This is a genomic window from Gluconobacter cerinus, from assembly GCF_002723935.1.
GTDB classification, from domain to species: domain Bacteria; phylum Pseudomonadota; class Alphaproteobacteria; order Acetobacterales; family Acetobacteraceae; genus Gluconobacter; species Gluconobacter cerinus.
On the sequence record NZ_BEWM01000004.1, the window covers coordinates 1 to 57,671 of the forward strand.

Consider the following 57,671-nt stretch of genomic DNA (forward strand, 5'->3'; position numbering starts at 1 on the left):
CCTTGCCGCCGCAAGATTTTGGAATAGGTCTTTTATCAACATAACCTAGATTATATTATGTATTTAATACCCTTTATGATCTTTGGGCTCGGGGGCATTGTAACTGGTCTGTTTACACGAAGCATGCCGAAAACTTATTCAGTGCCTTCAGATCAGACATAATTTGAGAAAGAAGCCCATACTTCGCTGACGTTCATGTGCTTACTCAAAAGAGTGACCACATAGCGTGGTGTTGAATTGAAGCCATCAGCCGCCATTCGACGTTCCTGTACGAAAGCGTGAAGGAATGCTCAGGCATGTCGGTTGCAGATCAGAGCGCATACGTTGAGGGGCTTGCTCTTTTTAGGGCCAGGATGCAGTGCTTATTTGAGGAATGGAAAGCCAAACCATTTTCTGCTCCAGAAAATCAGTTCCCTGTTGAGCTTCTAAATGCACTACGCACAATGGGTGCGTTTGACGCTCTTTTTTCCGTGGAAGACAATGGGCTCGGGCTTTGCCAAACATCTGAAGGAGGCCAGGTTCTTCTGACTTTACTGAGGAGAATAGGCTATCTGAGTCTTTCTCTCGGGCGATGTTTGGAAGGGCATGTGAATGTAGTCCGTCTCGTAGAATTGTACGGCACGAGATTTCAACGTCATGCCCTAAAGCTCCAACTGAAAAACGAGAATTTGGCTGGCATCTGGGTTACGGACGGGAGCTCTGCTGTCAGCATACAGAGGGAAGGGCCGAGCTACAGGCTCTCGGGGATCAAAGGTTTTGCCAGTGGCGTCAGGCAGGTTAGCGTTGCATTGATAACCGCCATACCTGAGCACGGCGAAGCACTCATGGTTCTAGCTCCTACAACAGACCTTGAACGCCAGCGCCCCGGTCCGGGAGCACTGACTGGCATGCAGGCCAGCGGAACGGGAGCCTATGATTTCACGGGCCTCCAGATCTCACCGGATGACATTATTGGCTCACCAGGTGACTATCTGCGGCAGCCTGAATTTTCTGCGGGAGCCTGGCGAGGGTCGGCGGTTGCCTTAGGCGGGATGGATCATTTGATTGATCTACTCAGGGAGGAGTTACTGGAACGCGAGCGTGCTGGTAGTCCACATCAACTCGCCCGGATCGGAGAAGCACTTATTCTTCAAAAGACAGCAGCGATGTGGGTGCACGAGGCCGCTCAAGCTGCATATTCTGCGCACATGAAATCAGAAGACGTGACGTCAATCATTAATCTGGCTCGGTTGGCAGTCGAAAAGGCTGCTCTTGAACTGATCACGCTCGTTCAAAGAAGTCTGGGCCTGTCGGCCTTCATCAAAGGAAAAGCGGTAGAGCAGGTCATGAGGGACCTTGCAACTTATCTCAGACAGCCCGCGCCTGACGAAGCTTTGACGGAGGCTGCCGCATGGTTCGTCCATCATGACTGGCCGGAGGCAGGTCCATGAATATTCGTGAAACTCTGGAAAAATTTGCAAGTTTCCCATTTGCCTCATTCGATGCCGTTGCTCCCGGCACATCACTGGTGCTGGCGCCCCATCCTGATGACGAAAGTCTTGGATGTGGGGGATTTATAGCCTCGGCAGTGGCACATGGGCGACCGCCCATTGTTGTGATCGTTTCAGACGGCTCCGCATCTCATCCGGGCTCTCGTTTATGGCCACCCGATCGGCTGGCGCGACAGAGACAGGAAGAATGCATCCGTGCGGCAGAACTTCTGGGTCTTTCTGCTGATAGACTGATATTTATGGGCCTTAAGGATACGAGAGTTCCGGTGGAAGGGAGCCAGTTTGACTCTACTGTCCGTGATTTGCTTGATCTTCTGTCTCTTCATGACTGCGAAAATCTACTGGCCCCTTGGCGGTACGATCCTCACTGCGACCATGAAGCTGTCTGGCTGATTGGCGAAACGCTAAAAGCTCTGAAGCCAGAGCTTAGAGTTCTGGCGTACCCGGTCTGGGGTTTAACACTTCCTCCTGAAACGAAGATTCCGGAAAATGCCCTTATAGGTTGGCGCCTGAATGTTCAGTCTTTTTTGGAACAGAAACGACAGGCGGTCCACGCGCATCGAAGTCAGAGAGGCTTGATCGTAAAAGACGATCCAAACGGTTTTGTTTTACCGGAGCATTTACTGGAGAAAATGCTGCAACCCTATGAAATCTTTATCGCGTCATGAGGAAAGAGACATGGACAGCAGACGTTTTTGAAAACCTGTTTCAGCAGGATCCTGATCCATGGAATTTTGAAAGCAGCCCGTATGAACACAAGAAGCTTCAAAGGGTTCTACAATGTCTGCCATGTTCGCCGATTGCATTCGCTGTAGAGCTCGGATGTGCCATAGGGGTAGGCACATTGGCTCTAACGCAGCGGTGTCAACGTATCCTGGCAGTAGATGCTTCGGAAACTGCGCTTACCAAGGCAAGACAGCGCTGCCAGGAATATGCACAAGTCAGCTTTATCAAAGCCTTTCTACCTAGTGCTTATCCAGTTGTTGCGGCAGCAGGCTGTGATCTCATTCTTATTTCGGAAATTCTTTATTTTTTGAGTCAGACAGACATTCAGGAACTGGCTTTTCAAACGACCACAAGCCTGAAAACAACTGGCCATATCCTAATCGTTAACTGGACTGGAGAGACAGATACGCCCTGTACAGGAGACGAGGCAGCAAATTGTTTTATCCAGGCATGTCTTGCCCACGGTTGGGTGCCTGATCTGAGTGAGCGAGGTGAGGGATATCGAATTGATCGATTGAGTCACTTAAGCAATCACGATGAGAACGATGTATCATTTTTCTAAGATGATCTAGCACCCGTTGGGCTCGTTTATGATGCTTTTCCAAGTCATCACGGCGCACGCGCATTTGATAGAATTCCATGCAGGTGTCTTCAAAAGGAACGAGTTGATTTGCGTGCTTACGCAGACGTCGCATACGAAGTAACCTTCGGGAAACAGGCTCGAAAATATCATCTATATATTCGTCCTGTACGTGTAATCTGCGTGCCAGCGTTTCGGCCATTCCTCCTTTTGCCCGACCCACCAAACGAGCGGACACATACACCTTAACGTCCGGTGCATGACGAACACGAATTCCGTTTTCTCGAAGCACTTGATAAAACGCACGGTCTTCCGACGTTGGTACGGCAGGCATTCCACCAACCTTACTCCAGGCCTGATAAGTGACCGCGATACTGGCGCCGGAATGCTCGGTATGCCGTGGCCAGGGATCATGAGATTCCGGACAGAGCAGCAGTGTGATTTGATCGAGAAGAGCCCCGTAAGCCTTTTCTGCTCTTTCATCTTCATGCAAATTGAATGGGATTTTCCTGGCTTCCTCGGGGAGGAGAAGAGTCCTGCCAAACACGGCTTCAACAGGATAATGCGTAAAAGCGTTTAGAGTACGACTTAACCAATCCTCAGCAGCTTCACTGTCAGCATCAGTGGTCACTAATAGGGCACTAGAAGATGCATACTGAGCCGCATGGGCCATTGCATCCCTTCTTGCCAAGCCTGCGCTTGCCAATGCCGGGTCGTAGATAACTCTGACGATCTCCAGTTCGAACGGTAATGTGTTCGTTAAAGATGCTACTCGCTCATGTGTTTGATCAGTAGTATTATTGATCCAGAGTACAACTTTGTCAGGCTGTGTCTCTTGTCTCGCAAGAGCTAAAAGACACGGGACAATGTGCTCTTCTTCATTGCACACTGGAATAGCAACCAGTATATACTTTTTTATAACATCATGTTTATTTTCATTGAGCCCGGTCTTCTCCCCGGTATTGTTGTGTCCACTCAAAGAAAATGGCTTGATCTGTCCCATAGGTTTACTCGTCGTCCCGGCCTGAAAATCCGGAGCTTAATTTGTTGGATTTTCAGGTGCATCAGGAAGGACTGGAGGCTGATCAGGCTTAGAATCTGGATAGCCTTTTTCAGGCGCATAACTTTTACCGGGATTTTCCTCTTCCGGGGGCTCATCCGTGATCGGGCTTTTGTCAGGATACGGGTCAAAAGGCTCACGTTCATCAGGCGAGCCAGGAGCTTTAGTCGGATTTTTTGGGAGCGTACTGCTACGGAAAGACATGATAGCCTCCATTGGTAAGACCATTAAATGGATAGCTAGGCAGGAAGTTCAGATCACTTAAAAAAGACTGAGAGAATTTGACTGGGGATATTATTTTGCAGTCTTTTATGTTCAATAAACACTTATATTTATTATTAAAATATCTAATAACTTAAAAATGTAGCGAAATAAATAATTTATTTAAAAATTTATTCGAATTATAATTGATTTTTTATTATAGTAAAATATATCCTGATATTACATCCATTCACATGCAGACATTCATTTTCACCATGAAAAATTAAGATGGTTGGTAAATATATATGTGTTAGAAAATCACTACCGACCGGATATAATAAATTACAATATTTAGACTAAAGAACAGCATGTATCTTCAATCCTACAGCATCGACAGTCGGTTTGTTCTTCTGAAGATTTGTCCGCCAGATACGCTGATAATCAGGTTGGATGGAGAGACCACGAAACGCATGGATGTTGTAAGTGACCTCTAGGGTGGTGATATGGCTTTGAGGGTAGGTCGTGTTTCCGGGGAGAGGCAGTCCCTGACGATAGCGTATCCACTGCGAAGCAACCAGTTCCGGGCTTGCCATCGTTTCAGACCACTCAACGCCGAATGTATCCTGGGGACGAGTGGAAATTGGCCCTCGATCTACGAGCCCCGCATAGATCTGATAGGTGTAAGGGCTGTTCTTCCCATCACTTTTGGCAAAACCGGCAAGCGCGTAAAGACCGTGTAACGGACCGCTTCCGTTACGGATTAACATCTGGTCTGCCTGAAGCCATATTTGTGTTTTTCCATTCGTCCAGCGGTAAGGGAGACCAGTGGCAGCAGCAGCATTGCCATTATTGTCGTAGTAGACATCCCGGTATTGAGAAGAATCATAAGCGAAGCCAAATTTATAATGGCCGACAAGATTGTTTTTTCCAAAATGAGGGATGAGGCCGATTTCAACAGGAGTATAGACGCCTGTATAAAGGTCTGTACCCATTTCAAAGCCAGTCCGATCATACTTGTTTGTATTCAGGTATGGATTGACGCCATAAAGACCCGCTTGAATATAGAGACCATGGAGCGGCCAGTAACGAATTCTGGCTCCCCATGTTGACCCTGGATATGTCGCATATCCCGCTGCACCGCGGGTCAGAGATTTTGGTATCCCACAGTTCGATTTGTTCATAAACGTGCAGAACAAGGGGGAATTAGCAAAATCAATATTCACGGGCATTTTTCCAACGGCAATCTGAATGCGTTTTTTATACAGATCCTGAGTTCCATAGACATAAACCAGGTGAACGCCGACATTGCCGCCACCGCCGAAAATTTCCTGAAACCCATTCAAAGAGTGATCGCCCAGATCTGCTGCGAGGTTATGGCCTGCGCGGTTAACGAAAACTGCATGGGTGATAAATCCCTTCCAGCCAATAATTTTTTCCCAGTCCAGATCAAGTTCCACACCGATCTGATGGGCATAACCAGCGTCCCCGCCATGCCCTGCATTTAAGGCGATGGCGCTTTCGCTGGTATAGTCCACGACAATACCGATCCCTTTCTTGTTCAGCTTTTTGATCAGCCTATCCCAGGGAAGGAGCATGTTCTCTACCGGTGGCGTGAAAGGGGTGTTGTCGTAGCCGGTCGGCGTATCCAGGGCGAAAAGAGGAGCTGTTGCGGAGACTGGCCCCCGGTATTGTGCCTCTGCTTTGAAGGAAAAAAACACGGCGCATGAGAAAACGCATGCCAGAAAAATTTTTGTAGTGGGGGATAGAGAGCGCGGCATCGAAGTGCTCCAGACTGAAGCAGTTTCAAATCACGGGGGTCAGGAGCGGGGCACCGCAGAAATGTGCCGCAAGGTTGGCCGTGACCAACTGGCCCATCTGTCGGCGTGTTTCTACGGTTGCGCTGGCACGATGTGGCTGAAGAACGACATTGTTCATGCCGTAAAGGGCAGCGGGGATACTGGGTTCGTTCTCAAAAACATCAAGCGCGGCTTTGCCGAGTTTGCCATCTTGCAACAGGCTCACCATGGTCTGTTCATCCACCACGCTTCCACGAGAAATATTGACCAGCAACCCGTCCGGCCCCAGTGCTTCCATGACGTCCCGGTTTACAAGATGCCGGGACTGAGGTCCTCCCGATGCCGCGACGACAAGGATATCGCTCTGTTTCGCCAGTGCGGTCAGGCTGGGAATGAACGGGATGTCAGGAAGTTCAAGATTGGTACGGCTGAAATAGGAAACGGGCATGTTAAAGCCATGCGCCCGTCGGCTGATGGCCTGTCCGACTTTTCCCATCCCAAAAATTCCGAGTTTCTTGCCGGTGACCTTGTGGGCCAAGGGGAGGAAGCCCGTGCCCCACTGACCGTTGCGGACAAAACTGTCTCCTGGAAGCAGGTCGCGCGTTGCCGCAAGGATGAAAGCCATGGCGAGATCTGCCACGTCATCTGTCAGGACGTTCTGCGTTGTCGTAACGCTGATACCACGGCGGCTGGCCTGAACGAGATCGACGGCATCAGTCCCAATTCCATTGATGGAAATGATCTCCAGGTTAGGAAGGGCCGTCATGATGTGGGAGGGGACACCGGTTCCGCCGCCAGTGACGATGCCCCGAATGCGCGGTGCGATGTCCGTCAATATCAGCATTTCATTATAACGGTGAACAACATACGCGGCGTCCAATGCCTGCTCGACTTCAGGCATCATGGGCTCGATAAGAAGAATTTCCGGTTTCATGATCAGAGAACCTTACACAGCCTGTTTTATGGAAGAACGACGGAGACGGGGGCCAGAGATCCGATTTCGACTTTTGCGGTCGTGCCTGCGGGTACGAATTTCGTGCCTGTCATGGATCCGGTGGTGACGACGGTTCCTGCTTCCAGGGGAAGGCCGCGCTTCGCAGCATGATTGGCCAGCCAGACAAGAAGACGGATTGGATCTCCAGCGGAGTTCCCTCCGGCATGTTCAATGGCAATCTGGTCATCAAGGACAAGCTTGACCTGTTCGGTTACAGGTGTGAGCTGCTGCCACGTTGAAATTCCGGGTCCGTAAATCAGGGCGCCGTGGTTGCCCTGATCGGCCAGATGCACCAGTCCGTCCTGGGAGCCTGCCTTGCAGAAGCGGGTGTCAAATATTTCGATAGCGGCATGAGCACTGCCGATTGCGTCGCAAACTTCGGTCTGCGTCCAAGGTGTTTCCCGAGAGAGTAGGTCTTTCCGGAAAATATAAACAATCTCCGCCTCAACACCGTAAAGGCGGCAAAGACCTTCCGGGAGCTTGGTATCTCCGGAAAACAGGGTGGCCTGATGCAAGGGTGCGCAGAATGGCTCGCTTTCTGGCGTCGGAGCTCCGACTTTCCAACCCTTGATGGGGCCGAGGGAAGCCGTCAGAGCTTGTGCGACCTGATCCTGAACAGAATACGCTTCTTTGGCGTCATGTATCTTGACGGTATCGGGAAGGCTATCCAAGCAAGGTTTACTTTTCCTGGCAGCAAGAAAGATCTCTGCACACTGAGTCAGTGCGGGGTTTGGAGAAAGAGATACTGTATCGTTCATGATAAACCTCGAGCATAGAGAGGCCGTTATGCGTCCGGAGCACGGGCGCATTTGGAATGAGCTGAAAGAAAGTGACGTGTGTGTTAGGAGAGGCCCTTAGAAGACATCATCCTGTGACATGAGATCACGGCCTCTGGGTTCAGGAATGAAGAACGTGGCTGTGATGGCCAGACAGGCGAGGAAGACCACGTAAGTTGCCAGTGGAATCCAGGCAAACTTACCACTGCTGACACCGCCAATATTGAACCGTGCAAACATGGTGATGAGAAATTGACCCACCATGGGGGAGACGCCTCCGGCAATGACGGAAGAGAATTCACGGGTAAAGGATACCGCTGTGTAGCGATGACGAACCCCGAACATCTCGGGAAGAAAGGCGCCCTGCGTTCCGAACATTCCCCACGTCGCAATACCAAGAGCGAAGGAAAGCGCGATCATGGAGAGAACTGGATTTCCCTGGCTAAAGACGTACCAGACGGGAATGGCGCTTACGGCCTGAAGAATGGCAAATCCACGGTAAACCTTTACCCGGCCATATTTGTCACTAAGCCATCCTGCGCCGGGAATGGTGATTGCACCCACCAGTGCCGCTCCGATCAAGGCCAGCGTGCCCCATTTGCTGCTCATGCCAACCGTATGAACCAGATAGCTGATAGACAGCACCTGATAGATGGAAGAGCCGCCGTTTTCCGCCATCCGAAGCCCCAGACCCGCGGTAATTGGACGCCATGAGCCGGTCAGTGTCTGGCGCAGAGGCATGACTTCTTCATGCTTTTCTTGCTCACGCAGCTTGGCGAAAGCGGGTGATTCCTTGAGGCGTAGCCGCATGTACAGTGCAATGACAAGGAGGACGGCACTACCGAGGAAGGGTACGCGCCAGAGCCAGGTGTCGGCAATGTTCGCAACGCCTGTCATCATCCCGAAATAGATCAGGCCCGCAGCTACTGTTCCCATCTGGATACCCAGAAATGGGAGCGCGGCAAAGTATCCCCGACGTTCACGCGGGGCGGACTCCGTCATCATGACCGCCGCACCGGCCTGTTCTGCGCCCGCACCGAAGCCTTGCAGCATGCGCATGAAAACAAGCAGGAGAGGGGCGGCAATACCGATGGTAGAGTAGGACGGAATAAGCCCTATGGCGGAGCTGGCCAGACCCATAAGGGTGACCGTCATCAGCAGGACCTTTTTACGGCCATGCCGGTCACCGAGGCGGCCAAAGAAAATTCCGCCGATAGGTCGTACTGCAAAGCCTATAAAATAGGTCGCAAAGCTCGCGATCAGGCCCATACCCGGGATGGTGCTGGGGAAGAAAAGCGGACCAAACACGAGAGCCGACGCGAGGCTGTAGAGTGCGAAGTCGTAGTACTCCATCGCGCTGCCAACCGAGCATGTCCAGGCCGCGCGGCGAAGTTCTTCTGTGGTCATTTCGGGGCGCTCAGAGAGCACGTCGTTCGAAACCGTTGCGTGTTCCTGATCGAGGGAGGGAAAGCTTGTCATTGTTGTTGCAATCATGACTGCGACACCTTGACCTGATGACCAGACTGGACTGATTCTTTCAGGGCCAGAGCGATCTTGAGTGAAGCCACACCGTCTTCGCCGGTTGCTGCCGGAGAACCATGCCCGGCAATGCTGTCACAGAAGCGTCGGACACTGTAGCGGTAAAGATTATGATGTTCGATGGCGATGGGATGCTCTCCGTCACCATCTCGCAAGGACAGACTGCCGATCGGCTTCTGGCTCATGCAATCCCGAGCGATCAACGCCGCGTTTTCACCATAGAGTTCGACGCCTCCGGGCGCATATGGCACGGCATATGATCCGTGGATCTGTACGAGGACATCTCCGGGAAAGCGCATGACAGCCATCAGGCCATCTTCAATTCCCCCGACACTCCGTCGACCGCTTTGCGTCATGGCAAACACATCAATCGGGTCTGCTCCTAACAGGAAGCGCAGGGTATCGATGTCATGGATTGTACTATCCAGAATGAGGCCACCCGCTGCGTCATTCAGGCGCCAGCCTTCAACCGCTTTCGCCAGGAAATTAGCGTGGAAGACGCGGACGGTATTCAGTTCGCCGATAGCGTTGGTCTTCAGGTGATGTCGGAGCGCAATATGGACGGCCGAGCATCTCAGATGATGGTTTGTGCCCAGAATGACACCGGATTCACGGCAGACCCGGACCATTGCCTCTGCGTCTGTCAGGGAGAGGGCCAGTGGCTTCTCGCACAGAACATGTTTACCTGCTCGGGCTGCGGCCAGCACCTGATCTTTATGAAGCTCATTCCGGCTGCTGACATACACCACGTGTACGGAAGGGTCCTGAAGAATGTCCTCAAGCTCCGACGTACTGTTGGGAATATCGTGAGCGGTGGCAAATTCTTGCCCGCGCTGTGCGTCCCGACTGAAAACAGTCCGGAGTGACGCATCCGGCTGTGAACGAATTGCATCGATCATCCACTCTCGGGCGACGTTACTGGCCCCGATCAGAGCCCAACCGATAGGCGTTTTCATTCTTCCTCCTTTGACCCTGCGACCACAGAGGCGAGTTAAAGGTAAAAATTAGATCGATCTAAAAGATCGCAGTTGCATATCTCAACGTTATTTCCGAAAGAAAGTCACGCAAGTTTAGTGATGGAAATATAAAAGATATGTGATTTATCGGCAGTATATCACGAAACACGTGATAATCATGTCAGGGAAGGGAAAGCGCTAGCCTATCCGAGGGGTATTATGAGGTGCGGGTTTCAGAGCTGGCCCGTATAACCAAATTTGCGGGAAGAATGATCCGTTCTGTAGGTCGGTCTGGTGCTTCCAGGCGCTTTTGCAGCAGGGTAGCCGCAGCCTGCCCAATCATGCGCGGGTTCGTCGCAATCGTCGTTAAAGGAGGATAGGCTGCCGCAGCCTGCGGTAAATCATCCATCCCTATAACGGCAAAATCATCGCCAAGCGTATAGCCGCGGCGTTGAAGGTGACTCATGAGCGCTAGAGCCATAATATCATTATAACAGATCGCGGAATCTGGCGGATTGGATCCTAGAAGAAGCCGGTCGAGTTCAACTTCATCATAAGTGTTACCCCATTTGCCGGCGACCACCATATCGTCAGGCAATTGATGAAGCGCCATAGCTCTATGGAAGCCATCCAGTCGGGCCACGGCAGCGGAATGGACGGACATTCCTCCCACGAACATGATTTTCTGCCGACCGGTTTCGACGAGATGTCTTACGGCTTTTTCGATACCTGAAGCATAGTCAGCCGCAACATAGTCGCCTGAACCGTAAGGGACATGGCGCAGAACCTGAACATACGGCAGGCTTAGACGTTGAAGATCTTCCAATAACGTGTCGTTACTGCCGATTGCAGGGCAGATAATCACGCCATCAACGTTATGCTCTCTCAGTCGCTGGATCTGACGCGCCTGGCGTTCGGGCGACTCAACACTGTTCGCGATGAAGCAGACAACATCATTGGCATCGTTAACGTCATCGACCCCCGCTGTCAGTTCACTGAAGAAGGGGTTAGCAATGTTGGAAAGAACCAGACCAATCGTATGCGTTCGGCTTTGACGCAGATTGGCTGCACCACGATTGTAGATATAACCGAGTTGTTTCATTGCTTCCAGAACGCGTTCACGCGTTGGGGGGGCAATAAGTGGGCTACCTCGCACCACGAGTGATGCCGTCGCCCTGGAAACGCCAGCAGCTCGGGCGACGTCCAGAAGATTGACAGGCTGTGGTGCTGGACTTTTTTTCATATCGCGAAATTACAATACACAAACTGGTCTCAATAAGATCAATATTTTTATGAATCGGGCCTATTCGATCAGGCTTTGTCCACTTCAGACACCCACCATAAATTGGCGGCTGAAAATCAAGATTTTCTCGCTTCCCTACAGCCCTCAGAACAATATCGCACTTGGTCCCAGGTCTTCGCCCACTTTTTGCGCCAACTGAATGGACGATCACAGACTGGACAGACTTTCACGTGAAGGTTTTGCTTGGCAGGCCCGCGTTCGATTTTTCCTTTACCGCGCGACATCACGACCGACACCTGGTCTTCTTCATCCTGAAGATGACTGTTGTAAAAATCGGCATCCCTAAAATGAGGGCTCTTCCCGCAAATCCGTGAGGACCACTCGCAGCCAAGATACCGAACATCGCAAGGAAAACTGCAAAACCAATCGCGACAATGTATTTTCTCATCATTATGATCGCGTCGTTTGTATTAACTCTTGTCGCATCTGGCAGGCGCTTTTGATTTTCTCGTTCTGGAATACTGGTTTTTATCCCTGTGTCCACTGGGATGTCCTTGTGGCCGTCGCCTTCATAGCTTTCCGTAGGCATTGGCTCTTCGGTAATGGCGCGCTTCTGTTGGCTTTTCCCCCACGAAATTTACAACGACTATTTTCTGCGAAGTAATTGACCCCACCCTTATATAAGGTTTTGGGATCGATAATTTCCTATTGCGGTTGCTAATGTCATAACCATAACGACAGAAGCTGCATTGGAGCGAAAGCCGTGAAAGTCAGCTTCGGCGACCTGTAGCCACATTCCGGATTTTGGGATCACCGGGCTGTTTTTATTATCGGTCAGGGAAACAATAGGGACGCCGCGTTCTTCCAGTTTCTGGAACAGTTCGACGGTTTTCGGGGCGTAGGAAGCGTAACTGATGATGAGGGCGGCATCAGTCGGGTTTGCGGTGAGAAGGGCTTCTTCTTCCATGCCGCTTTCAATTCCGATGACCTGATGGGGGATAGCCATTTTTGCCAGTAGATAGGCGAAGTAACGCGCTACGGGCATGGAGCGGCGTAATCCAAGAATGTGAATGCAGCGTCCGTTTGCTAGGATGTCGACAGCTTGGTCCAGTAGCAGAGGGTTTGTCTTTTCCTGAAGGCTATTTAGGGATGTGATGGCAGCTCGATGAAAGCCTGTGAGCAGGTTGATTGTAGAATGCGCAGCATCGTCCGGGTTCTTTAATGTCTGCAGACGCTCGGGGTACGATGAAGCCAGTCCACGGAGCCTTTCTCTGAAAATGGCCTGAAAATCAGAATATCCCTGGAAGCCGAACGTTCGTGCGAAGCGAACGACCGTCGATGGTTGAACATTGGCATGAAGCGCGAGAATACTGACCGTCCAGTGTGCGACGTCGTCAGGATTGCTAGAGACCAGATCGGCGAGTTGCTTCAGGCGTGGGGGGAGGGATGCGTATCGCTCTCCAAGCTCTGCTGAGAAAATTTGATACCGATCAGTCATGGTCGTTCAGCTGCGCCTTTCCTGTCATCATCATGCGCAATGTCTTGGTGATGATCGCATTTTTTGGCGGGGCTTGGAAGAAAGCTTGAAAAATGCCCTCACTTCAAATGGAAAATATATTCCATTGAGCCCTCCTGATCGAACCGTCGGTGTGTTTTCAGTTGAAGATCACGAGATATGTAACGTAAAAAAAGGGAATATATCATTTAAAAGTGATATAAATAACGAAGAATCGGATTGCAGGTGCGTTAAAGGTGTGGAAAGAGAATAAACATTCCATTTCTCAGGGAATGTTCAGACACGATGAAGGTGTATCCTGCGATGTCTCCAGATCTTGATGTTATCACCATTGGCCGTGCTTCCGTGGATCTCTACGGGCAGCAGATTGGCAGCCGGCTTGAAGATATGGCCAGCTTCAGCAAGGCGGTCGGCGGCTGTCCGGCTAATATTGCGATTGGAACAGCTCGTCTTGGGCTGAAGTCCGGCATCATTACCCGTGTCGGGAACGAGCATTTCGGGCGTTTCATCCGGGAGCAGATGGTCCGCGAGGGTGTTGCGATCGACGGTGTTCGTACGGATCCGGACCGCTTCACGGCTCTGGCGATCCTAGGCGTCAAAAACCGGGATAGTTTCCCGTTACTGTTTTATCGGACCGATTGTGCGGATGCCGCGTTGAATGAAGATGACATCGATCCAGCGTTTATTCAGCGTGCAAAAGCAATTGTCGTAACCGGAACCCATTTCGCACGACCGGAAGCTGCCGCCGCACAGCGTAAGGCGATGAAATTAATCCGGGAGGCGGGCGGACGCATTGCTTTTGATGTGGATTATCGACCTAACCTTTGGGGACTGGCTGGGATCGGAGACGGCGAGGCGCGTTACGTTCGTTCTAAGAATGTGACAGCGCATCTTCAGGATATTCTCCCGGATTGTGATCTGATCGTTGGTACGGAAGAAGAGCTGCATATTGCAGGTGGCAGTGAAGATACGCTGGAAGCCATCCGGAATATTCGAGCTGTTTCCGACGGTACGATTGTCTGCAAGCGCGGACCGATGGGCTGTGTCGTTTTTGACGGCGTCATACCTGACAGCCTTGAAAAAGGAATTAGTGGTCCAGGCTTCCCCGTAGAAGTTTACAATACACTTGGAGCCGGGGACGCATTTATGTCTGGCTTCTTGCGTGGCTGGCTTAAGGATGAGGCACTGTCTGAGTGCTGCCGGTATGCGAATGCGTGTGGTGCATTCGCCGTTTCACGCCTTCTATGCTCGTCTGAGATCCCGACCTGGAAAGAACTTCAGTATTTTCTGTCTCACGGATCGACGTCCAAGGTGCTGAGATATGATGACGCTCTAAATCATCTGCACTGGGTTACGACGCGACGGGAACAGGCTTTTCCAATTATGGCACTTGCCTGTGATCACAGGCTGCAACTGGAAGACATGGCCCTGGCAACAGGGGCGCCCTTCAACAAGATCTCCCATTTTAAAATTCTCGCTATTGAAGCCGCCGCGCGCGTCGCGAAAGGGCGAGATGGTTTTGGGGTTTTCATGGACGGCCGATACGGACAGGACGCTCTGTTCCGCGCCGCCGAGGAAGGTCTGTGGACGGCTCGCCCTGTCGAGAAAACTGGGTCACGTCCGCTGGATTTTGAAGGGCAGGGGAGCTTGGGAAGCTCGCTTATCGAATGGCCGAAAGATCAGGTTATCAAATGCCTGTGCTTCTATCATCCGGACGATAGCGACGATCTGAAACTGCGGCAGGAACGTGAACTTCGTCGGGTGTACGAGGCATGTCGGCTGCAAGGACGGGAGCTGTTGCTGGAAATCATTGCCGGGAAACATGGTGAACTCAAGGTCGATACCGTTTCTCGCGCACTTGAGCGGCTCTATGACATCGGCATTCAGCCGGATTGGTGGAAGCTGGAATCCCAGCCGTCGGAAGCCGCGTGGAAAAATATCGGCAATGTCATTGAAAAGCGTGATCCGTTCTGCCGGGGTATTCTGCTCCTTGGACTTGATGCACCTGTAGCGGATCTGGAAGAGGCATTCCGTAAAACCACAGCAACGCCCTGGGTCAAAGGCTTTGCGATCGGGCGTACCATTTTCGGAGATCCGGCGCGTGCATGGCTTGCGGGCAAGCTGTCGGACAGCGAGGCCAGAGACGAGCTGGTGCGTCGTTTCGAGCATTTTGTGGCGGCCTGGCAGAGCAGGGGACGTCCTCTGCCTCACCAGAGCGCGGCCTGAGCGAATGCCCGAAAGGATATCACAATGAAAACGATACGCCTGACGATGGCTCAGGCTCTGGTGCGCGCCATGATCGCACAGAAGACCGAAATAGACGGCCGGATAGAGCCATTTTTTTCGGGCGTCTGGGCAATTTTCGGGCACGGCAATGTTGCCGGTCTCGGAGAGGCGCTCCATGCGTCCCGTGATGAACTGGTCACCTGGCGTGCTCATAATGAGCAGGGCATGACGCATATTGCGACGGCTTTTGCCAAGGCATCCCGTCGTCGTCGTGCCATGGCCTGCACAAGTTCGATTGGCCCGGGGGCGTTGAACATGGTGACGGGCGCGGCCGTAGCGCACGTCAACCGCCTACCTTTGCTGCTTCTGCCGGGGGACGTGTTCGCCAATCGTATTCCGGATCCTGTGCTTCAGCAGATCGAGGATTTTGGAGATGGCACCGTTAGCGCGAATGATGCGTTCCGGTCTGTGTCGCGTTACTTTGACCGCATCACGCGACCGGAGCAGATTATTCCGGCGTTTAATCGCGCTATGACGGTGCTGACTGATCCCGCTGAGTGTGGGCCGGTCACGCTGTCTCTATGCCAGGATGTTCAGGCAGAAGCGTTTGATTATCCGGAAAGCTTCTTTGCGGACCGTATCCACCGTATCCGCCGGGCTGAACCTGACGAACGTGAACTGGCGGACACTGCGGCGCTGATCCGTGAGTCCAGCAAGCCATTGGTTATCGCAGGGGGGGGCGTCCTCTATTCTGGCGCAGAGCGGGCTTTAGCGGAGTTCTGTAACCGCCACGGCGTGCCATCTGGTGAGACGCAGGCCGGAAAATCCTCCCTGCTGCCGGATCATCCTTTGAATATGGGTGGCCTCGGGGTGGCTGGGACTTCAGCGGCCAATGAACTTGCGGAAGAGGCGGACCTCATTATCGCCGTGGGAACCCGTCTTCAGGATTTCACCACGGGTTCCTGGGGGATTTTCCATAATCCGTCCGTGAAGATTGTGACCCTGAATGTGCAGGTTGCAGATGCCACGAAGCATCTCGCCACCCCACTAGTGGCGGATGCACGCGTGGGGCTGAGGGCGCTGGAGAGCCACCTCTCGGGCTGGAAAGCTGATCCGGACTGGACGCAGAAAGCTAAAAACGGTTTGGCTGGATGGTTGGAAAGTTCCCTGCGCTATCAGGCTGAGCCGTCTGTTTCGCAGGAAACCCTGCCGAGCGATGCGCAGGTGGTTGGGGCTGTTCAGCGTGTGGCTCAGGCGAGTGATGTTGTTGTTTGTGCTGCCGGAGGACTGCCGGCGGAACTCCAGAAACACTGGCGCCCTGGGATGCCGGGTGGGTATCACATGGAATACGGTTTTTCCTGCATGGGATATGAGTTGGCAGGCGCGCTGGGCGTTAAAATGGCGGACCCCAGCAGGGATGTGATCGTCATGCTTGGGGATGGCTCTTACCTCATGCTGAATTCCGAGATCGCGACATCCGTGATGCTGGGTCAAAAGCTGACAGTCGTCCTCCTGAATAACCGGGGCTATGGCTGCATCAATCGGCTGCAGCAGGCGCTTGGTGGGGCGCCGTTCAACAACCTGCTGGAAAACTGCACGCAGGTCGTGACACCGGAAATCGATTTCATCCAACTGGCGCAAGGTCTGGGGGCCCGGACAGAAAAAGTCTCGGGAACCGCAGAACTTTCGGGAGCTGTGGAACGGGCCAGAACGGCAGATCGTACGACGGTGATCGTTATCGATACTGATCCCAAAGCGATCACGGATGACGGCGGCACATGGTGGGATGTGGCAGTTCCGGAAGTGTCATCGCGCGAAGCGGTCCGTGAGGCGCGCACAACTTACGAACGGTTGCGTGCTGGTCAGCGCATCGGGAATTGAAACTGAACACAGGAAGTGAGGCCTTCAGGGAAGGCCGGGAGTCTTCAATGGCTATTAGAATTGGTGCCAATCCCATCATCTGGAGCAACGACGATATGCCGTCTTTGGGGGGTGATATTTCGTTGGAAACCTGTCTGTCCGAAGCACGGGAGGCAGGGATTGAAGGAATGGAGCTGGGGAAAAAGTTTCCAACTACGGCCTCTGAGCTGGAATCTGTACTTGCGTCATATGGACTGGAACTGATTTCCGGCTGGTATTCGACGGAGCTTCTGGTTCGAAGTGCGGAAGAAGAGATCGAGCGGATGCAGCCGCATCTACGGCTTCTCAAAGCGCTGGGAGCCCCGGTCTTCATCGCTGCGGAAACATCGAATGCCATTCATTCAGATGTCAGTATTCCGCTTTCCCGACGCCCTGTTCTGGCAGAAAAGGAGTGGCCGGAATTTGCACGTCGCATGACGCTGATGGCTGATGCCGTGGCCGCCGCAGGACTGGACTTCGTGTACCATCATCACATGGGTACCGTTGTTCAGTCTCGCCAGGACATAGATGCCCTCATGACGCTGACCGGACCTTCTGTGAAGCTGCTGCTTGATACGGGTCATGCTCTTTGGGGTGGTTCGGATCCGGCAGAACTGGCGAAGGTCTATCGTGATCGTATTCGCCATGTGCATGTGAAGGATCTGCGGGCCGCCAATCGGGCGACGGCGGATGCGGAAAACTGGAGCTTCCTGCAGGCGATCATGGGAGATGTCTTCACTGTCCCGGGTGATGGCTGCATCGACTACGGCAAGGTGTTCGCGGAAATTCCAGACTATTCCGGCTGGGTTGTTCTTGAGGCGGAACAGTATTCGAAAGAAGTCAGTCCGCTGACCTATGCCCGGATGGGACGGAACTATCTGATCAATATCCTCTCACAGACGGGGCATCTGTCATGTCTTCGCGCCTCCTGATTCACGCCCACCCACGCGATGAAAATCGTCGGATTATCAACCTGACGCCAGAACAAGCTGGGTGGGATTACATCGGCTTTGAAGTGATGTCACTCAAGGCCGGTGAAACGGTTTCGGAAGCTACGGACCGAACCGAGGTTTGCCTCGTTCTGGTGAGCGGTCGTGCCCGTATCGAAGGTGCGGAGCAGGATTTTGGTGTGCTGGGAGAGCGGATGAGTCCATTCGATGGGCTGCCGTGGTCGGTGTACCTTCCTCCCGGAACGGTGTGGCGTGCTGAAGCCGAGACGGATGTGGAGCTGGCAGTGTGCCGTTCCCCTGCGTCTGGAAAATATCCGGCACGACTTATTCCTCCGGAGGAAGCGGGCGAGATTGCACGGGGCACAGGAACAAACGAGCGGCTGATCCGGAATATCCTTCCCGATACGGCACCGGCGGAAACGCTGCTCGTTGTCGAAGTCATTACCCCTGGCGGTCACTGGTCAAGCTACCCGCCACACAAGCATGATACCGATGATTTCCCCAATGAGAACTATCTTGAGGAAACGTATTATCATCGCTTGAAACGGGGCAGCGGTTTTGCTCTGCAGCGCGTCTATACGAAGGACGGTTCTCTCGATGAGACCATGGCTGTTTCCGATCGGGATACCGTTATGGTTCCGAAAGGATATCACCCGGTCGGCGCGCCGCATGGGTTCGACCTTTATTATCTCAATGTGATGGCGGGCCCGCGTCGGGCATGGAAATTCTCCATGGATCCCGATCAGGCACATCTTCCATATTGAGCGCTAAAAAAAACCTGCATGACAGGGTTCTTCAACAGGAAACGACAAGGCCAACCAATCACCAAGAGAGAAATGCTTCTTAGTGATGGAGTAGAAATCATGGCGAGTATCAAGGATGTTGTGTTCGTTCAGTCAGAGCGACATGACGTAAAATATGTTCTTCGTATCTGCGCCGTCGCAGCGCTCGGGGGTATCCTCTTCGGATACGATACGTCCGTCATTTCGGGCGCAATTGATTCACTGCGCGACTACTTCCAGCTCTCTCCGGCAGAGACGGGATGGGCGGTTTCGAACGTGGTGGTTGGCTGCATCATCGGTGCTGCATTGTCTGGCTGGATGGCGCACAGGCTAGGGCGGCGTGTCACGCTGTTTATATGTGCCATCCTGTTCACGATTTCTGCTCTCGGCGCAGCGCTCGTTCACAGCTTTCTGTGGTTTGTTATTTACCGGATGATTGGTGGTGTTGCGGTGGGCGTCGCTTCGGCAGTCTCACCGATGTACATGTCGGAAGTCTCACCTAAGGACATGCGTGGTCGTGCTCTGACGATGGAGCAGTTTGCCATTGTTCTTGGCCAGGTTGTCGTCTTCATCGTGAACTATCTGATCGCGAGAAGTGCCTCGACCGAATGGCTAAGAGACGTTGGCTGGCGCTGGATGATTGCATCAGAAATTGTACCGTGCGCCATTTTCTGCGCCACGATCTTCCTGATCCCGGAATCACCCCGCTGGCATGTTCTGCGTGGGCGTGACGAAGAGGCACTCACGACGCTGAAGCGGATTTCCAATGAACAGCATGCTCATTCGCTGCTGGGTGAAATTCGTGAGTCCGTCTCCAGCATGGAACTTGATGCACGCAACAGCGTGTCCGTTCTGAAGCGGGACGGCGCAAAGTGGATTATCTTTGTAGGGGCGATGATTGCACTGCTTCAGCAACTCACGGGCGTCAACGTCATCATGTACTACGCTCCTATGGTTCTGAAGAGCACCAGCGGCGGCATTCAGGCGGCTTTGTTCCAGACGATCTGGATCGGCGTGGTGTCTGTTGCCGGGGCTATTCTGGGGGCGTGGATCATTGATCGCAAAGGGCGGTTGCCATTGATCCGTGTGGGATCGGTTGCGATGTGCATCGGGCTCTTGATCGTATCATGGGCACTTTACACGCAGACAACCGGTCTTCTGGCGCTTACCGGAATGCTCCTGTTTATGTTTGCCTACGGTATGTCCTGGGGCCCTGTCACATGGACGCTGGTTGCTGAAGTCTTTCCAAATGCCATCCGTTCCATCGGAATGAGTATTGCAGTTTCCTGCCAGTGGATCATGAATTTCGGCGTCAGCCAGACCTTTCCCATGCTGAGCGACAACAAGTTTCTGAATGATCATTTTCACGGTGCATTTTCTATGTGGCTTTTTGCCGGACTGTGCCTCGTGTGCATGTGGTTTGTTCTCAAGTTTGTGCCTGAAACAAAAGGCGTATCGCTTGAGAAAATTGAAGCCGTCATGCTCAGCCGTCGCCCAGGAGGAGCGCCGTCTCAGGTCTCTCCTGTCAATACCCCAGTTGTTCCAGCCGTCTCAGGCCAGGAGTGAAGTTTGTGAATACATTGAAGATTGGTCTGATTGGCACGGGTTTTATGGGAAAGGCCCATGCTCTGGCCTATCAGGCGGCAGGAAACGTTTTTGACGACATTTCCCGGCCAGTCCTGCACAGGATCGCAGATATTGATGGGGAGCGTGCGCGTCTTTTCCAGCGGCAGTTTGGTTTTGCATCCAGCACGCAGGATTGGCGGGAACTCGTCAATGATCCGGAGATCGATATCATCTCCATCACGACGCCTACACTTTTGCATCGTGAAATGGCATTGGCCGCTATTGCCGCAGGCAAGCATGTTCATTGCGAAAAGCCGCTGTCCCCGACCGCATCTGAAGCCTGGGAGATTGTTCAGGCGGCTGAAAAGGCTGGCGTCAGGACGCAGAGTGGCTTCAATTATCTGAAGAATCCTCTCCTGAAATATGCTCGTGAATTTATAGCATCGGGAGAACTCGGGGAGATTTACGCCTTTAACGGGATCCACGCGGAAGACTTTATGTCTGATCCTCTGTCTCCTTATAGCTGGCGTTGCGATCCGGCCGGCGGAACGGGCGCGCTGGCAGATGTCGGAAGTCACATCATTTCGATTGCCCGTTTCTTACTTGGGCCTGTGACGTCGATCTTTGCCCAGCTTGATACGGTGGTGAAGCAGCGTCCTGCTTATCCGGGAGCTTCCGAACTTAAAGATATCAGCGTGGATGATGTCGCTCGAATGATCGTCAATTTTGAACGGGGATGTTCGGGAACCATCCAGGCTAACTGGTTGGCAACAGGGCGCAAAATGCAGCTGGAATTTGAAATTTCCGGAAGCAAGGGTGCGCTGTCGTTCACGCAGGAGCGCATGAACGAACTACTTTACTACAAGGCGGGTGACGATAGCCGATCAAACGGGTTCCGACTGATCGAGACTGGCCCGCAACATTCGCCTTATGGCGCGTTCTGTGTTGCGCAGGGTCATCACCTTGGCTTCAACGATATCAAGACGATCGAAATGGCAGAGTTCATTCGTGCCATTGATCGTGGCGAGCCCAGCACTCCTGACTTCCGGGAAGCATGGGAAATTCAGAAAATCATCGATACAGCTGTTCGTTCCCACCGGGAGCAGAAATGGCAGACGATTTCCTGAGCTTGTTCAATTAAATCTGGAGAAAATATCATGCCATTACTTCATTTCCACATGCTTGAAGGCCGCACGGATACGGAAATCAAGACGCTTCTGGACGCCGCCCATGAAGCCATGCTGGAAGCCTTCGAGGTTCCACGCGGCGACCGTTATCAACTTGTGTCTGAGTACAAGCCTTCCCGCATGATCGTGGAAGATACCGGTCTGGGAATTCCTCGCACTGAAAAGGTTGTGGTGGTCCAGATGTTCAGTCGTCCAAGAGGTGAAGAAAAAACGGCTCTGTTCTACAAATTGCTTACGGAATATCTGGAAAAGGAATGTGGTATTTCTTCCTCAGACGTCATGGTGTCTGTGGTCGAGAATGAAGACGCTCACTGGTCCTTTGGGCTGGGAAGGGCTCAATTCCTGACAGGGGAGCTTGGCGGAAAATAATTTTTTAGATTTTCCAGATGAGTAAATACGGACCGCAGATGTATTGAAAAATACAATGCGTTCCGTATTTTTGAACAAATGATTCAATTTCATATTTATTTTTTACCAAAAGAGTTTTCTATTTTATTCTTGCACCGATTAAGTGCCTCTCGGAATAGGGGAAGATTTTGCTCAAAACGAAAAAAGGGAACAGTAATTGAGATGGCGTATGGCCTGTGGCCAGGAAGAACGATAGGCGTGGCGATACAGCAAATTCCTTCGCTATGCTCCTCAAAATCATAAGCGTATCCCGTCGCCTTTACGGTCTCGATTTCGTTAAGAATATCTTTCACGTTAGTTTTTGTATGTGAGGTCATTTTGAGTGGTTGTGAACCAATAAGAGCCTGTATTTCAGATTTTGACATAATAGACAGCATGGCTTTGCCGTTTGACATCGCATGTAAAGGCATTGGGCGCCCGGCTTTGGGGACAACGCGAATTTCCTGATCGGAATGAATTTTTTCAATATACGTTACTTCTTTTCCATACACCGTACTGAAATCGACAGTCTCGTGCGTTTCCTGAAACATGGTTTCGATCGCGCTTCTGAACTTGTCGAGCAGGCTGGACTGCGCTGCCTCCGCTAGTCGCATGATTCCCCAAGACAGCGAGATACCGTCATTGGTGACTTCTACCAATTCCTCAACGGCGAGAGCGTTGACAAGCCGTTGAACAGTCGACCGGGGAAGCCCTGTTGCTTTTGCAATATACCCCAGACTTACGTGAGCGCTTGAAAGCACTCTAAGGATCGCCGCGGCACGGCTCACGCCCTGCATGCTGTTTTCATCGCTTTTCAAGGACTGCTCTCCACACTGTGATTTAACGGCCCCTGTTTTGGGGCAGGAATTGATTGATATTCACCCGCTGGGTGATACAGATAATGACCACTGACTGGTTAAAAATCATACCCATCGCACCCTCCTTTTTGGGGGTAACTTGCGAAAATGTTTGTTGTCCATGGCCGTTTCCGCGCCCTGAAGACCGAACACGTCCAATGGGATGTTTCTAGACCAGACCGTAAGAAAATTTACTGTCGTTGATCCCGTGCATAACGGGATGGGAGAAGTTCCTGATGCGCACCTTGGAAATAGCAGCCTTTTGGGTTGTTGAATTTTTAGGCGTAGTTCTAGGTTTGACATTGGTTTTTGGCGGCCTTTGGTTGCTCTTCCTCGGAGGATCACCATTCTATTTATTAGCAGGCGCGGCCATTATTGCCATTAGTTTTGGTCTTTATAAACGTGCTGCATTCGCTCTTTATACAGCGCTTGCATTGCTCGCCGTCAGTGTGCTCTGGGCACTATGGGAGGTCGGGTTTGATTTCTGGCAACTCGTGCCCCGTCTTCTGGCGTTCATCATTATTGCGTTGATTGTCACGGCCCTTGCACGTCGACTATCGCGGCAAGACGGCCGTCCGGCACTGCCGCGCGTGGTTGCAAACAGTCTGGGTATTGCCCTGCTTGGCTCACTGGGTGCGTTTATTGTCGGGATGTTTTTCCCGCACCCGACCATTGTGGCTGAGTCTTCCGGGCCTGCTCCTGTCATTCAGGCACAGGCAGGGCAAGACAGCGGGAATGACTGGCCTGCTTATGGACGGAGCACTGCGGGTAACCGTTTCGCTCAATTCGATCAGATCAATAAATCCAACGTCAAAGATCTGAAGCTGGCCTGGACCTACCATACGGGTGATCTTGCTATTGATGGATCAGAATATCAGGTTACGCCGCTCAAGGTCGATAACACGATGTATCTTTGCACACCGCTCAATAAGGTGATTGCAATTGATCCGGTCACCGGTAAGGAGCGGTGGCGCTTTGATCCCAAGCTGCGGATTACTGACAGCAATCGAGGGTGGAAACGTTGCCGTGGCGTTGGATATGCTGATATTTCCACGCTTCCGCCTGAAGATGTTCAACCTGCTGTGGATCAGACGGGAACGGATCAGGCAGCTCCTCCGCAGGACGCTGCAGCTCTACCGGCTGCATGCCGTAAGCGAATTGTCTCCAACACCAATGATGCTCGCCTTTTCGAAGTAGATGCCGAAACAGGCAAACCATGCGAAGATTTTGGCGATCATGGTTTTGTTAACCTTCTTGAAGGTCTGACGGACGCTCCAGAAAATGGATCGTATTATTTGACCTCTGCACCGTTGGTCGCAGATGGCGTCATTATGGTTGGCGGCAAAATCAACGATAACATTTCTGTTGGCGAACCTTCTGGCGTCGTCCGTGGCTATGACGTTCGCACAGGCAAGCTTCTGTGGGCCTGGGATGCTTCCCGCGGCGCCAAGGACAGCACACCGCTGCCTCCCGGCGAGCATTATGCTCCGCAAACTCCGAATTTCTGGGGCACAGCAGCTTATGATCCCAAGCTGGGCCTGGCTTATTTCCCAACGGGCAATCAGACGCCAGATTTCTGGAACGGTGATCGCTTCCCTTATTCGGATGAATACACGGACGCCATCGTCGCGGTTGAGATCAAGACCGGCAAGGAGCACTGGCACTTCCGTACGGCGAATAACGACCAGTTCGACTATGACGTGACGTCCCAGCCTATCCTCTATGACCTCCCGGGCAAGGATGGCACTACGACGCCGGTCATTATTCAGCTGACCAAGCGTGGTGAAGTCTTCGTGCTGGACCGTCGTGATGGTAAGCCAGTTGTCCCGGTGGAATATCGTAAGGTTCCAACGGACGGTATGCCCGGCATGCGTATCTCTCCAACACAGCCTTTCTCCGCGATTTCGATCGGCACAACGCCGTTCAAGGAATCCGATATGTGGGGCGGTACGATCCTTGACCAGCTGTATTGCCGGATCCAGTTCAAGCAGATGCGCTGGAAGGGCGAGTTCACGCCTCTCTCTGACAAGCAGCGTACTCTGATCTATCCGAGCTATTATGGTGGTTCCAACTGGGGTGGTGGCGCAATCGACGCTTCGACCGGAACGCTGATCGTCAACGATATTCGCATGGCGCAGTGGGGCCGTTTCATCAAGCAGGATGAAGCCAAGCGCATTGGTTTGAAGCCGAGCGCTGAGGGTGAATACTCAGAGCAGATCGGTACGCCGTGGGGTGTTGAGCGCTCAATGTTTGTCTCGCCTCTGGGCGTTCCATGCTTCAAGCCGCCTTTCGGCAGCATGACAGCGATTGACCTGACGACAGGAAAGACCAAATGGCAGGTTCCGATGGGTAGCATCCAGGATGCTCCTGTCCACGGTATTGTCCCGGGTGTGCGCATTCCACTAGGCATGCCAACGATGGGCGGACCGCTTGTTACCAAGGGTGGCCTGACCTTCTTCCATGGCACTCTGGACTATTATGTCCGTGCTTTGGACAACGACACAGGCAAGGAACTGTGGCGTGACCGGCTTCCGGTTGGCGGGCAGGGAGCTCCGATGTCCTACATTGGTCAGGACGGTAAGCAATATGTTGTGGTTGTCGTTGGCGGTGCTACGCGTACCGGCACCAATGCAAACCGTGGTGACTACGTGATGGCTTACACTCTCCCATAATATTGGCGGAACAAATACTCTTTAATAGGATCCGGGAAGTTCTCTTCCCGGATCTGAATAGGTATTCAAGCCAATATTACCTTGAATATATAAGCTCTAAGTAACAGCGCAATTTTTGTGCGTTTCCCGAAAATGTAGAGGTAATCTCATGGACCGCTTCAGCGTTTCCCGAGCGTTGTCGTGCTGTGTTGCTTTGTCTGTCGGCATATTTGGTGAAGCCATGGCCGCAGAGCCAACAAATGGCAACGAAAGCGACGATGCAAGCTATTCACTGTTTGATAATGGTCCAAACTCCCTTCCCACAATGACAGGAGAATGGGGGGGGGCAAGGACATATCTGCGTAATAAAGGGGTCGAACTGGGAGCCAGTTGGACGAACGAAACTGCTGGCAATGTCAGCGGCGGGGATCGGCGCACTGCCGCACAGACAAATCAGATTACTGCTGGGCTTGATGTGAATGCCGAAAAGCTCCTTCATTGGAAAGGGGCATCTTTTAACTTCACCTTTACCTGGCGTTCTGGTCGTAACCTGATTACCGATGCAGGTCTGTATACGTTACAGCAGCCTCAGGAAGTGTGGGGAAGAGGACAGACGACCAGATTAACCCAGCTCTGGTATAACCAGAACCTGGGAGGTGGCTTCAGTTTCAAGGTTGGGCGGCTGCCTACCGGTGCGGATTTTGACAATATCCCCTGCTTGACGATGATTAACTACTTCTGTGGCGCAACCACGGGGAATATGGATGGAAGTCGCTGGTATAACTGGCCAGTCAGTGTATGGGGCGGCCTTGTAAAGTATAACAATCCGCATTGGTATTTTCAGGTGGGTGCGTATGAACAGAATGATCGAAACCTCGATAATTACCTGTTCATAGGTTATCTGCATGGCGCAACCGGCGTTCTGCTCCCATTTGAAACAGGTGTACGCGTTCATCTTGGCTCGCACGGTTATCCAGGCGCCTATCGCATTGGGGGATGGATCAACACTGCTGCGGCACCGGACGTGCTGTTGGCAAATGATGGAAGGCCTGCAACTCTGGCGGGGATGTCAATGCTTCAGAGGAGTGGAAGCCATGGTGGATATCTGTGGTTCCAGCAGCAATTGACGGGCACATTCACAGAAAAGCCAGGGGAAGATGCTGTTGTTACACAAGGCCTCACAGCTTACGTCACATTGACAATGGTGGATAAGGAAACAGGGCCTGTGTCGTCTCAGGTGACAGCAAGCCTCCGTTATCTTGGTCTTCCCGGCCGAAAGAATGATGCTGTCACACTCGCGTTCGGAACCAACCACGTTAATTCCCGACTGGCGACTTTATATTGGTATCAGGACGGCAAAAAAGGGCCGAGACGTAATTCGGAATTTGCGATTGAAACGGATTATACGTTTCAAGCAACAAAATGGCTTTATCTCGAGCCTAATGTTCAGTTTTGGGTAGATCCTGGCGGGTACACTCAGAAAAATATGATTACTGTGTTTGGAGTAAAAACTGGTGTGACATTCTGACAAGTAGACAACAAAAACATCGCAAAAGCACCCGTCTTCAGTATCCTGTAATCCTGAAAATCAGTTCACCGAAACATCAAGCAATGGTTTTCTTGGTCCGCGTTAAAAAGGGCCAGCATTGCCAACGGTGTACCTGAATAAAAAAGGCAACTCACCGGGGCACATGGCTTGGTCTGATGATAAATGTATGCCTAGAAATCCGATACTTTACCCCAAGCGGATTTTTTAAAGCGGGCAAGTTTGTATTGCTCGACTTCGGTAATTGGTTCCCGACCCAACAAGAGATCGGCGATAAGATGTCCAGCACCGGGCCCAATGCCAAAGCCATGCCCAGAAAAACCGGCCGCAATGAAGAGACCGGGAACGCCACTTTCAGGGTCAATAACAGGAACCCCGTCTGGCGTACTATCAATGTATCCTGCCCATTCGGCCTGAACAGACACATTTTTCAGGGCAGGCAAGAGTGCATGGGCGTTTTTTAGGGTCTTACGAATGGTTCCAGCATCTGGTTTGGGATCCAAGATACGTGTTTTTTCCATAGGTGTCGGCCGATCAAGTTTCCATTTGGCGATGGTGTCGAAACCATAACGCCAACCCTGAAAATCGCCAGGTGCAAGGTGACGCCACCGTCGTGCGAACATTGGAAGAAATTCTATGGCGCTTTTCAATATCCCGGGAGTGGGATCTACACGACCGTTGCCGGAAATAGCGAGGGTGTAGCCACCATCACCGCGCCTTGTGACAGATGCATCGTGAGTATGAAGAGCGTCTGGAAGGCCCAATGCACCTGGTTTAACGGAAAGAATTGACGACCGGACAGACGCTTGCGGCAGGTTAACCCCAACCTGATTCAGGAAAGACCGCGCCCAAACACCTCCAGCCATGACAACCTGTGATGTGCGAATGGTTCCACGTTCCGTCACAACGCCGCAGATAGCACCGCCTGATAGTTCAACGCCGCGAGCCGCGCAGTTCTGAACGACGTAGCCACCGTTTTTGAGGACACCTTTGGCAATCATGGGCGCAGCGAGTGACGGGTCCGCGATGCCATCAGTCGGCGACCATACGCCCCCAAGCCATTTTCGGTGTGTGGCGTTCCCTCGCTGTGCGGCTTCACTCGCGTTCAGCATTCTGGTGTCCACGCCTTCGCCTCTGGCAAATTCGCCCCAGCGAGCCCATCCGTCCAGTTCAGCCTGACTGTTTGTCAGATACAGTAATCCACAGCGGCGGAAGCCAAGATTTTCACCGATGTCTGCTGTCATGTCTTCCCAAAGAGAAAGACTTCGGGTGGACAGGGGGAGTTCGCGTGCATCGCGATTTTGCTGGCGACACCATCCCCAGTTCCTGCTGGACTGTTCAGCCCCAACCGTGCCTTTCTCGAGGAGAACGACCTTCATTCCCGCCCTGGCCAGCCAGTAGGCTGCTGAAACTCCCACAATTCCAGCGCCGACAACAACAACATCCGCTTCTGCTGGAACGCTGGAACTGGTCTGAATCAGATGCAGTGGGGCAGGCATGAAAGTCTCCGTGCTGTATGCGGACGAGTGTAGGGGCATTCAGGCAGTTTTTGACACCGCAAACCCTGTGCTGAATGGCAGAGTATTGCAAAGTTCAGCTCTGGTTCAGTAGGACAGGGCATATGGTCATTCCACGAAGACATAGATCTTTTTGACTGTTTCGATAGTTTCCCACGTTCCAACGAAACCGGGCTTCATAATGAAGCTGTCTCCAGCTTTGAAGAGATAGGACTCTCCTTCGTTTTCTGTGATTCTGACAAGGCCTTCAAGGATATGGCAGAATTCGAAAGCTTCACCCTTAATGGATTTGGTTGTGCCGGGAGTGGCTTCCCATACGCCTGTGCGAACATTTCCATTACGTGACGTATCCAGCGCCCATGTCTTGAAAGCTGGAGAGCCTGAAATGAGACGTTCTGGAGTCGATACGGATTCACGTGGGGTGAAGTCCGGGCTTGTCTGAATAGGAAGAAGCAGGCTCATTGAAGATCTCACACAATGGGGATTTGCAGATCTAATGTGCTGCGTTCTGCGCCGGTTCTGATCCTGATTTTTAAACCTGGGCAGCAGAGCGTGCTGCATCCTCGTTTGAATATGAAATTTCCTGCGTCAAACAATAAAAACCTGATAACGACTATCGGCCTGAAGGCGGCATCATAACGATTATGCCAGACAGTAATGGCCTCACAAGGAATCGTATATGACCTTCCGTCCCAAGTTCATTACCTTTGACTGCTACGGCACTCTGACATTTTTCGATATGGCTGGTGCGGCCCGTAGGATCTATGGTGAAGTATTGAGTGAGCAGGCAATGCAGCTCTTCATTAAGAATTTTGCCGCTTACCGGCTCGACGAGGTGCTGGGCGCATGGAAACCCTACGCAGAAATTGTGCACAATGCTCTGGAGCGGACGTGCAAGAAGAATGGCGTGACGTTTCGTGAGGAAGATGCCTTGCAGATTTACAATGAGGTTCCAACCTGGGGGCCTCACCCTGATGTGCCCGCGGGTCTTGCCAAAGTTGCCAAAGAAATCCCCCTGGTCATTTTATCCAACGCCATGAACAGCCAAATCATGTCGAATGTCGAGAAGTTGGGTGCACCGTTTTACAAGGTCATCACGGCGGAGGAGACGGGGACTTACAAGCCTCAGATGAACGGTTTTGAATATATGCTTGATGTTCTCGGCTGTGGGCCAGAAGACATCACTCACGTATCATCGTCTTTCCGTTATGATCTTATGACCGCTTACGATCTGGGGATCCGGTCAAAAGTCTGGGTTAACCGGGGCCATGAACCAGCTAATCCCTTTTATGAATATGAAGAAATTAAGGACATCAGCGGGCTGCCCGGCGTCTTTGGCCTATAAAGATAGCAAGCCTGCGGGAGGATTACTCTCCCGCAGGTTTATCTGAAAACATTAGAGATATCTGTCCTTGGCACGATAATAGGCACCCACGACGGGCATGAAATGCGTGGCAAGTCCGTAAGCTGGGATGGGCTGCCATGGACGGTTCCACACAGGAATATCAACCTGTTCTCCGGAAAGCTTTTGTCCTAACAGATGACCAAGATGGACGGACATCTGAACACCATGTCCGCTCAGGCCCATCGCATAGGTGACGCCATTCCATTCACCAGCATGTGGTAGGCGATCCACGCTCATGTCGACGTTGCCCCCCCAGCAATAGTCGATTTCAGTGCTTTCCAGTTCAGGGTAGATCTCCGTTAGCGCTGAATGAAGGATCTGCCCTGACTGAATGTCAGACTTTTCGCTGGATTGCGAAAAATTGGCCCGGCCGCCGAAAATCAAGCGTCGGTCTGCGGTTGTTCGAAAGTAGTTATGGATATTCCGCGTTGTGACGACATTGCGGCGTCCGGGGAGAATGCGGGAAAACAAATCTTCCGACATGGGTGCCGTGGCAACAATGAAGCTGCCGACTGGCATGACGCGTCGCCGGAACCAGTTTGGTGCTCTCCGGCTTGTTCCCGTTGCCAGTAGTACATTCTGTGCCTGAATAACGCCTGAGGAAGAGGAGACTTCAAACACGTTGCCCGCACGGTGAAGGGCGGTCATAGGCGTATTTTCGAAGATTTTCGCACCCGTGGACATGGCGTTGGCTGCAAGCGCACTCCCAAATTTTCCGACATGCATCTGTGCGCTTTTGCGATATAGCATCCCGCCTTCGAATGTTGTCGAGCCACCGATTTCCGCGGCGACGGCGTCGCGGTCGAGAAGATCAGTTTCCGGGTCAACATGCTGTTTTACGGCGTCCTGATCCGCCCGCAGACCTGCCAGATGCTTTTCCGTCCAGGCGACTTTCAGCTTTCCACATCGACGGAAGTCACAGTCGATGTTTTCGGACGTGACGATCTGCTCGACCGTATCCACAGCATCATCAAAGAACCGATACAATGCAACGGCCTGTTCCAGGCCATATTTTCCGACCATGCTCTGAAAATTTCCAGCCGTCCCGTTGTTGACGTGTCCGCCATTTCGGCCTGAGGCGTGGCATGCAATCTGGTCTGCTTCGAGGACGACAACAGTCTTGCCGGCCTTGGCTAGGGTTCGAGCTGCTGAGAGGCCGGTAAAGCCGCCGCCTACAACCACGACATCTGCACGGGTAGGGAACTCAGACAGAGCAGTACCTGATACAGGTGAAATGCTATCCAGCCAGTAGGGAACAAGTTTCATGGAATGATCTCCGTCAGGAGGCACAGATGGAAGGAGAGGGCGGTTGAGTCTGGGAAGGAGGTTCTCCCAAGGACGCATTCTTTGTTTCTGGAGCCCACATCCAGCTGATGAGCAGTCCTGCCAGCATGAAGCTGGCTGCTATGAGCATCATGGGTTGCATCCCAAATTGCGTATATCCCAGAGGAAGAAGAAACGTTCCAAGTGCTGCGCCCAGTCTGCTGAAGGAGCAGGCCATACCGACCGCACTGGCCCGGATGGCTGTTGGAAACAGCTCGTTAGGATAAACAAACTGCAGGCCGCTTCCTGCTGCTTCGGACACCGAATACAGAATAAACCCGGAAAAGATCATCCAGCTGGCAGGGGTGGCTGAAACTCCGAGGAGCAAAAGGCCCAGCATGCTGATTGCAAAAGTGCCGATCAGTAACAGGCGCCGCCCCATCAGATTGATCAGCCCCAGAGTGACGGGCAGGATCCCCAGGATGGTCAGTCCGGTAATGCAGAGAGATCCGAGAAGTGCGTTCTGGACGTGATACTGATGCAGGAGCTGAGCCTGAAGGGTGTGGATGGCAAATCCCGGAGCGCTTTGCAGGATCCAGAATGCACTGACGAACACGAGTGCTCCGCGATAGGGAGATCGAATGATCTGAAGCAGGGAGAGCTGCCCCTGATGTTCTACACTGGGGAGAATATCAGCCTTCAGGTGCTCGCGTATAATGTTTCTTGCGTCTTCGGTCCGTCCCTGCTGAACCAGCCAGCGGGGAGACTCAGGCAATCCCATACGCAGGCAGAAGAGCACAATTGACGGAACAGCGCTGGAGACCAGCATGATCCGCCAAGAGATGTCGGGGAAGAAGGAAAGCCCATAGCCCACGGCGTAGCTCGCGGTATATCCAACCCACCAGGCGAGAATTAATCCGGAAAGAACTGGGCCGCGGAGTTTGCGTGGCATGAATTCTGCGACGTAAGACGTCGCAATGGGATAATCCGCACCAACTGCTACACCGAGCAGAAAGCGCAGGGTTACAAGTAGCACAAGGCCGGAGCACGCTCCCTGCAACAGGGAGAAGACTACGAACGCTGCAATATTTAGCGTAAAAAGAGGCCGTCGCCCAAGACGATCCGAGACCGCGCCCCCCAGCATTCCGCCTGCCAGAACGCCCAGAAGGGCCGCGGCCCCGACGAGGCCTGTCTCCGCGCCTGTGAGATGAAGTTCCCGCACGATGGATGGGAGAGCAATACCGATGATCCCGAGGATGTAGCCGTCACAGAATGGTCCCCCGGCAGAAATCAGGGCCAGTTTTGAATGAAAGCCGTTAGCAGGCAGATCATCCAGGGTTGCCGGTCCAGTTGAGGAAACTTCAGGTGTCATGATGGGGCAACCTTCTGTTTCCTCCTCTGGCGTAATCAGGCTTTGAGAGCGCTGGCGACGGCCGGATCTTCCATCACGCGGTCCAGTACCGAGACAATGCCGTCACAGAGCTGATCCATTTCGGCGATCGTGCTGCACAGCGGTGGGGCAAGTCCGATCACATCGTCGCCAAAGGCCCGGAAAAGAATACCCTGCTCATATCCATAGCGGCTGAGCTTTCCGGAAATTCCTAGCTGGGCATCCGGCTTGGTTTTGGTTGTCTTGTCGGTCACGAGTTCGATGCCGGCAAGCATTCCAACAGACCGGGTTGTGCCGACGAGTGGATGATTGCCTAGACCGCGCAAGCGCGTCGCAAGATGCTCACCAACACGGGTTCCGTTTTCAAGCAGGCCACCTTCATAGAGGTCCAGGACTGCGAGGCCGATGGCCGCACTGACGGGATGGGCGCTATAGGTCTGCCCATGTCCGACGGAGACACCTGGCGGCGTCTTGTCACGGATCGTTTCGTAGATCGTATCAGACATGAAGACGCCTCCCATCGGGGCGTAGCCGGCCGTCAGACCCTTTGCGACAGTCATCATGTCCGGTTCGATGTTCTCATGCGCGCAGGCAAAGAGAGGACCAGTCCGCCCGAAACCTGTGATGACTTCATCAACGACGAACAGAATATCCAGCTCGCGGCAAGCTGCCTGCATTGCCGTTGCCCAGCCCTTTGGCGGAATAATGACGCCGCCGGACCCTTGAACAAGTTCGCAGTAGAAGGCTGCAACATGCTGTGGACCGCCAATTTTAGCGATTTCATCATGGAATGCCTGTACCGAGGCCTGGATGATGGCTTCAGCGTCCGGTCCTGCAGGATGGCGGTAGGGATCGGGGCTGGGAATATGATGCTGCCACGGGAGTGGCACATCTGCATCACGATGGAAGACCGGAAGCGCGGTCAGGCCTGCGCCGACGAAGGACGAGCCATGATAGCCTTTCTGTAGCCCGATGACATGGCGCTTTTCGGGCGTACCCCGTGCGTGCTGATAGTAACGGATGAAGCGGAGCGTACTGTCCACGGCATCGGAGCCACCAAGAGCGAAATAGATGTGATTGAGGTGCCCCGGAGCATGCTGTGTCAGCCGCGCTGCCAGTTCGATAGCGGGCTCATTTGAAAAGCCGAAATATCCCGTCGCATAGGGAAGCTTTTCAAGCTGACGTCGACCTGCCTCGATAACGCTCTCGCAGCCGTAACCGGTATTGACGCACCAAAGCCCAGAAAAGCCATCCAGAAGACGGTGGCCTTTGCTGTCCGTCAGCCAGACACCTTTGCCAGATTCGAGGATGGTCGCCCCACTGGCTTCGTGTCCCTGCCATGACGAGACGGGATGGATGAGGTGTTCGCGGTCAAGCGAGACGAGACGTGGCGTATCCATGATGATTCCTGTCCTGATCCTGAATGTGATCATCGCGCAAAGCCTGCGATATGTAATGCAAGAAAAGCCAATATTCGGAGCATAAAATGCTGTTGGTGCGGCCGGAATAGCAGGGATATTCAAATGTGCCACGTGAGTATTTTGCCGTTTGCTCCACACGTACGGCTGCGCACATTGTATCCCTCCCACAATGGTCTTTCGCAGGCATGAATGATGACAGGCATTACCTTTGACCCCGCCCTGGTGGCGCTGCCAAACGCGCATTTTGTGGGTGGAAAGCTTCTGAAAGGTGAGGGCGCCATTCCTGTTCATGCGCCCTCGAATGGTCGGTTGCTCTGTCATCTACCGGAAGCCGGGGCGGATCTGGTGGATTATGCTGTCTGCTTGGCGAGAGATGTGCAAATGCGTTCTGGTTGGGCGACCTGTGCCCCGCGAGAGCGGGGGCGTGTGCTGAGACGCTGGGCCGAGCTTGTAGAAGATAATGCTGTGGAACTGGCGCGTCTGGAGACAGTCTGCTCGACGCGCCCTATCGCAGAGACAACAGGCTGGGACGTGCCTTTTACGGCAGAGGGCATCCGCTTTTTTGCTGAATATGCCGATAAGTTGGGCGGGGAAGTCGCTGCGACCCAGAGTGACTTGTTAGGCTTGGTCCTAGCTGAGCCTTATGGCGTCATTGGGGCCATTGCTCCCTGGAATTTCCCTCTGGTCATGGGGAGCTGGAAAGTGATTCCTGCGCTGGCGGCCGGAAATGGTGTCGTCCTCAAGCCGTCAGAAATGACTCCTTTTTCGATTGTTCGTCTGGCGGAACTGGCTGTCGAAGCTGGTGTTCCGGCCGGCCTGTTCAACGTTGTGCAGGGAACGGGTCGGATCACGGGAGATGCTCTGGCACGACATCCGGTCTGCGGAAAGCTGACATTCACTGGTTCCACAAGAACTGGCATCGAAATCATGAAGGCGGCAGCGGAGAGCGGCCCCAAGCCTGTCACGCTTGAGCTGGGCGGGAAAAGTCCGCAGATCGTTTTCGATGATATCCGTAATGTAGATGCCATTGCTGACCGTATCCTGCGAGCCTTCACGGGAAATGCGGGGCAGGTCTGTGTTTCCGGCTCGCGTCTTATCGTTCAAAGGGCGGTTCATGATGCCCTTGTGGAGAAGATCGTTGAGCGCGCGCAGGGCCTCGTTGCTGGTGCGCTTGAAAAGGCCGAAACACGGTACTCCCCGATTATCTCAGAGCGACAGGCGACATCCATTGAGCTTGCCGTTCAGGATAGTGTGCAGGCGGGAGCCTCAGCGCTTCTTCCTCTCGGCCGTCTGAACGGCTCAGAAGGGGCATTCCTTTCACCGTGCATTCTGACCAACGTCACGCCGCAGACGCGGGCCGTAAAGGACGAGCTCTTTGGTCCGGTTTTGACGGTCCAGACATTTGATGACGAGGCTGAGGCACTCTCTCTGGCGTCTCATGCGACTTACGGTCTCGCTGCCGGCGTTCATACGTCTGATCTCGGGCGTGCGATGCGGGCTGTGCGCAATCTGAAAGCTGGCACCGTCTGGGTTAATCGGTATGGCCGCTCATCAGACTTCGTGATCCCTACTGGCGGGTATGGTGGTTCCGGGATTGGCAAGGATCTGGGGCGTCAGGCTGTTGAAGCCAATCTGCGCTATAAAAGTGTTCTCATGGCGTTTGAGGGCTGACGCCATGGATCTTGCTCACCTCGTTGCCCTGCGAAAAGATCTTCATGCTCATCCTGAGCTGAGGTTCGAGGAGTTTCGAACATCCGATATTGTGGCGGACGTTCTCACGTCTTTGGGGTACTGCCCCTCCAGAGGATTGGCAAAAACCGGAGTTGTGGCGTCTCTTCAGGGGAAGAAACCCGGTCCATCCATCATCTTACGCGCAGATATGGATGCTCTGCCGATCAATGAGCAGGGAGATCATCCGCATATCTCTCGCCATCCGGGGCGCATGCACGCGTGTGGGCATGACGGGCATACCACCATGCTTCTGGGGGCTGCTGCCGCGTTGGCTCTTAACCCGCCGGAATGCGGGACAGTGCATTTCGTTTTTCAGCCCGGGGAAGAAGGGGGTGCAGGCGCCAAAATTATGCTGGAAGAGGGGTTATTGGAGAAATTCCCCGCCGGGCGTGTTTTTGGAATGCATAACTGGCCTGGCCTTCCAACAGGTTCTATGGCGACCCGTACCGGGCCGATCATGGCTGGTGGTTGGCGGTTTCTGGTCGATATAAAAGGGAAGGGATCACATGCGGCCCAGCCCCAATTGGGACGGGATGCACTGACTGTTGGCGCGGCATTCGTTCAGGAGACCCAATTACTGGTGGCGCGCCGTTCAGACCCTTTGGTGCCAGCGGTTCTTTCCATCTGTACGTTCCATGCGGGAACTACGGACAACATTCTTCCTGAGACTGCCACGCTTCGCGGCACGATCCGCGCTCTGGATGCTCAGGTGCTGAATGACCTGAAAGACGGGATGACACGTCTGGCCGCAGGGATTGCCATCGCGCATGACGTGACCATCACAGTACAGTTTCACCAGCCATATCCTGTGACGGTGAACTCTGCGAACGAGACGGTATTGGCGCGTGCCGCTATGGCGCGGGCCGTTGGCGCGCAGGGCACGGTTATTCCTGACATGACGCCCAGCATGGCTTCCGAGGATTTCGGCTTCATGCTGGAAGAAAGGCCAGGCGCGCTTGTCATGCTGGGAAATGGTGCTTCCGCGCCTTTGCATGCGCCAGACTACGATTTTGACGACACAATCATTCCGCAGGGCATCGCCTATTGGGTGGCACTCGCCCACATGTGCCTGCGCATCAATCAGGACGTTTGACCATGCCAACTTACAAGATTGCTGTTCTGTCAGGAGATGGAATTGGCAAAGAGGTAATGCCGGAAGCCATCAAAGTGCTGGACACTGTCGGGCGTCTTTGTGGGATCGGGTTTGATTATACCCACTTTGACTGGAGCTGCGAGACCTGGCTGAAGACCGGGCAGATGATGCCCGAAGATGGCATGAGCCAGTTGGCGCAGAACGACGCCATCCTGTTGGGCGCGGTGGGTTATCCGGGTGTTCCGGATCACCTGTCCCTATGGGGGCTTCTTCTCAAGATCCGCAGAGAGTTTGACCAGTATGTAAACCTGCGTCCTGTGAGGCTTTTACCGGGGATTCCGTGTCCCTTGGCTAACAAGCAGCCGGGAGACGTGGATTTTTGGATCGTTCGGGAGAATGTTGAGGGCGAATACTCTCAGGTCGGAGGCCGGTTTGCAGAAGGAACGGAGGCAGAGGGCGTCGTTCAGAGTGCTGTCTTTACGAAGTTCGGTACCGACCGGATCCTGCGATATGCCTTTGAACTGGCGCGGAAGCTGGGCCGTCCGCATGTGACATCCGCCACCAAGTCGAATGGCCTGTATCATTCCATGCCATATTGGGATGAGCGCTTTGCCGCGATCGGTGCGGAATACCCGGATGTTCGTATGGATCAATATCATATCGATATTCTTGCCGCGCGTTTTGTGATGTCTCCAGAGCGATTTGATGTTGTTGTGGGAAGCAATCTGTTCGGGGACATTCTGTCTGATTTGGGGCCGGGAATGACAGGAACCATTGCTGTTGCTCCGTCTGCCAATATCAATCCTGAGAAAAAATATCCGTCCATGTTCGAGCCTGTTCATGGGTCTGCTCCGGACATCTTCGGGCAGAATATTGCCAACCCGATAGGTCAGATCTGGGCAGCCTCCATGATGTTGGATCATCTCGGAGAGGCCGAGGCAGCCGCTCTGATTTTGAAAGCCATGACAGACGTTCTTTCAGACCAGAGTGCTCCGCGTACGCCCGATATGGGAGGCCTTGCCAGGACGTCTGATGTAGGGACTGCCATCGCAAAAGCGCTGACTTCAGGCATTTGATAAGCACTGAAGATTAACATGGGGAAACCGTTCCAATAACGGAATCATATGCCGCTCAAAGAGGGGAAACGGGAGAATGAACTGAACCGAATATGCAACGAATTGTCTGACAGAAAGAATGCGAATACGGTTCTCTGAGAATTCGAGGAGAGCCCGCTACCGATGGGAACAGACATGTCAGATTTAGCGCAAATGTTCGTTCTTCAATGTTTCGGTTCCAAGGCGCTCTCAAAAGCGGCAAAGAAGCCGGGACGCCTGGTTCTCCTCACGCTCTCAACCTGGCTGTCCATGCAAGGAGCGGTCGCTGCAGACGTTACTCATCACCGGCATGCCCACCCTTCCAGCAAGGCCGTGCACCGTGGTGTAAGCCCCCTTAAGGAAAATAATACTCCTGCAGCGGCTCCTGTGCATCATGATGTTGAGTCTCACGCAACGGAAAGCGTCGTAGTCCACAGGGGCGTAGCCTCAGCTACAGGTGTGACGAACACAACGCCGGGAGGTGGTCTGATGCCTCCGCAGACCGTGGCGAAGTCGCGGAGTGGTATCACGCGGGACTTCATCGCAAAGCAGAGCCCGACGGCAAACCCTGTGTCTATGGTGGCCAGTCTTCCAGGGGTTGTTTATTCTGGGAATGACCCTCTGGGCACGAACGATGATCAGCAGGGGCTGAGTGTTCGGGGTTTGGATCAAACGGAAATCGGATATCTTTACGAAGGTATTCCTACTGCTGCTCCGGTCTATCTCCTGCCATATACGTCTTCCACAGCGGATAACGAAAACATCCAGAGCATTACTCTGACGCAGGGATCGCCTGACATCACGTCGCCTCTATACAACGCGGTGGGGGGAGAGCTGACGGAAAGCCTTCGTGACCCGTCACACAAGTTTGGCAGCCTTGCCAACTTCTCTTACGGCTCTTTCAGCCTGAAGCGTGAATTCATCCGTATGGATACCGGAGATATCGGCCATACAGGAATTCGTGGATTTCTATCCTTTTCGGCAAGAACAGCTGATGAATGGCGCGGTGTTGGTCAGACGCGGCGTTATCATGTGGATGGGAAATTCGTGAAGGAATGGGGAGAGGGGAACAAGGCGTCCTTCGTCCTGTCCTATAATGATCCTCTTCAGTACTATCTGCGTGCCCCTACAAAGTCGCTGTGGCGTCAGCAAGGCGTGAACTACAATTACGCAGACAAGTATACAAAAGGAAGCTCAGATTACTATAAGCTTCAGGAGAACGTGCACCGCACGCTTATCCTCGGCGCGCCGGTTAATCTGAATCTCGGTCATGGGCTGAGTTTCAATACAACGCCATATTTCACCTACGCTACCGGATACGATAACGGCGGTACGACACTGTCGAGAAATGGCAGCTATTACGGCAATCAGCCTGCTGGAGCTCTCCAGAACACAGGAACCAGTAGCGGGAGTTCTTTTTCGGCGGTTTCAATCGATAAGTATGACCTGTATTACAGTGGAATAAATACAACTCTCTCCTGGACCAAGGGGAATAACACGCTAGCTGTTGGATATTGGTATTCCTACTTTGACCAGTCCGAGCCGTCTCTGTACGAAGCGCTCGGTCCGGATGGGCAGGTGTCCAGTATGTATGGCCAATGGGCAGTTAAAACGCAGGATGGGTCACTTCTATCTCAGTATAATATTCATCTGATCCAACAGACAAACTCTCTGTTCATCAACGACACTTACAAGGCTCTGAATGATCGTCTGACTCTGACGGCCGGTTTCAAAGAAACAATGGTGACCCGTAAGGTGACCCAGAATATTCCGGGTGCGAATTATCAAAATGGGCAGAGTGATGCTGCGCCGCTGCCTCAGGTCTCCATCAGCTACAAAATTACGCCCCATGACCAGATTTACGTTAACGGGACAACATCCTTTCGTCTGCCAGCTTCCATTATGTCATATGTCGATCGTTATAGTGTCTCTACCGGAGTGCAGACGCGGTCTCATACTGTTAACCCGAAAGCTGAATATGCGATTGGAGAGGAAATCGGGTATCGTCACACGGGTCTCGTCAGTGTCGCGCTAGCACTCTTCAACTATAACTTCACGAACCGACAGATTAATACGACGACGTATGCCAGCGGTACGCCCGTGACAGAGTCTATCAACGGTGGTGGTCAGACAGCTCGTGGTGCACAAATCGAGTTGGGACTACGCCCTTGGCATCATTTCAGCCCGTATGTTTCAGCACAGTATTTGCATGCGACGACGGACAACAATCTACAGGTTGGTAATGACTACGTCCGATCTGCTGGAAAGATTGCCGTTAAAAGCCCGAAGGTCACGGTTGCGGTTGGTTTGTCTTATGACGATGGAAGCCTCTTCGGGGCCTTCAATATGAACTATGTTAGTAAACAGTACTCAACGTTTATGGATGATGAAAGTATTCCATCCTTTGAGACGTTCAATCTTAACTTCGGATATCGCTTTCATAGTTATATGTATCTCAAGCATCCACAAGTTCAGCTTAATCTTATGAATATTGGTAATAACGGGTTCCTTTCCGGGGTAAGTGGCCTCAGCACGAACGCCAAATCTACAAAGGGTGTTTACGGAACTACCATAGCCGGAAGTTCACCGACCTATTTTGTCGGCGGTGGCTTTGCTGGAGTTCTTTCCTTCACAACCGGGTTCTAATCAGCTTTTTCCAGGAAAATTCAGATCATGACACGCAAACCTAAAGTTCTGACATTCGACGTGGTTGGAACGCTGATCGATTTTGAAAATGGGATGAAAAATGCCCTGCTGAAAATTTTGGGAAAGGAGGGTGCAACACTGGATTTTGAAGCATTTCTAACGGAATACCGGGCTTTACGGAACCGTCCAGACAAACTGCTGTTTCCAGAAGATTTGGCACCTATCTATCTGATCTTGGCAGAAAAATTCTCCCTTCCAACGGGGCGGGGAGAAGAGAAGGCGTTTGTCCAAAGTGCTACGTCATGGCCGGCCTTTAACGACAGTGTGGAGGCTTTGAAGAGATTGCAAAAACATTTCCATCTTGTCGCCATGACGAATGCACGGAGATGGGCATTTGATGGTATGGACAAGACGCTCGAATACCCTTTTTTCAAGGGGTTTACGGTAGACGAAAGTGGCTGTGAAAAGCCTGACCCGCACTATTTCAGCTATGTGCTGGAACAGCTTGCGCCAGATGGCTACATCAAGGAAGATGTACTGCATGTTGCCCAGAGCCAGTTCCATGACATCGGAATTGCACGGGAGCTAGGTTATACCGTGTGCTGGATTGAGCGGCGGAAGGCTGTTGGTGGCGGTTTCGGGGGGACTGTGGCGGTGCAGGAACTGACGACACCTGATTATCATTATCATACCCTTGCTGAACTGGCTGATGCTGCAGACCGCGGTGAACTTGTCATGGTTGCCTGAGGGCGCCGTTGAATCTGCTGCATGGTCAAAACCATTCAGCAGATTTCTCTGCAATGAAAAGCAATTTGAGTAAAATAATTAGCCAATCCGTGTTTCTATCGAAATGAAAGCAACCCTCCGACGAGGCTTGCATGATGGCAACGGAGACTTGAATGACTTCTTTCAATCAGATGTTTGGCTCTGTTGTTTTTCATGCCTCGTCGCTCACGCGCTTCGCTTTCTGAGGAACGGAGATGCAGGCAGCCTCTGTCCTTCATCGGCGGTCCGTTCTGAAAGGGGCAGGGCTTCTGGTTGCTGGAATGACGTCTCAGTCCGTGAAGGCAGCTCCTGTTTCTGGTGGGCATCTGAAAGTGGCCGGGGCGGTAGGATCGGCTTCAGAGACTCTTGATCCGGCACGTCAATCCATGGCTACGGACTATATCCGAGGTCATCTGTTCTACGATGGCCTGATCTCGCTGGATGACAGGCTTAATCCCCACTTTGCCCTCGCTGAAGCGTTGGACAGCAACGATTTTCTAACCTGGCAAATCCGTTTGCGCCGAAATGTTCAGTTTCACGATGGAACTGCCCTGACAGCAGATGATGTCGTTTTTTCTTTACGGAGACATCAGGACCCCGGGGTAGGCTCGCAACAATACGCCCTTGCTCGCACTATGCAGTCTGTGCGCGCGGTATCGCCGGTTTTGGTAGAAATCGTTCTAGACGCACCCAATTCGGATTTTCCAGCCATTCTGGGGATCAGTAATTTTGCTATTGTGAAAGCGGGCACAACAGATTTCAAAGTTCCAAACGGTACAGGTCCTTTTCGGTGCCAAGAATTTACACCAGGTATCAGAACAGTAGCCGTCAGAAACTCGGAATTCTGGGGTGAGAGACCTTATCTGGAGAGTGTTGAACTGATTGCTATCCCGGATGAGATGGCACGGCATAATGCCCTGATGTCCGGGGATGTGGACCTGATAGCAACTGTCAACCCGCGGCTTGTTCAAATGCTGAAGCAGGGCGGTTTCGGCATTGTGGAAAGCCCCGTGGGGACTTACACAGATTTATCTATTCGGTTGGATCAGAGGTATGGACGCTCGCCGGACTTTGTCGAGGGCATCAAATTCCTTCTTAATCGGGAGCAGATCCGGCACTCCGTCTTTCTGGGCTTTTCTCGGGTTGGGAATGACCAGCCCATTCCACCGGAAAGTCCATACTTCAATCATCAATTGCCCCAGCGCTCTTACGACCCGGACAAAGCGCAGTTCCTACTGAAGCGAAGTGGGTTTCTGGGCGAAACAATTCCGCTGGTCTGTTCTCCTGCTGCATTGGCATCCGTCGATATTGCTGTTGTCCTGCAATATGCCGCATCTCAAATCGGGCAGAAAATGGCCGTGCATCGTGTTCCCGCAGATGGCTATTGGACGCAGTACTGGATGAAGGCCCCCTTGGGCTTTGGCAATATCAACCCGAGGCCAGCGCCCAGCCTGACATTTGAGCTTGGTTTTGCCAGTACATCTCCGTGGAATGAATCCCGCTGGCGTAATTCGCATTTCGACAGCCTCCTTCGGGACGCCAAATCGACGCGGGATAATAGCAGAAAGCGTCAGCTTTACTGGGACATGCAGGAGCTTGTGTCTTCTGGATCGGGGGTATGTATCCCGAATTTCACGAATAGTCTTGATGCTTATGCTCCGCATGTCTGTGGGCTTCGCCCCAGTCAGGCTGGTCAGTTGATGGGCTATGATTTCGCGCGCTCGGTCTGGCTCAATGAAAATCGGGGGAAGAAGGTTTGAACAGCCAGACCCTGAAGTTGATTGGTCGGCGTTTCTTTGCCGCTGCAATGTCGCTTATTTTCGTGATCGTGACTGTTTTTGCGATCACAAACGTCCTTCCTGGCGATGCGACGGATGCGGTCTTAGGCCAAGGCGCGACGCCGCAGGCGGTAGCGGTCATGCGGCATGATCTGGGTCTCGACCGGTCTGTATTTTTCCGTTTCTGGTTCTGGCTCTGGGGTGTTCTGCACGGCGATTTTGGGCACTCTCTTCTGAATGGTCTATCCGTTGCGGATGCAATTGGGCCACGTCTGCACAACTCGCTACTGCTTGCGGGCGCCTCTGCTGCGGTTTCCGTCCCTGTCTCGCTCTTTTTGGGCATCACGTCTGCCATCTGGAAAGACACGGTCTATGATCGTGTCGTGTCGATCATGACGCTGGGGATGGTATCCGTTCCTGAGTTCGTGATCGCCACGATGGCTGTGTATGTTTTTGCTGTGCGGTTACACCTTTTGCCTGCACTGGCGGACGTCGGAAGCGTTCATTCGCTCAGACAGTTTCTCTCTGTCTTTTTTATGCCTGTTGCCAGCCTTGCGCTCGTAACCCTCGCGCAGATGGTTCGCATGACGCGCGCTGCGATGGCCGATACGTTGTCCGCGCCCTATATCGAAATGGCGCTCCTCAAAGGCGTCGGTCCGATACGACTAATCCTTGTACATGCCATTCCCAACGCGATCGGACCGATCGTCAATGCTGTAGCTCTGAGTCTTTCTTCCCTGCTTGGTGGGGTTGTCGTGATTGAAGTTGTGTTCACATACCCTGGAATTTCTGGCCTTATGGTGGATGCTGTCAGTTCACGCGATGTTCCGACGGTACAGGCCTGTGCACTTGTTTTCTGTGTGACTTATCTCTTTCTCACAACGTTTGCCGACGTTGTTACGATCCTGTCTCTGCCCAGAGGGAGAAAAGCATGATCGCCATGATCGGGAAGTTCCGGAGCAGGCACGACCGGGTGCTTCTGTTAATTGTGTTCTGGCTTCTTCTGGCGCTTCTCGGGCCGCTGTGCTCGTCTCACGATCCGGGCGCGATTGGTAGCCAGCCTGTCTTTTCGGCTCCTTCAGCCGCTCATCTTTTGGGAACAGACTATCTTGGACGGGACACACTGGGGCGGTTGCTGAACGGTATTCGGCACACAGTGCTCCTGTGCTTCGCATCTACGCTAGTGTCTTGCTCTGTCGGCACATTCCTAGGGATTGCAGCGGTTACGGCCAGACCGTGGGTGGAGGCCCTGACAGGAAGGCTGGCAGACGGATTTTTGTCCATTCCCAGTCTGCTCTTCGCTCTGCTGGTTATTGCCGTATTTGGAACATCGACGACAGCTCTGATTGTGACGATGGGAGTCATTTACACGCCCGGGGCATATCGCACGAGCCGTGCGTTGGCTCAAAGGATCGCACGGCTCGATTTCGTAACCGTGGCGCGAGCCAGAGGCGAAAGCACGCCCTATATCATCCTTCAGGAAATTCTTCCCAACATGACAGGCCCGATGATCACAGACGTGGGGCTGAGATTTATCTACGCGGTGCTGCTGCTCAGCAATCTCAGCTTTCTCGGGATTGGTGTTCAGCCGCCGGAAGTTGATCTGGGCTCCATGGTCCGAGAGAACATGCTGGGCATGGCATATGGTTCGCCTGCGATGATCGTGCCGGTCGTCGTGATTGGAGTACTGACGGTAGGCATTAATCTTGCGCTGGATTCCAGCAGTGGAAGGCGCTGAAGATGGCTGCCACCATTCAGGTCGAAAATCTCGAGATCGTTGGGCGCCGAGGGAAGGGCGCGGAACTTCCGATCGTCCGTGATGTCAGTTTTTCGGTCCAGCGCGGAGAAATGCTGGCGTTGATTGGGGAATCCGGCTCCGGCAAGACCACGGTGGCACTCTCACTGCTCGGCCACATCCGGAAAGGATGCCGGATTGCCGGCGGGATGATCCGGGTTGCCGGATATGACGTGACGGCTCTAAGCCCGCATGAATGCCGCTCCATCCGAGGGCGAGTGATCAGCTATGTCGCGCAGAATGCCGGAAGCGCCTTCAATCCGGCATTGTCCATCATGCGGCAGGTCGTAGAGCCAGCTTTGGTTCATCGCACTCTGCCCAGGCGGGATCTAGAAGCCCGGGCAGTTTCCCTATTCCGGGCGTTAGCGCTTCCTGACCCCGAAACAATCGGTGAAAGGTACCCGGGAGAGCTGTCGGGTGGCCAGTTGCAGCGGTTAATGGCCGCCATGGCTCTGATGACAGACCCTGAAGTCGTCATTTTCGATGAGCCGACAACAGCTCTGGACGTCACGACCCAGATTGAAGTGCTTTCAGCCTTCAAAGCCGTTTTCGCAGAGCGCGGCATAACGGGCGTGTATGTGACGCATGATCTGTCAGTTGTGGCACAGATTGCCGATCATGCCGTCGTCCTCAAAGATGGAGCTATCCGGGAAGCCGGAACGGTGTCAAAGATCCTGTTTCAGCCCGAGGATCCTTATAGTCAGGCCCTTCTTGCCGCTGCGGAACCCCGTTCACGACAAGCGGACCTTGCCGGCCAGCCTGAGCAGCGTAGCCTGCTGGACGTGCGTAATCTGGTGGTGGGGTACGGGCAACGCACCGCCGCTGGACTGCCAGAGAAAGTGATCGTCAATCATGTCAGCTTCAGTGTTCCGAAAGGGCGTATGCTGGGCGTGATCGGGGAATCCGGTTGTGGAAAGAGCACCTTGGCGCGCGCGATTTCCGGCCTTCAGCCCTGGGCAGCCGGAGAGCTTCTGCTGAATGGAGAACCGCTGGCGGGGAACGTGAGAGAGCGTACGCCTGATCAGCGGCGCCATCTGCAGCTAGTGGCTCAAAACGCAGATAGCGTGCTGAACCCTTCGAAGCCCATAGGACAAACCCTTGAGCGGGTTGTTCGTTTTTATGGTGGTTTACGGGGGGCTGCCGCCACACGGCGTGTGAATGAGTTGCTGGATATGGTTCGCCTTTCGCCCTCACTCGCATCCCGTCTGCCTTCGGAGCTTTCTGGCGGCCAGAAACAGAGGATCAACTTCGCACGGGCGCTGGCAGCTGATCCGCAGATCGTACTGTGCGACGAAATCACAGCGGCCCTGGATACGGTTGTGGCGGCTGCCATCCTGGATCTGATGAAGGAATTGCAGCGTGATCTGGGGCTTTCGTTCATCTTCATTACCCACGATCTGCATGCTCTTCAGTCCATCTGTGATCGTGTTGCCGTGCTGTATGCGGGGCAGGCCGTGGAGGTTGGTCCAGCTATGGCATTGGGGAAGGGCGTGCATCATCCTTATACCCGGCTACTGCATGATTCCGTTCCTCTCATGGAGCCAGGGTGGCTGGAGAGCACACGAATCAAGCGCGCGGATGAGGCCATGCCTGCGACCCTATTAAATTCACTCTCTCATGATCCGGAACTATGCTGCTTTCTTGAGCGGTGCCCTGATCGTGTGAGCGGCCTCTGCGACAGGGTTCCTCCTCCTGTTCGCTCTGTTCCAGAAGGCCCCAGAGTTCTTTGTCATTTGCCTGCGTCAATCTGTTCGGAGTTTTCGACATGACATTTTCCCTGAATGATCCAGATCTTTTCCGTCAGACCGCCTTTCTCGGAGGAGACTGGAAAGCATCCACGAGCGGTAAGAGCCTGACGGTCGATAACCCTTCAACAGGTGAGATCATCGGCAGTATCCCGGCCTGCACGGCTGAAGAAACCCGCGCTGCCATCGAAAGCGCGCGGATTGCGCAGGGCAAATGGCGTCGGAGCTCAGCGGCAGAGCGTGCAGGTCTGCTGATGGCGTGGTACCAGCTGATGCTGGATAACGCAGATGATCTGGCCAAGATCATGACACTTGAGCAAGGCAAGCCTCTGGCAGAAGCCAAAGGAGAGGTTGCTTATGCTGCGTCTTTCCTCAAATGGTTCGCGGCTGAAGCCGAGCACGTACAGGGCAGTGCACTGGTGCCGACAGCCGACCGCCGGGTCATCATCCTGAAAGAGCCAGTGGGAGTGACAGCGGCCATTACGCCTTGGAATTTCCCTCTTGCCATGATTACCCGCAAATGTGCACCGGCTCTTGCCGCAGGGTGCAGCATGGTAATCAAACCGTCCGAACTCACACCGTATTCTGCTTTGGCTCTAGCCGTTTTGGCAGAACGTGCAGGCCTTCCAAGAGGGCTTCTGTCTGTTGTGACGGGCTATGCGCAGGAGATTGGCCCGGAGCTGACCGCAAGTCCCGTTGTGCGCAAGCTGTCTTTCACGGGCTCTACGAAAGTCGGGTCGCTGCTGATGCGTCAGTCCGCGGACACGATCAAAAAGCTCAGCCTTGAACTGGGCGGAAACGCTCCTCTCATTGTCTTTGATGACGCCGATCTTTCTGTTGCCGTGTCCGGAACAATGCTGAGCAAATTCCGGAACGCCGGGCAGACCTGTGTCTGCGCGAACCGCGTTTACGTTCAATCCGGAATTCATGATGCGTTTCTGGAAAAACTCGCAGCAGAGGTGATGACCTTGAAGACGGGCGACGGATTTGATCCGCAAACGCAGATTGGACCGCTGATTAACGAAGCTGCCGTCGCCAAGGTAAAGGAACATGTAGAAGACGCTTTGGCTAAGGGCGCTCGCATTGTGGGTAAACCACTGGATATTAACGGTCGGTTTGCCTCTCCCGTGCTGCTGGCGGATGTGACGTCCGAGATGCGGATTGCACAGGAAGAAACGTTTGGTCCGATCCTGCCCGTGTTCCGCTTCGATAACGAGCAGGATGCCGTGCAGCAGGCCAATGCTACTCCCTTCGGTCTGGCGAGCTATTTCTTCACGAATGACATCGCGAGAGGTTGGCGGGTTGGCGAGGCTCTCGATTTTGGCATGGTAGGACTGAACACTGGCTCCATCTCCCTTGTGTCAGCACCTTTCGGGGGCGTGAAGCAGTCAGGGCTCGGCCGGGAAGGGGGCGCGCTGGGCCTCGAAGAATTTCTGGAAGTGAAAAGCTTTCACATTGGACTGCCGACTGCACAATGACCGTCGTTGAAGAGAGAATGGCCTGACTTATGGCAATCGCGCCCAAGCTTGATCGTATTGATCTTAAAATCCTTGCTCAGCTGCAGAAGAATGGCCGGCTGACTAATGTGGAACTGGCAAACCGCGTTGGTCTGTCTGCCAGTCCATGTCTCATTCGCGTCAAGCGGCTGGAAGCAGCCGGCTACATTGTGGGATATGGGGCGCAGATTGCCCTGCAAAAAATCTCAAGCGTCATGACTGTCTTTACAGAGGTCACACTCTCAGATCACAGGCGGGATGATTTTTTTCGCTTTGAGACTGCAATGCAGAAAGTGGAATCTCTGGTGGAGGCGCATCTTATCAGTGGTGGGTACGATTACCTTCTGAAATTTATGGTCAGAAACATTGATCATTATCAGGAAACAATCGAAGCTCTTCTGGATCAGAATATCGGTATCGAGAAGTACTTTAGTTATATTGTTATAAAATCTCCCATTCTGAAGCCAGCATTTCTGATCGAAAGTCTTACCAGAAACACGGAGCGTTCGTTATGAGCCTGGAAAATGCGAATGTACGTGAACAGACGGCCATTAACCTCCGGAGTATGACCGAGGAAGATCTGGGGGCGGCATCGGGTCTTTCAAAGGTATTGGGGTGGCCACACCGTCTCGAAGACTGGGATTTCATGCTGCGTCTTGGTCGTGGGTTAGTGGCGACGTTGGAAAGTGGAGAAATTATTGGCACCATTGTGTGGTGGTCGTTTGGGGAGCGTCACGCCACAGTCGGGCTCATTATTGTCAACGGGGCATGGCAAGGGCACGGGATCGGCACAAACATGCTGACCACGGTGCGTAGGCTTCTGCCTGGCCGTTCAATATCCCTTAATGCGACGCCGGCTGGCCAGCCGCTCTATGAAAAGCTAGGTTTTGTCCCAACTGGGATTGTGGAACAGCATCAGGGTAATGGTGTGTCTTCTCCCATCATCGCTCTGGATGCAGGCCAGCGGCTGCGGCCAGTTGTTCAGTATGATCTTCAGGATCTCATAGCGTTCGACAGCGCCGCTACTGGGATGGATCGATCGGCGCTTATTGAAGAGCTGGTACAGAACGCCAAAGGCGTGGTGATCGATACGGAGGAGGGGATCCGAGGATACTCGTTCTGCCGCCGGTTCGGATGGGGATGGCTGATTGGTCCTGTCGCAGCGGAAACGGCAGAGCAGGCAAAGGCGCTCATTTCTCATTGGATTGGTACGTATGGTGGAGAATTTATCAGAATTGATACGCCGACTTCATCTGCTCTCTCAGGCTGGCTGGATGAAATGGGGCTGATCCGCGTGGACGTCGTCAACACAATGTCGACCGAGCCTGTGGTGATCTCTGAAAATGCTCCGCAATATTTTGCTCTGACCAGTCAGGCTCTCGGTTAAGGATTATTGAAATGTCTTTTGTGCTGAAATCTACTGAAGAGCGTGCACGTCTGTGGAAGCCAATGTTCGCTAGCGAGTTGCCTGAACTTGCGTTTCATGTCTGGCCTGAGACCGGCGATCCGCAGAAAGTTCGCTATCTGGCCGCGTGGCAGCCACCGGAAAATCTGGCAGAAAACTTTCCTAATCTTGAAGTGCTCTTTTCTGTCGGTGCAGGTGTGGATCAACTGAACCTTGCCTCAATCCCCGAAAATGTCCGGGTCGTCCGTATGATGGAGCCAGGCTTGGGGGAGGGAATGATAGAATACGTCCTCTGGGCTGTTCTTTCTTACCATCGGAATATGTTCCAGTACGCGCGTCAGCAAGCGGCGCATGTCTGGAAAGGTGCGCCAAACGTATCTTCAAGCCTGTTTCGGGTTGGGGTGATGGGCATGGGAGCGCTTGGCACGCCTGTCCTGAAAAAGCTGTCGCAGTTCGGATACGTCTGTCATGGCTGGAGCAGAAGCCGACATGACATTCCTGGAATCAAAAGCTATGCAGGGCCCGAAGAACTGGATGATTTTCTGGCGGCCACAGATGTCCTTGTCTGCTTGATGCCCCTGACTGACGCTACAAAAGGGATTTTGAACAAAGAATTATTCGCCAAGCTTCCCAAAGGGGCATGTCTTATCAACTGTGGGAGGGGCGGTCACCTTGCACAGGATGATCTGCTTTTAGCGTTGGATGAGGGACTATTGAGCCAAGCCGTTCTTGACGTGACCGATCCGGAGCCCCTTCCTGAGGACCATCCGTTCTGGAACCATCCGTTGATTACCCTTACGCCGCACATTGCAAGTTCTTCGCATGCTGAGACAGGTGGAGAAATGATTTTGAAAAATATCTTACAGTTTGAGAAGGGAGCGGAAATGGTTGGAGAAATTAACAGGTCTTCTGGATATTAATTTCTCCCTAGCGCTGGAATGAGGCAGAGGTCACTTCCCTGTCTCCTTCTGCACAATTAAACTATTTTGTTAAAACTAAATGCAGGTGTTGTGATAAACAATATCAGTCGTTCCAATTCTTGTTATGGACTTATTGACGCCAATTATTCAAATTCATGTTTTTAATATATGTTTTTTGATCGAGAAAGGCGCGTTCGACACGAGATTGACCCACTGAGTTTTCAGTATTTGATCTAAGCATCGGGAATGGGAGGCGGCTTTTTCCTATGAACCTTTGAGGCTGAAGTCTTTTTTCCAGATAAACTGGCTCGACCACTGTCGTTTCCAACTGTTGAGACGCACGAAATTTCCGATCGTTGAAAATGCAAAATTTATAGAAAAAATGATATAACGATATTTGTCGACGGGATTGTCTTAGCTTGGCGGTGCAGAATTTTTGCACCCATCCCCAGAAAGACACTCAATTGCGGCCTGTTTTCTTCAGTGTCTCTGCGCTGTTTTGCGCGGATTTTATTTTCATGGGGTGCCTAGCCAATGCAAAAGGGCCAACCCTGCTCCTGTCAGGTCGCTTTAGAAAATAAAGACGAAGAGTTTTATTTCTTATTTCCCATAAATAACGTTTTCACGTTTTTACTTTTTCCCACTGCGTGAAGTAGAGGGGCCAACTAATCAATAGAACCTGAACCTAATTTGGTTTTCGTAATTTCCCTGAAGTCGCTCAGTTACTGAATGCTGCACCCATCCGGGTGAAACGGGCTGTCAGACAGTGAAAACACTCCCATGATTTTCACAATCAATGTGGCTTTATAATCGCTAGATGCCTTGGACAGATTATAGAAAATTTTTTCCAGAAAACTTTATAATTAATAAAACCAATAAATACACTTATCAAAAATACGATTTTACATCTTCTGGCTCCGTCCGTTTTTCAGGCTTGCGGGGTCCAAAAATCCTCATATTCCCCAAATTTTTCCCTCTCAAAAGGCGGTGCGGCCACAAAAAATACGAATTGACTTTATGACTTAATTAAATTTATAACATTCGAACTTAATATAATTAAGAAAACAAATGTGAGGTCGGCACCAATGTCTGGGGGTAGGGTTTCGGGCATTTCAGAAGTCACACGCAAGGCATCACCGACGTTGGCTATCGCGGTCGCATTGGCGGCAGTGGCGGCTGTCCTGCTGGTCTTGCAAATGGGGCTTCTGGCGCAACTCGTGGATGACCTTGCCTTCAAAGGCTTGTCGATTAACGCAGATGCTAGGCCGTTCGTTGGTTTTCTTTGTGTCGCACTCATGCGCGGTTGTGTGCAGTGGGTTTCGGATATGGCAGGAGAGGTGGCTGGTCAGAGAGCGGTTACTCTCTTCCGCCAAGAAATGATCCGGCATGTGTTCCGAGTGGGCCCAGTCGGGCTGCAAGGCATGGAGACCGGGCGCCTTGCAACATCTCTGACGGATGGCGTAGCGGCCTTTCAGCCCTACATTGCGCAGTATATTCCACGCGCCGCGGCAATGGTTGTTCTGCCTCTCCTCATCTTGGCAGTCGTGGCAGGGCTGGATGGATGGAGTTTTCTGATCCTGGCTGTGACGGGGCCACTAATACCGGTTTTTATGGCTCTGGTTGGTTATAGCGCTCAAAGCCTGATGGATCGGCAGTGGACGCGGCTTCTGCTGCTTGGTGCGTCTTTTCTAGACGCAGTGCAGGGACTGACAACGCTTCGTCTGTTTGGGCGCGCGCAGGAAAGCGTGAAAATGGTGCAGTCCATGGCAGAGGCGCACCGGCTGGCGACGATGCGTGTCATGCGCGTTGCGTTTCTGACATCTGCTGTTCTGGAGTTCTTTTCCAGCCTCGCGGTCGCGCTTGTAGCAATAGTTCTCGGCTCGCGTCTGCTCTCAGGGCATGTCGATTTTTACACAGCCTTCTTTGTTCTGCTGCTGGCTCCAGAGTATTTTGCACCACTCCGTAATTTTTCTGCCAGCTATCATGCTCGTCAGAACGCACTGTCTGCCATGGACGGGCTTATGGCATTCATGCGTCTTCCGGAACTCTGTGTCGACCGGGGCAAGAACCCTCATCAGGCCACGACAGGGGCACCTGAAAAGCTCATTTTCAATGATGTTTCCGCTGGCTACGGACAGGGTCCAAACGTTCTGTGTGGTATTTCCTTTACTGCTCATCGCGGCACCATTACGGCGGTAACGGGTGCCAGTGGTAGCGGGAAGACCACGCTTTTGCGGGTTCTGCTCGGGGTGATGCCAGTCCGAGCTGGCGGTATTGTCGCCGTTGATAGTACGGGCAACCACATTGCCGCGCAGAACTGGCGTATTGGTTGGGTTCCGCAGTCTCCATGTCTTCTAAACGGGACAATTCGGGACAATCTGCATCTGGCAAATCCGGATATTGATGATGCCGGGCTGCGGTCTGTTGCGGCTTTGGCTGGAGTCCTCTCCTTTATCGACGCATTACCCGACGGATTAGATACCGTAGTGGGCGATCGTGGCACGGCGCTGTCTGGTGGCGAGATCCGGCGGCTGGCGTTGGCGCGCGCGTTGATGAATGCGCCGGATATTCTGGTTTTTGACGAGCCAACCGCTGATCTGGACGCGACGAATGCAACCATGATTGCAGCCGCCATCAAACCCCTGGCAGCCGGTCGCATTGTGATCGCGGTCTCTCATCGCCCAGACATTATCAATCAGGCCGACCAGGTTCTTCACCTTCCAAAAGGTGTCATCCAGTCCCATGAAATTCAGCGAGCTGTAGCATGACGGAGCTTCAGTATGCCTTTCGCCTGATTGCAGTTGCGCGGGGGAAGATGATCTTTGGTTTTTTCCTTGCCTGTCTGGCAGCTCTCTCCGGGTTCGGGCTGCTGTTTCTGTCGGGATGGCTGATTGCCGCTGCGGCCGCGGCGGGTCTGGGTGGCATAGTAACGCGCAATCTTTTCAACCTCTTTTTGCCTGCGGCGGGCGTACGGTTTTTTGCGACCGCCCGCATCCTGACACGCTACGGGGAACGACTGGTAACGCATGACGCAGTACTGGAAAGTGTCAGGGTTCTGCGGGCTCGGGTGTTTGAACGCCTGATCCCGCGTTCGACTCTCCTGACAGACCACCGCAGCGGGGATGTTCTAGGAAGACTGGTATCCGATACCGAGATTGTCGGCCAGTTCCCGATTAATGCGCTTATGCCATTCGGCGTGGCGGCAATCTGCGGGACGGTCAGCGTTGTCATCATATCCGTGTTCTCACTGCAAGCCGGGCTGCTTCTGGCTCTGGCGCTGTTGCTCAGTGGAATGGCTGTACCAGTTCTTGTTGGCCGAAAGGTTGATAATGACATGGAGCGCCTGGCAGGGCTGGGCGACAATTTCCGTGCGGATCTCGTGGAAGCTGTGCAGTGTGCTGGCGATATCACTCTGTGTGGCGCAGCTGTACGGACGGTAGAGGCGCTGAATGCCACGCAGTCTCTCTTCGGCAAGACGCAGTTGCGTTCTCTCGCATGGTCGCATGCATCGCGGCAGGCAGGGGCTTTTATAGCGGCCCTGGCAGTTGCTGGGGTGCTGATGATCGGTGCGCGCGCTTTGCAATCCGGAGCCCTGAGTGCTCCCGAACTGCCTATGCTCATCCTGGGGGCCTTGGCGGCAATGGAGTTTGTTTCGGGCGTCGTTCCGGCCCGGCAGGCTCTGGCTCGGGCGCGGGTTTCAATACGTCGCCTCATGACACTGTGCGAGGCGCCTCTGCCTGTTGCTGAAGCGGCAAACGTTTGGGAAGGCGCTGATTTCACTCGGCTTGTTATGCGGGACGTCCGGTTTGGTTATGCCGGTAGCCGGAAGATAGTACTGGAGGATTGCTCCCTAAGCATCCACGCCGGAGAGCGTGTTGGGATTGTCGGGCCTTCAGGGGCAGGAAAGAGCTCTCTTATTCGTCTGCTGCTTCGGCTGGAAGAGTATCAGTCGGGTTCCATCCATTGGGGTGGAGCTAATCTGAAACAGCTCGATACGCAGGCGCTTTCAACGCAGATCAGCGTTCTGTCGCAGGATTTTCATCTGTTTCAGGGCAGTGTCCGCCGCAATTTATTGCTTGCTCGCTCAGATGCAACTGACGAGGACATGTGGGCGGCATTGTCCAGCGCCTGCGTCTTCGAGGAAGTCCGGCTTATGGAAAACGGGCTGGATACCCTCGTCGGTGAGCACGGTATGCGACTGTCTGGGGGGCAGGCGCGGCGTCTGGCCGTTGCGCAGATTATCCTGCGTCGTCCGCGCTGGGTCATTCTGGATGAACCGACCGAAGGACTGCCTCCTGAAAAAGGCAGAGACCTGATCGCGTTCCTACTGGCAGCGCTGCCCCAGGCAACAGTGCTCTGCATCACCCATCGCCCCGAGCCGCTGGAGTTCATGCGGCGTGTTCTGCGACTGGAAGACGGCCGACTTCATGAACGGGAGGGACTGCCGTGATCCGACGATGATGCACGCCGGATACCGGCCTTTCGTTCCTTTTTCTGTCCTGTTCACAGGAGGATCCCATCGTGGATTTCATTAACCCGCAGGTCGTCGATCTTTCGCGTCTCCAGTTCGCGCTGACGGCCCTTTACCACTTCATGTTTGTGCCTTTGACGCTTGGGCTGACATTTATGCTGGCTGCAATGGAGACAGTGTATGTTGTTACCGGCCGAAAGATTTACCGGGACATGGCCCAGTTCTGGGGCAAGCTGTTTGGTATTAACTTTGCCATAGGTGTTGCAACCGGCCTGACCATGGAATTCGAGTTCGGCACCAACTGGTCCATGTACTCGCATTTCTTTGGGGACATGTTCGGTACGCCGCTCGCCATCGAAGGTTTGATGGCCTTTTTCATGGAATCCACTTTTGTGGGTCTTATGTTCTTTGGCTGGGATCGCCTCAGCAAACCTGGACATCTGGCCATCACTTATCTTGTGGCGCTCGGATCCAACCTTTCCGCCCTCTGGATCCTGATTGCCAATGCCGGAATGAACGTGCCTGAAGGCGCGCATTTCGATGCAGATACGATGCGCATGCAGTTTGACAGCTTTGTGCATGTTGTCTTCAGTCAGGATGCGCAGGCCAAGTTTGTGCACACTTCAGTGGCTGGCTATGTGGCCGCGTCCATGTTCGTCATGGGGATCAGCGCATTCTACCTGCTTCGTGGACAGCATCGTGAACTGGCCGCCCGGTCTTTCCGTATGGCCGCCCTGTTTGGCATCATTTCATCGGTTGCCGTTATTACGCTCGGCGATGTGCTGGGCCGGATGGACTACGAAAAGCAGCCAACGAAAATCGCCGCCATCGAAGGTTTGTGGCACACGACGAAGCCACCTTACGAACCGTGGATCCTTGCAGCTCTTCCGGATGATGAAAAACAGGTCAACCACTTCGAAATTAATATTCCCTACGTTTTAACGCCACTGATCACGCACAGCTTCAATCAACCCGTTATAGGGATGTATGAGCTGGAAGAGCAGGCAGGCCCGCGCATTCGCTCCGGGATTATCGCTCTGACGGCACTCCGCCGTTATGGCGAGACGCATGACAAGGCTGATCTGAACCTGTTCAATGCTCATCAGGACGATATGGGTTTCGGCTTTCTTGCGACGCGCCATGCCCCTAATCAGGATGTGACGAATATCCCTGCGGATCAGCTTGATGCGGTCGTAAAGCAGACGCAGCCTGACATTCTGCCGAACGTGTTTGTGACGTTCTGGTCGTTCCGGTTCATGGTTTTCCTTGGCGGCTATTTCTTCGCAATTTTTGCCGTGGCAGCGCTCCTGAGCCTGAAAAATCGACTTGAAGCCAATCCATGGCTGCTGAAAGCAACCATGTGGTCCATTCCGCTGCCGATCCTGGCAACGGAATTTGGCTGGATCACTGCGGAAGCCGGTCGTCAGCCCTGGACCGTCTTTAATAAGCTGCCGACCTTCCTGTCTGCTTCAGGGCACAGCACGGGATACATGGTGTTCTCGCTGGCCGGTTTTGCGCTGCTTTACAGCGTGTTTATCGCAGCTGAGCTCTACCTGATGTTCCGTTTTGCCCGCCTCGGTCCGGAAGAGCATGGAACGCATCACGACGAAACGGATGCTCTGCTGTCCCACTTCCACGGGAGCCACGCCTGAAATGAACGTCCTTTTTCTTTCTTTGAAAAACCGGAGGGTCTGACATGGAGACCTATGCACTTCTCAAACTGATCTGGACGGGAATTCTCGGTGTCCTGTTCATCGGGCTTGGCACCATGGTCGGGATGGATATGGGCGTTGGTACGCTGCTGCGGTTCGTGGGTCGTAATGACGGGGAGCGTCGGACGGCGCTCAACATCATCGGCCCGCACTGGGACGGCAATCAGGTTTGGTTCATTCTCGGTGGTGGGGCGATTTTTGCGGCATTTCCCACACTGTATGGCACGTCGTTTTCCGTCTTCTATGTTGTCATGATCCTGCTGCTGTTCAGCATGATCCTGCGCCCTGTGGCATTTGAATATCGTTCAAAAGCCGATAGCAGACACTGGCGTGCAAGCTGGGACGTGACCTTCCTGATTTCCGGTTTTGTACCCATGTTCGTTTATGGCGCGGCATTCGGAAATATTCTCGAAGGAGTGGGCTATCACTTCACCTGGACGGGCCAATATGTTCAGGATGAGTCTTTCCTGAGCTATCTGATCAATCCGTTTGCCATTCTGTGCGGCTTAATGTCCGTTGCCCTGAGTGTGCAGCAGGGCGGTGCAATGCTGATGCTGCGCTCGGAAAACCCGATTTATGGCCGAGCACGGGCTTATGGTTCCTTGGGTGGATTTGTAGCTGCTGCCTTGTTTGTCATTGGCGGTTTCTGGATCGCTCACGTGCCGGGTTTTGTTCTGACGTCCCTGTCTGATCCGGCAATGCCTGCCAACCCGCTCCATGGTCAAACCGCGGCAATTCGCCCCGGTGCGTGGCTTGGCAATTACTATGCTCATCCGGTTCTCTGGCTGTTACCGGTTCTTGGTACGGTCTGCATGGTCGGTGAAGCGCTTCTTCTCCGTGCCAATCGTCCGGCCTTGGGGTGGTGGCTGGGCGTAGGGGCCTGGGCTGGAACGATCACGACGGTTGGGGCCGCGATGTTCCCCTTCCTGATGCCATCCACGACCGCACCCGATCAAAGCATCACGGTCTGGAACGGTACCGGAAGCCTTTATGGCCTGAGCTGCATGCTTGTTGTGGCGGTCATCTTTGTCCCGATTATCCTGAGCTACACGTCATGGTGCTACCATGTGATGCGTGGCCGTGTGCGGGTTCAGGA

Annotated in this window: 45 protein-coding genes and 1 pseudogene (1 of these 46 running past the window's edge); 30 read left to right on the forward strand and 16 right to left on the reverse strand. The window is 53.2% G+C overall.

Annotation, left to right across the window (positions count from 1 at the left end; translation table 11 throughout):
• Positions 1–296: 296 nt before the first annotated feature.
• The 3 genes and pseudogenes from GCE01_RS09970 to GCE01_RS17140 form a co-directional block, all read left to right on the forward strand.
• Positions 297–1,430 (forward strand): acyl-CoA dehydrogenase family protein, encoded by a 1,134-nt coding sequence (locus GCE01_RS09970; protein ID WP_099212723.1) that lies wholly within the window; start codon positions 297–299, stop codon positions 1,428–1,430.
• The gene (locus tag GCE01_RS09975) at positions 1,427–2,158 is read left to right on the forward strand and encodes a PIG-L deacetylase family protein (protein WP_099212724.1); all 732 of its coding nucleotides are present in this window, start codon (positions 1,427–1,429) and stop codon (positions 2,156–2,158) included. The genes GCE01_RS09970 and GCE01_RS09975 overlap by 4 nt, the downstream gene beginning before the upstream one ends.
• A pseudogene (locus GCE01_RS17140) lies at positions 2,155–2,586 on the forward strand (SAM-dependent methyltransferase); the annotation flags it as partial. The gene GCE01_RS09975 and the pseudogene GCE01_RS17140, both read left to right, overlap by 4 nt.
• A gap of 70 nt (positions 2,587–2,656) precedes the next feature.
• Here the strand turns inward: GCE01_RS17140 and GCE01_RS09985 are convergent.
• The 10 genes from GCE01_RS09985 to GCE01_RS10035 form a co-directional block, all read right to left on the reverse strand.
• Positions 2,657–3,799, reverse strand: a complete 1,143-nt coding sequence (locus GCE01_RS09985; protein ID WP_244591169.1) for a glycosyltransferase — start codon at positions 3,797–3,799, stop codon at positions 2,657–2,659.
• Positions 3,800–4,413: 614 nt separating this feature from the next.
• Positions 4,414–5,775, reverse strand: coding sequence for a carbohydrate porin (locus tag GCE01_RS09995; protein ID WP_244591170.1), 1,362 nt, complete (start codon positions 5,773–5,775; stop codon positions 4,414–4,416).
• An 85-nt stretch (positions 5,776–5,860) separates the two neighbouring features.
• Positions 5,861–6,787 carry a 2-hydroxyacid dehydrogenase gene (locus tag GCE01_RS10000; RefSeq protein ID WP_099212727.1) on the reverse strand — a complete coding sequence of 309 codons (927 nt, stop codon included), beginning with the start codon at positions 6,785–6,787 and terminating at the stop codon, positions 5,861–5,863.
• A 26-nt stretch (positions 6,788–6,813) separates the two neighbouring features.
• Complete coding sequence (locus GCE01_RS10005; RefSeq protein WP_244591171.1) at positions 6,814–7,518, reverse strand: 2-keto-4-pentenoate hydratase; 705 nt, start codon at positions 7,516–7,518, stop codon at positions 6,814–6,816.
• Positions 7,519–7,701: 183 nt separating this feature from the next.
• On the reverse strand, positions 7,702–9,117 hold the full coding sequence (locus tag GCE01_RS10010; RefSeq protein ID WP_099212729.1) for an MFS transporter: 1,416 nt from the start codon (positions 9,115–9,117) through the stop codon (positions 7,702–7,704).
• Positions 9,114–10,118: a Gfo/Idh/MocA family protein gene (locus GCE01_RS10015; protein ID WP_099212730.1), complete on the reverse strand. Its 1,005-nt coding sequence runs from the start codon at positions 10,116–10,118 to the stop codon at positions 9,114–9,116. The genes GCE01_RS10010 and GCE01_RS10015 overlap by 4 nt, the downstream gene beginning before the upstream one ends.
• A 217-nt stretch (positions 10,119–10,335) precedes the next feature.
• Positions 10,336–11,361 carry a LacI family DNA-binding transcriptional regulator gene (locus GCE01_RS10020; RefSeq protein ID WP_099212731.1) on the reverse strand — a complete coding sequence of 342 codons (1,026 nt, stop codon included), beginning with the start codon at positions 11,359–11,361 and terminating at the stop codon, positions 10,336–10,338.
• 116 nt (positions 11,362–11,477) lie between these two features.
• A complete protein-coding gene (locus GCE01_RS10025; RefSeq protein ID WP_174694838.1) occupies positions 11,478–11,645 on the reverse strand; it encodes a DUF2256 domain-containing protein in 168 nt (55 codons plus the stop codon).
• Positions 11,645–11,950, reverse strand: a complete 306-nt coding sequence (locus tag GCE01_RS10030; protein WP_099212732.1) for a hypothetical protein — start codon at positions 11,948–11,950, stop codon at positions 11,645–11,647. Before GCE01_RS10030 ends, GCE01_RS10025 begins: the two co-directional genes overlap by 1 nt.
• A gap of 87 nt (positions 11,951–12,037) precedes the next feature.
• Positions 12,038–12,859 (reverse strand): MurR/RpiR family transcriptional regulator, encoded by an 822-nt coding sequence (locus GCE01_RS10035; RefSeq protein WP_099212733.1) that lies wholly within the window; start codon positions 12,857–12,859, stop codon positions 12,038–12,040.
• A 303-nt stretch (positions 12,860–13,162) separates the two neighbouring features.
• Between GCE01_RS10035 and GCE01_RS10040 the strand changes: the two genes are divergently transcribed.
• The 7 genes from GCE01_RS10040 (at position 13,163) to GCE01_RS10070 (ending at position 21,856) form a co-directional block, all read left to right on the forward strand.
• Positions 13,163–15,103, forward strand: a complete 1,941-nt coding sequence (locus GCE01_RS10040; RefSeq protein ID WP_099212734.1) for a bifunctional 5-dehydro-2-deoxygluconokinase/5-dehydro-2-deoxyphosphogluconate aldolase — start codon at positions 13,163–13,165, stop codon at positions 15,101–15,103.
• Positions 15,104–15,127: 24 nt separating this feature from the next.
• Complete coding sequence (iolD, locus tag GCE01_RS10045) at positions 15,128–16,984, forward strand: 3D-(3,5/4)-trihydroxycyclohexane-1,2-dione acylhydrolase (decyclizing) (protein WP_099212735.1); 1,857 nt, start codon at positions 15,128–15,130, stop codon at positions 16,982–16,984.
• Positions 16,985–17,031: 47 nt separating this feature from the next.
• Positions 17,032–17,934, forward strand: a complete 903-nt coding sequence (gene iolE / locus GCE01_RS10050) for a myo-inosose-2 dehydratase (protein ID WP_099212736.1) — start codon at positions 17,032–17,034, stop codon at positions 17,932–17,934.
• Positions 17,916–18,716: a 5-deoxy-glucuronate isomerase gene (gene iolB, locus GCE01_RS10055; RefSeq protein ID WP_099212737.1), complete on the forward strand. Its 801-nt coding sequence runs from the start codon at positions 17,916–17,918 to the stop codon at positions 18,714–18,716. Before iolE ends, iolB begins: the two co-directional genes overlap by 19 nt.
• Before the next feature lie 99 nt (positions 18,717–18,815).
• Complete coding sequence (locus GCE01_RS10060) at positions 18,816–20,300, forward strand: sugar porter family MFS transporter (protein WP_099213028.1); 1,485 nt, start codon at positions 18,816–18,818, stop codon at positions 20,298–20,300.
• A gap of 5 nt (positions 20,301–20,305) precedes the next feature.
• Entirely contained in the window at positions 20,306–21,427 is a 1,122-nt protein-coding gene (locus tag GCE01_RS10065; protein WP_099212738.1) for a Gfo/Idh/MocA family protein, read from the forward strand.
• A 30-nt stretch (positions 21,428–21,457) separates the two neighbouring features.
• Entirely contained in the window at positions 21,458–21,856 is a 399-nt protein-coding gene (locus GCE01_RS10070) for a tautomerase family protein (protein ID WP_099212739.1), read from the forward strand.
• A 95-nt stretch (positions 21,857–21,951) separates the two neighbouring features.
• On the opposite strand, the gene GCE01_RS10075 is transcribed toward GCE01_RS10070, so the two are convergent.
• Complete coding sequence (locus GCE01_RS10075; RefSeq protein WP_145995790.1) at positions 21,952–22,692, reverse strand: IclR family transcriptional regulator; 741 nt, start codon at positions 22,690–22,692, stop codon at positions 21,952–21,954.
• A gap of 275 nt (positions 22,693–22,967) precedes the next feature.
• On the opposite strand from GCE01_RS10075, the gene GCE01_RS10080 reads away from it, so the two are divergent.
• Positions 22,968–25,403, forward strand: a complete 2,436-nt coding sequence (locus GCE01_RS10080) for a membrane-bound PQQ-dependent dehydrogenase, glucose/quinate/shikimate family (protein WP_099212741.1) — start codon at positions 22,968–22,970, stop codon at positions 25,401–25,403.
• Positions 25,404–25,551: 148 nt separating this feature from the next.
• A complete protein-coding gene (locus tag GCE01_RS10085; protein ID WP_244591172.1) occupies positions 25,552–26,910 on the forward strand; it encodes a carbohydrate porin in 1,359 nt (452 codons plus the stop codon).
• A gap of 191 nt (positions 26,911–27,101) precedes the next feature.
• Here the strand turns inward: GCE01_RS10085 and GCE01_RS10090 are convergent, their stop codons facing one another.
• Both GCE01_RS10090 and GCE01_RS10095 read right to left on the reverse strand, forming a co-directional pair.
• Entirely contained in the window at positions 27,102–28,427 is a 1,326-nt protein-coding gene (locus GCE01_RS10090) for an NAD(P)/FAD-dependent oxidoreductase (protein ID WP_099212742.1), read from the reverse strand.
• A 126-nt stretch (positions 28,428–28,553) separates the two neighbouring features.
• Positions 28,554–28,907, reverse strand: a complete 354-nt coding sequence (locus GCE01_RS10095) for a cupin domain-containing protein (protein WP_099213030.1) — start codon at positions 28,905–28,907, stop codon at positions 28,554–28,556.
• A 217-nt stretch (positions 28,908–29,124) separates the two neighbouring features.
• On the opposite strand from GCE01_RS10095, the gene GCE01_RS10100 reads away from it, so the two are divergent.
• Positions 29,125–29,790: a haloacid dehalogenase type II gene (locus GCE01_RS10100; protein WP_086634350.1), complete on the forward strand. Its 666-nt coding sequence runs from the start codon at positions 29,125–29,127 to the stop codon at positions 29,788–29,790.
• Between the two features lie 51 nt (positions 29,791–29,841).
• On the opposite strand, the gene GCE01_RS10105 is transcribed toward GCE01_RS10100, so the two are convergent.
• The 3 genes from GCE01_RS10105 to GCE01_RS10115 are packed head-to-tail and all read right to left on the reverse strand — an operon-like array spanning position 29,842 to position 33,903.
• Positions 29,842–31,116 carry an NAD(P)/FAD-dependent oxidoreductase gene (locus GCE01_RS10105; RefSeq protein WP_099212743.1) on the reverse strand — a complete coding sequence of 425 codons (1,275 nt, stop codon included), beginning with the start codon at positions 31,114–31,116 and terminating at the stop codon, positions 29,842–29,844.
• A 13-nt stretch (positions 31,117–31,129) separates the two neighbouring features.
• Positions 31,130–32,485, reverse strand: coding sequence for an MFS transporter (locus GCE01_RS10110; RefSeq protein ID WP_099212744.1), 1,356 nt, complete (start codon positions 32,483–32,485; stop codon positions 31,130–31,132).
• Between the two features lie 35 nt (positions 32,486–32,520).
• Positions 32,521–33,903 carry an aminotransferase class III-fold pyridoxal phosphate-dependent enzyme gene (locus GCE01_RS10115; protein ID WP_064274939.1) on the reverse strand — a complete coding sequence of 461 codons (1,383 nt, stop codon included), beginning with the start codon at positions 33,901–33,903 and terminating at the stop codon, positions 32,521–32,523.
• A gap of 210 nt (positions 33,904–34,113) precedes the next feature.
• Here GCE01_RS10115 and GCE01_RS10120 point away from each other — a divergent pair, with 210 nt between their 5' ends.
• The 17 genes from GCE01_RS10120 to cydB form a co-directional block, all read left to right on the forward strand.
• Positions 34,114–35,595 carry an aldehyde dehydrogenase family protein gene (locus GCE01_RS10120; RefSeq protein WP_099212745.1) on the forward strand — a complete coding sequence of 494 codons (1,482 nt, stop codon included), beginning with the start codon at positions 34,114–34,116 and terminating at the stop codon, positions 35,593–35,595.
• A gap of 4 nt (positions 35,596–35,599) precedes the next feature.
• A complete protein-coding gene (locus tag GCE01_RS10125; RefSeq protein ID WP_099212746.1) occupies positions 35,600–36,748 on the forward strand; it encodes an amidohydrolase in 1,149 nt (382 codons plus the stop codon).
• A gap of 2 nt (positions 36,749–36,750) precedes the next feature.
• A complete protein-coding gene (locus GCE01_RS10130) occupies positions 36,751–37,824 on the forward strand; it encodes a tartrate dehydrogenase (protein ID WP_099212747.1) in 1,074 nt (357 codons plus the stop codon).
• A 174-nt stretch (positions 37,825–37,998) separates the two neighbouring features.
• A complete protein-coding gene (locus GCE01_RS10135; protein WP_244591173.1) occupies positions 37,999–40,488 on the forward strand; it encodes a TonB-dependent receptor in 2,490 nt (829 codons plus the stop codon).
• Between the two features lie 27 nt (positions 40,489–40,515).
• The gene (locus GCE01_RS10140; RefSeq protein WP_099212749.1) at positions 40,516–41,235 is read left to right on the forward strand and encodes an HAD-IA family hydrolase; all 720 of its coding nucleotides are present in this window, start codon (positions 40,516–40,518) and stop codon (positions 41,233–41,235) included.
• Positions 41,236–41,468: 233 nt separating this feature from the next.
• On the forward strand, positions 41,469–43,013 hold the full coding sequence (locus GCE01_RS10145) for an ABC transporter substrate-binding protein (RefSeq protein ID WP_099212750.1): 1,545 nt from the start codon (positions 41,469–41,471) through the stop codon (positions 43,011–43,013).
• Entirely contained in the window at positions 43,010–43,966 is a 957-nt protein-coding gene (locus tag GCE01_RS10150) for an ABC transporter permease (RefSeq protein WP_099212751.1), read from the forward strand. Before GCE01_RS10145 ends, GCE01_RS10150 begins: the two co-directional genes overlap by 4 nt.
• Complete coding sequence (locus GCE01_RS10155) at positions 43,963–44,769, forward strand: ABC transporter permease (RefSeq protein ID WP_099212752.1); 807 nt, start codon at positions 43,963–43,965, stop codon at positions 44,767–44,769. Before GCE01_RS10150 ends, GCE01_RS10155 begins: the two co-directional genes overlap by 4 nt.
• 2 nt (positions 44,770–44,771) lie before the next feature.
• Positions 44,772–46,595: an ABC transporter ATP-binding protein gene (locus GCE01_RS10160; protein ID WP_099212753.1), complete on the forward strand. Its 1,824-nt coding sequence runs from the start codon at positions 44,772–44,774 to the stop codon at positions 46,593–46,595.
• Positions 46,592–48,049 (forward strand): NAD-dependent succinate-semialdehyde dehydrogenase, encoded by a 1,458-nt coding sequence (locus GCE01_RS10165; RefSeq protein ID WP_099212754.1) that lies wholly within the window; start codon positions 46,592–46,594, stop codon positions 48,047–48,049. The genes GCE01_RS10160 and GCE01_RS10165 overlap by 4 nt, the downstream gene beginning before the upstream one ends.
• A gap of 29 nt (positions 48,050–48,078) precedes the next feature.
• On the forward strand, positions 48,079–48,582 hold the full coding sequence (locus GCE01_RS10170; RefSeq protein ID WP_046901991.1) for an Lrp/AsnC family transcriptional regulator: 504 nt from the start codon (positions 48,079–48,081) through the stop codon (positions 48,580–48,582).
• A complete protein-coding gene (locus GCE01_RS10175; protein ID WP_099212755.1) occupies positions 48,579–49,454 on the forward strand; it encodes a GNAT family N-acetyltransferase in 876 nt (291 codons plus the stop codon). Before GCE01_RS10170 ends, GCE01_RS10175 begins: the two co-directional genes overlap by 4 nt.
• A gap of 11 nt (positions 49,455–49,465) precedes the next feature.
• Positions 49,466–50,392, forward strand: coding sequence for a 2-hydroxyacid dehydrogenase (locus tag GCE01_RS10180; RefSeq protein ID WP_099212756.1), 927 nt, complete (start codon positions 49,466–49,468; stop codon positions 50,390–50,392).
• A gap of 1,085 nt (positions 50,393–51,477) precedes the next feature.
• Positions 51,478–53,160 (forward strand): thiol reductant ABC exporter subunit CydD, encoded by a 1,683-nt coding sequence (cydD, locus tag GCE01_RS10185; RefSeq protein WP_099212757.1) that lies wholly within the window; start codon positions 51,478–51,480, stop codon positions 53,158–53,160.
• Positions 53,157–54,842: a thiol reductant ABC exporter subunit CydC gene (gene cydC / locus GCE01_RS10190; protein WP_099212758.1), complete on the forward strand. Its 1,686-nt coding sequence runs from the start codon at positions 53,157–53,159 to the stop codon at positions 54,840–54,842. Before cydD ends, cydC begins: the two co-directional genes overlap by 4 nt.
• 71 nt (positions 54,843–54,913) lie before the next feature.
• Positions 54,914–56,515, forward strand: a complete 1,602-nt coding sequence (locus tag GCE01_RS10195) for a cytochrome ubiquinol oxidase subunit I (RefSeq protein ID WP_099212759.1) — start codon at positions 54,914–54,916, stop codon at positions 56,513–56,515.
• Between the two features lie 44 nt (positions 56,516–56,559).
• Positions 56,560–57,671, forward strand: partial view of a cytochrome d ubiquinol oxidase subunit II gene (gene cydB, locus GCE01_RS10200; protein ID WP_099212760.1) — the 5' portion only. Its footprint extends 28 nt past the window's final position; the window shows 1,112 of its 1,140 coding nt (coding positions 1–1,112); it begins with the start codon at positions 56,560–56,562; its stop codon lies beyond the right edge, outside the window.

Coding starts and splice junctions, on each gene's coding strand:
- GCE01_RS10165 (WP_099212754.1), top strand. CDS start 46,592: ATGACATTTTCCCTGAATGATCCAGATCTTTTCCGTCAGACCGCCTTT.
- GCE01_RS10125 (WP_099212746.1), top strand. CDS start 35,600: ATGGATCTTGCTCACCTCGTTGCCCTGCGAAAAGATCTTCATGCTCAT.
- GCE01_RS10115 (WP_064274939.1), bottom strand. CDS start 33,903: ATGGATACGCCACGTCTCGTCTCGCTTGACCGCGAACACCTCATCCAT.
- GCE01_RS09975 (WP_099212724.1), top strand. CDS start 1,427: ATGAATATTCGTGAAACTCTGGAAAAATTTGCAAGTTTCCCATTTGCC.
- GCE01_RS10090 (WP_099212742.1), bottom strand. CDS start 28,427: ATGCCTGCCCCACTGCATCTGATTCAGACCAGTTCCAGCGTTCCAGCA.
- GCE01_RS10000 (WP_099212727.1), bottom strand. CDS start 6,787: ATGAAACCGGAAATTCTTCTTATCGAGCCCATGATGCCTGAAGTCGAG.
- cydC (WP_099212758.1), top strand. CDS start 53,157: ATGACGGAGCTTCAGTATGCCTTTCGCCTGATTGCAGTTGCGCGGGGG.
- GCE01_RS10135 (WP_244591173.1), top strand. CDS start 37,999: ATGTCAGATTTAGCGCAAATGTTCGTTCTTCAATGTTTCGGTTCCAAG.
- GCE01_RS10145 (WP_099212750.1), top strand. CDS start 41,469: ATGCAGGCAGCCTCTGTCCTTCATCGGCGGTCCGTTCTGAAAGGGGCA.
- iolE (WP_099212736.1), top strand. CDS start 17,032: ATGGCTATTAGAATTGGTGCCAATCCCATCATCTGGAGCAACGACGAT.
- GCE01_RS10010 (WP_099212729.1), bottom strand. CDS start 9,117: ATGATTGCAACAACAATGACAAGCTTTCCCTCCCTCGATCAGGAACAC.
- GCE01_RS10015 (WP_099212730.1), bottom strand. CDS start 10,118: ATGAAAACGCCTATCGGTTGGGCTCTGATCGGGGCCAGTAACGTCGCC.
- GCE01_RS10160 (WP_099212753.1), top strand. CDS start 44,772: ATGGCTGCCACCATTCAGGTCGAAAATCTCGAGATCGTTGGGCGCCGA.
- GCE01_RS10070 (WP_099212739.1), top strand. CDS start 21,458: ATGCCATTACTTCATTTCCACATGCTTGAAGGCCGCACGGATACGGAA.
- iolB (WP_099212737.1), top strand. CDS start 17,916: ATGTCTTCGCGCCTCCTGATTCACGCCCACCCACGCGATGAAAATCGT.
- GCE01_RS10080 (WP_099212741.1), top strand. CDS start 22,968: ATGCGCACCTTGGAAATAGCAGCCTTTTGGGTTGTTGAATTTTTAGGC.
- GCE01_RS10175 (WP_099212755.1), top strand. CDS start 48,579: ATGAGCCTGGAAAATGCGAATGTACGTGAACAGACGGCCATTAACCTC.
- GCE01_RS09985 (WP_244591169.1), bottom strand. CDS start 3,799: ATGGGACAGATCAAGCCATTTTCTTTGAGTGGACACAACAATACCGGG.
- GCE01_RS10060 (WP_099213028.1), top strand. CDS start 18,816: ATGGCGAGTATCAAGGATGTTGTGTTCGTTCAGTCAGAGCGACATGAC.
- GCE01_RS10105 (WP_099212743.1), bottom strand. CDS start 31,116: ATGAAACTTGTTCCCTACTGGCTGGATAGCATTTCACCTGTATCAGGT.
- GCE01_RS09970 (WP_099212723.1), top strand. CDS start 297: ATGTCGGTTGCAGATCAGAGCGCATACGTTGAGGGGCTTGCTCTTTTT.
- GCE01_RS10100 (WP_086634350.1), top strand. CDS start 29,125: ATGACCTTCCGTCCCAAGTTCATTACCTTTGACTGCTACGGCACTCTG.
- GCE01_RS10130 (WP_099212747.1), top strand. CDS start 36,751: ATGCCAACTTACAAGATTGCTGTTCTGTCAGGAGATGGAATTGGCAAA.
- GCE01_RS10095 (WP_099213030.1), bottom strand. CDS start 28,907: ATGAGCCTGCTTCTTCCTATTCAGACAAGCCCGGACTTCACCCCACGT.
- GCE01_RS10155 (WP_099212752.1), top strand. CDS start 43,963: ATGATCGCCATGATCGGGAAGTTCCGGAGCAGGCACGACCGGGTGCTT.
- GCE01_RS10025 (WP_174694838.1), bottom strand. CDS start 11,645: ATGTCGCGCGGTAAAGGAAAAATCGAACGCGGGCCTGCCAAGCAAAAC.
- GCE01_RS10085 (WP_244591172.1), top strand. CDS start 25,552: ATGGACCGCTTCAGCGTTTCCCGAGCGTTGTCGTGCTGTGTTGCTTTG.
- GCE01_RS10040 (WP_099212734.1), top strand. CDS start 13,163: ATGAAGGTGTATCCTGCGATGTCTCCAGATCTTGATGTTATCACCATT.
- GCE01_RS10020 (WP_099212731.1), bottom strand. CDS start 11,361: ATGAAAAAAAGTCCAGCACCACAGCCTGTCAATCTTCTGGACGTCGCC.
- GCE01_RS10030 (WP_099212732.1), bottom strand. CDS start 11,950: ATGCCTACGGAAAGCTATGAAGGCGACGGCCACAAGGACATCCCAGTG.
- cydD (WP_099212757.1), top strand. CDS start 51,478: ATGTCTGGGGGTAGGGTTTCGGGCATTTCAGAAGTCACACGCAAGGCA.
- GCE01_RS10120 (WP_099212745.1), top strand. CDS start 34,114: ATGATGACAGGCATTACCTTTGACCCCGCCCTGGTGGCGCTGCCAAAC.
- iolD (WP_099212735.1), top strand. CDS start 15,128: ATGAAAACGATACGCCTGACGATGGCTCAGGCTCTGGTGCGCGCCATG.
- GCE01_RS10180 (WP_099212756.1), top strand. CDS start 49,466: ATGTCTTTTGTGCTGAAATCTACTGAAGAGCGTGCACGTCTGTGGAAG.
- GCE01_RS10170 (WP_046901991.1), top strand. CDS start 48,079: ATGGCAATCGCGCCCAAGCTTGATCGTATTGATCTTAAAATCCTTGCT.
- GCE01_RS10140 (WP_099212749.1), top strand. CDS start 40,516: ATGACACGCAAACCTAAAGTTCTGACATTCGACGTGGTTGGAACGCTG.
- GCE01_RS10110 (WP_099212744.1), bottom strand. CDS start 32,485: ATGACACCTGAAGTTTCCTCAACTGGACCGGCAACCCTGGATGATCTG.
- GCE01_RS10035 (WP_099212733.1), bottom strand. CDS start 12,859: ATGACTGATCGGTATCAAATTTTCTCAGCAGAGCTTGGAGAGCGATAC.